The sequence below is a fragment of the Paraliobacillus sp. X-1268 genome, assembly GCF_003426095.1.
GTDB lineage: Bacteria > Bacillota > Bacilli > Bacillales > Amphibacillaceae > Paraliobacillus_A > Paraliobacillus_A zengyii.
In genome coordinates this window covers 1-57,671 of the sequence record NZ_QJSK01000005.1, presented here as the reverse complement: position 1 = coordinate 57,671, position 57,671 = coordinate 1, and the positions used below count along the sequence as shown (strand labels likewise).

The following is a 57,671-nucleotide window of genomic DNA, read 5'->3' as shown; positions in this document are numbered from 1 at the left end:
GCAGCACATATGCTCCAAAGTGAATTAGAGTCACAAGGCATGCATTTTCTTCTAGAAAAACAATCTGAAGAAATCATTGGAGACGCTAGGGTTGAAGGAATTCGATTTAAAGATGGAACAATAGCTAAGGCAGATCTTGTTGTGATGGCAGTGGGTGTAAAACCAAACATTCAATTAGCGCAAAAAGCCGGTATTGAAACTAACAGAGGTATTCTTGTCGATGATTTTTTCGCAACGCGTTCAGAGGATATTTATGCTGTTGGTGAATGTGCAGAACACAACGAAATGGTATACGGTCTTGTCAAACCGCTTTATGAACAAGGAGCTGTACTCGCACGACATTTGTGCGCCAAGGATAATGAGCCATATAAAGGATCCGTTTTATCAACACAGTTAAAAATATCAGGAGTTGATGTATTTTCTGTCGGACAATTCTATACAGATGATCAAACAAAGGCCATTCATTTTCATGATGAAGTTGCTTCAACTTATAAGAAAGTTTTCTTTAGAGGTAACAAAGTGGTTGGCAGCGTCATGTTCGGTGACACTAAAGAAGGACCTAGATTGTTAGATATAATTATAAAACAAAAATTCGTCGCTGATCAAGAAAAGGTTGCTTTACTTACGCCTTTAGATCCAAGTGAATCTTATGTAGCTACAATGCCAAAAAATGAATTTGTTTGCACATGTAATGCTGTATCTAAAGGTACTATTATTGAAAATGTCCAACAGCACGCGCTTACTACTGTTGATGAAGTTCGCCAATGTACGAAAGCTTCCAGCTCATGTGGTGGTTGTAAACCAATTGTTAGTGAACTACTAACCTATATAAATAGTGAATATTTTAATGAAGCAGTTGAAGATAAAAGATTCTGTTCTTGCACTAAACTAACTGAGGATGAAATAGTTACAGAAATACAAACGAAGCATTTAGCTAGTGTTACGGAAGTTATGGAAACACTAGGATGGGGAACGAATGACGGTTGTGCAATTTGTCTTCCCGCTATAGAGTATTATTTAGAAATGATCTATCCAGAATATGAACAAAATCAAGAAACAATCTATGTGAATGAAAAGATGAATGCAAAACTTCGTAAAGATGGCACCTATACGATCGTTCCACAACTATATGGTGGAACAGCTCAGACCAGTCAATTGAAAACTATTGCAAAAGTTGCAGAAAAGTACAATATAACTACCCTACCATTAACAAGTGCACAAAGAATTCATTTAGAAGGCATTAAAAAAGAAGATTTATCTTCTGTATGGACAGATCTCAATATGAGGCTTCACTCCGCAGCTGCAAATACAGTACAGAGTATTAAAACTAGCAGTGGTGATCATTTATGCGAGTGTGATAAACTACCAGGTTATCATATCGCACATGAGCTTGAGCGGAGAATGGAATTTCTAAAAACACCTTATCGTATCAGGATTGGAGCATCTGCTTGTAAACATAATGGAGCTGGTTCCACTACAAAAGATATAGGTATTATCAAAATGGATAGAGGATGGGAAATTTATGTCGGAGGTAGTAGCGGTCGCAACAGTCGCTTAGGTGAATTATTAGCTGTCACCGAATCACAGAAAGAAGCAGTTAACATTATTCTTGGTTTCGTCCAATACTACCGTGAATCTGCCAATTACTTAGAACGAACATGGCAATGGATTGATCGAGTAAGTTTAGTTCACCTTCGTGAAGTGCTTTTTGATGAAGAATTACAAAACTATCTAATTGATAGATTAGAAAGAAGTGTGAAGCAGCGTAAATTGTTATTACTAAGTAATTAATAGGTTTCATACTTCTTAACTCTATAAACCAGAACTCCATTAAATCAGCGAGCAAAGGATGAGATATCTTGACAGAGTTACTATTGAAATACTTCAGAGATAAGCAACAAAAAGCTGAAACAGAGAAAATTTATGATTCACAATGCCCTTATTGTAGTATGCAATGCAAGATGCAATTAGTAGAACAAAAAGTTGTTTCGAGAAAAACATATAAAACAATCGGAAAAGATAACCCAACCTCTGAAGGACGGCTTTGTATTAAAGGATTAAATGCCCATCAGCATGCACTTCATAAAGACAGAATTAAACAGCCATTAATGAAGGTTAACGGTGAATTCGTTACTGTTTCTTGGGAAGTCGCATTAGAACAGATAAAAGAGAATTTCAAAAAGATTCAGCAACAAGATGGTCTTGATGCTTTATCGGTTTATGGTAGTGCTTCAATCACTAACGAAGAAGCGTATCTATTAGGTAAATTCGCACGCGTTGGCTTACAAACAAAACACATTGATTACAATGGTCGTTTATGTATGGGAGCTGCTGCAACAGGTGCAAATCAAACGTTTGGTGTAGATCGCGGATTTACGAATACAATAAAGGAAATTCCTAATACGCGCTGCATAATCTTAGCTGGAACAAATATCGCTGAATGTCAGCCGACCATCATGCCTTATTTTGAAAGAGCCAAAGAAAATGGCGCATACATCATTGCTATAGATCCACGCGAAACAGCCACAACCAAATTAGCAGATATGCACTTAAAAAACAAACCAGGTTCAGATGTAGCCTTAGCTAATGGATTATTAAAGGTAATTATTGAGAATAACTTAGTTGATCAGGCATTTATTCAAGATAGAACTAATGGATTTGAAGAAGTAAGAGAACTAGTAACATCTATTGAGCTTGAGGAAACAGCGCAGTTAACAGGCTTAACTGTTGAGCAAATTAAACAGGCTGCTACTGCTTTTGGACAAGAAACATCAGGTATGATCTTTACCGCAAGAGGCATTGAACAACAAATTGATGGAACAGCTGCAGTACGTTGCTTTATAAACATTCTTTTAGCTACTGGGAAAATCGGAAAAACTAATTCTGGTTTCGGTGCAGTTACTGGTCAAGGCAATGGTCAAGGAGCGAGAGAACACGGACAAAAGTCAGATCAATTACCAGGTTATCGCTCGATTGAAAACGATGAACATAGAGAATATATTGCAAATGTTTGGGGAGTTAATGCACAAGACTTACCTAGAAAAGGCGTATCTGCATACGAAATGTTTGAGGAAATTGAGCAACAAAAAATTAGCGGTATGTTCGTTATGTGTTCCAATCCAGTTGTTTCAAATCCAAATGCTAACTTCGTCAAAAAAGCATTAGAACAATTAAAATACCTAGTAGTTGTTGATATGTTCGTTTCAGAAACAGCAAAACTAGCAGACATCATCCTACCAGCCTCTTCCTATTTAGAAGATGAAGGAACTATGACTAATGTCGAAGGTCGCGTCATGTTAAGAGAAGCAAGCTTTCCACTACCTGGTGAAGTACGACATGATTGGCAAATCATTTGTGATATAGCAAAAGCATTAGGAAAGGAACAGTATTTCCCCTATCAAAGTGCTGAAGATATTTTTGAAGAACTTAGAGTCGCAAGCCGTGGTGGTAGAGCAGATTATTATGGCATTACCTATAATCGGATTCGAAAAGAAGATGGTGTCTTATGGCCATGCCCGGATCCGAATGAATCTGGTACAGACCGTTTATTTGAAAATTCATTTGCTCATGAAGATGGTAAAGCAAAAATGGCAGCCATTTCACACAAATTAAAAATACCCAAACCAATACCTAGCGATGCTTATCCGCTCTTTTTAACAACTGGCCGTGTCATGTCACACTACCTAACTGGTGAGCAAACAAGAAAAAGTCCTTCGCTTGCTGCAAGAAATATTGAAGCGTTTATGGAAGTCCATCCAGATACAGGTTTAAAATATAATCTAAAAGAATCAATGCTTGTAAAAGTCGAGTCAAAACAAGGCTCTATCGTTGTTAGAACGAAATGGTCTACTACAATAAGAAAAGACACCGTTTTTGTACCATTCCACTGGACAGAATCACAAAATGTTAATCGATTAGTTTCTGATGAATTAGATCCTCACTGCAAAATGCCTGGTTTTAAAGTGAGCACAGTTAAAATTAGCCCAGTAAATAGGTAAGTAATTTAGTAATCTATTAAATAAGTCGACTGTTTCAAATAGAAACAGTCGACTTATTTATTTTATGAAACTCACACTACATATCTTTTTTAATTTCATTTTTACTTTGATAACTTCTTTTGATTAATTCGAATGGCTTAAGCATTATCCTACGAAACTTCCTTCTATTAACATCTTGTTGAGTTGCAGGTAATTTACCGAAAATTAAATGAGCAAGCGGTATATAAAGATGAATGGTGCGAATAACCAAATAACAGAAAATGACTGTCACCATATATCGAATCGTTATGTCAAAATGAAACCAATAATTTGGTCTTGTTGGAGTATATACTGCAACTTCTCTTAGGATTAACGGATGAATTAAGTAAAAGGCAAAAGAATAAACTGCGAAGTGTTTTACTCTACCAATCATTTTAGTTGATCCCATTGCTGCAAATTTCTCTGCTAGCTTGTAAAAGAAATAACTTCCTATTACTAAATAGGTAATTTCAGTTAACGTGTAAACTGTACCAGTTACCGTTATTTCTTGGAGTGTATAGCCATAGTAATGTAAATAAAATAAGCTTGATCCCGTAATAAGTGTCATCACACCAAATATAATGATAGGGATGTTATTTTTCCCTTTAGCTTTTTCTGTTTCATAGTGTAATCCTATCCAACCGCCTAAAAGTAAATACGACATATTACTAAGAAATATATGAGAACTCGTTAAATCAAATGTAGATTGGATGACAAAATAAGTGAATTGAATAAGGATACCGCATAACCAAAGGTATTTCTTAATAATTGAAAATCGTTGTGAAATCCAAATTACTGCAGGTAATATCATATAAATTTGAACGATAATAAAAATAAAGTATAATTGATAGTGGGATTCTCCTTGTACTATCCGACTGATAACATCTCCTATAACGAACTCACGTCCTAATCGGGAATACGCATAAAACTCATAAACACTAGCCCATATGAGATAAGGTACAATAATAAACTTAAAACGTTTTTTATAGTAATCTAGTAGATTATCTTTCGTCCATCTTTTTTGTGCATGACTATAGAAAAAAACCAGTCCCGTCAACATAATAAAAATACCCTTTTCCACACGGAGCGTTCGACTTAAGTAATGATACTTTTGAAATGCACCGCTATCCATCTCAAACGAAGTATAATAAGCACCAATTGTATGGATTAACACTACCGATAACATTGCAAACGTTCTTAAAAAATAAACAGCCTCAATATTTTTATTTTTCATCCTAGGTCTCTCCCAACAATTCACTTTTATTCCAGCGTGAAATATAATTACTATTATTATAATAATCACATTAACGTAATTTTACATAAAAATGGGAATTACAATATAAATAATACAATTCTTTATAGACACTTTACATTAGTTATCTACACCCCTTTATAAGACGCAAATAAACCGACTTCCCATAAGAATGTCGGTTTTTATTAGAGCTTTATATTCATCCATTCTTATCTACAACTGCTTGCGAACGCCCCGTTAGATCAAGACTTTGTATAATTAATACTTAATACACTAGTGTTCATGTTATTAATTTGATAAAATTATCACGATTGATTATTTAACTCACTATAGAAGGAGTTCGATCACTTGAATAAAATAACTTATCTATTACTTCTAATGTTAATATTTCTAAATGGTTGCGGAACTGATGAAGCGTTATTAATAGGAAAGAGAACAGATGTAGATCGAGTTGAATATAATCAAGAAATTAGAGATAATCATGTTATTACGCAAGTTAAAAATATATTAGAAACTAAAACGGAGAATCAGATTTCAGAAGAACCTAACGTATATCCAGATTTTATATTATTATTGAAAAATGAAAAAGACAATATAAGTACACTTAACTATGCTGTGTGGCTAAATGATAGCGACAATGCTTTATTAAGTGATGAAATTTTTGAAAATCAAAATTATTATAGACTTTCTAAAGAAAACACTGATAAATTAAAAGAGATACTGAATTGAAGTGGACTTTGATTATCAATTAATCAGACCTCACCAAGCAAAAAAACCGACTTCCCATTAGAAAGTCGGTTTTTATTAGAGCTTTAATTCACCCATTCTTAAAAGCTCTACAACTGCTTGCGAACGCCCCTTTACACCAAGCTTTTGCATTGCATTTGAAATACATAGTGATTGCAAATATTAAATAAAGATATCTCCCTTGAAATTTCAAGTTAATATCTTTATTCACTTTTTTTTAATACCTAAGCGTGAAATAGTGCTTGTCAGTCCCTAATGTTCTTCTGTAAGGACTTATTTATTAAATTAAGCTCGTTGGATCTCTTTCATTATAAGCTAATCTATTGCTAAGAGAGAATCTATTAACTAGTATTTTTCAGCATATTTTAGCGCATTGTAAGGATTTACTAATCGGATATCTCCAATTTCTTCACTGCTCAATAAGATAATATCTTTTATTTGCTTAGCACTTAATTCATAATTATAACTCTTTAATAGACCAGCCACGCCCGAAACATAAGCTGTGGCAAAAGAAGTGCCTGATAGTTTAGTAAAGTCACTGTCGAGAACTAAACCTATAACATCAACTCCTGGTGCATAGATCATGTCTTCTAAACCATATCCAGAATATACCAGTTTTTCCCCCTCACTATCCACAGCTCCAACACATATAACATTTTCTAATTCGTAGGAACAAGGATAGATTGAAGACTCATTTAAATTATTTCCTTCTTTACCTGCTGAGGCAACAAATAAGACATCACTATTTTCTTTTATTTTATTAAACATTTGCTCGTTAAAATTCTGAGTATCCCAACTAATATTTATAATACGAGACCCAGTACCATAAGCATAATCTATTGCAGGTATAGAATCTTCTATATCTCCAGAGGTCCCATTTAATACTTTTAAAGGTAAAATCGTAACCCCTGGTGCTATTCCCCAGGCCTCGTTTTGTTTAGAATGTTCTCCACTAATTATTGAAGAAATAAATGTCCCATGATAATCATTTAAAGCACTACTAAACAAATTATTATTGTCACTGTAGAAGTTCCAACCATTAAAGTCATCTATGTAGCCATTATTATCATCATCCAGGCCATTTTCTTTTTCAACTTTATTCACATAAATACTATTTTTCAAAAAATCATTTTCTATATCGACACCAGTATCCAGCACACTTATAATTACATTCGGCTCTCCCAAAGTAATTTCCCATGCTAATGTAGCATTTGTATTATAAATTTCACTTTCATTGTTTAAAGATACTTGTTGATCCGGAACACTCTTATTTGATACATAAAATGTGAAAAGCATTATTAGAAAAACAAGTATTACGATAGAAAACAATATATATTTTTTTTTGTTATTCATACCATACACCTCATAAATACAAACACCCCAATGTATTGGGGTGTTTAAATTTCCTAGTAAGTAATTGTTGACGAACGTTGTTGACTTTTATTATAACCAGTACCTATAGTTATAGATGGGCTACCACTAATACTTACTCCTCCGATTTTAACAATCTGGTGCGCGAACTGAGAAACTATTTTAGTATCCTTGCCAACTTTTTTGTTTTGATATAAATCTAGAAACACATAACCTGTTTTCAATTTATTTCCTACATTAGAAGTTTGGTTGGTACTAAAAACAATTCCTTTATTTGGAGTCTCACTTTTAGACCAAGAATAATTTTTGCTTAGCTTACTCCATTTAGTAACTGCAGTATTTGTATTATAATAATACGCACTTGAGCTTATATTCTTAGAATTTAACCCTCCACCCCAAGCTACTGCAATTCTATCGGTAAAAAGATAATTATAATAAGGTGTTGTCCAATTAAAGTTTATTCCAACGTTATATTGAGGCTTAGTTTTAGTTGATTTATTAGCTACAGATTGAGTATATTTTAACTTACTACTAGATATATAACCAGATGCGGTTATAGTATTTTCTTCAAGAACTTCCTTTGTATTATACTCAGGATTTTCCTCAAGTGCATTCTGTAACATTTTATATCCTACTGTATCAAGCTCCAACGTTTCTAAAGCTTCATCTTTTGTAATTTCCCTTAAGTCATCCAAATCATTTTCTATCAATTCAACTTCTTCAGAGGACAATCCCAACTCTTGAAGTTCAGACTCATCAGTATTTGCAAAAAACTCAATTATAGATAAATTATCTAAGTGGAAGTATGAAACATCAAGATCTACTTTACTTGGATCTTCAATAATTATCTCTGCAAGTTCTTGTTTTTTATCGACAGGCATAAGTTCTATCGTTTCCGCATCAAATCCAAATTCTATTAAAATATCATCATTATTTTTATCAACATTTAGCTCAGATGCTTGGATAGTTAACGTACTAGAAATAAATAAGACTATAAATGTAAAAAAAGCAATTAAATTCTTTTTCAAAATAACACACCCTTAACCTTAAATTTTAATTATACATGGCCATGTACATTATTAAAATACCATATAATTCAATATTATTCAATATATTTCAAATTAATTTGTTTTTTTTACAATTACTTGATTTTTATTCAAATTAGATTTATAATTTAAAGAAAATATATACTTAACAAATTTGGCTCGTAATCCTAAAATGATTCAAAGAATCATTGATTATTTCGTTACTAAATACTTTTCACGTATACCGTAAGTCTGGATTTAATAGAGGAGGACTATTTTGAAAAAATTAAAAATTATATTTGTTATTACTCTTGTTACTATTTTTTTCTTTTTATTTTATCATTATAACGGAACTGTTACTGAAGGTTATTTTACTGTGAATGAAGAAGATATTATAGTTGAAAGTGACAAAACTTTTCTTTTCTTGGATAATAACAAAATAGAAGTACCGCAAAATTTAGTTGACAACATTAAATCGGGAGAAAGACACCATATTCGCTTTTCAGGGAATAGATTATTTAAAAACAATACAGAATTAGATATTATAGAGGCAGATAATACTTAATATTATTAACTTATACTTTTTTCATATTAAAACACTTGTATTATTCAATCTATAAATATTTCAATGTTAAATGAATTCTCTGAGCTAATTGAGTTAAGTGTCGCATGAAAAAACCGACTTTCAATTGAAAGTCGGTTTTTATTAGAGCTTTAATTTTTACCCATTCTTAACGGCTCTACAATTGTTTGGGAACATCCCATTTCGCATGGAATTTGAACTAGAATTATATTTACGCCTTTTCCTCTTCTTCATTAGCTTGGAATGTATACTTCAAATCAATTTGTCCATTCTGATACACAACACCAAAATCAATTAATGCCTGGAAAACATGAAATAAATCCTTTTCCGTATCGTTTAATGCTCTAATTGCTTGCTTTATATGTGTTATATTCACTTCATTTTCTTCTTCACTATTCAATAAGAAGAGTTCGTCATTCATTCGATTAATCTCATGTTCAAGTCTTTCTCTTTTTGCTTCATATTCATATTTATTAATCATTTCATCTAAATAAAGATCTAGTAATCTATTCTTCTTTTGTTCAGTTGCTGCAATCGTATTATTCAACTTCTTCATTTTTTGATTTTTGTTATCGTTAAGTGATTTTTCAAGATGAAAGTTTACTTTTTCGCTTTCACTGATTAAATCTTTTAATATAGTAATCCTTAAATTTTCATAAGTCATTGGAACATGACTCACACATTGACCAGAACGTCTATAATTACTACATTTCAGATAGCGCCAATGTGTTCCATCTTTCTTTCGTTTGCCTGCTTGATTAATAATCATACTACAACCGCAATGCGCACATTTTAATAATCCTCTAAACTCATTATAAGGTGATATCTTCTTTTTTTTATTTAATACTTTCTTATCATTCGCTAGATCAAAAGCTTCTCTAGATACAATAGCTGGATGATGATCCTTGAATACTATCCATTTACTTTCCGGATTACGAATCTGTTTTTTTCGTCCATCTACTTTGATTTTAGTATATTGATTTAAAATAAAATCACCACAGAAAGTACGATTTCTTATAATACGTTGTATGGTCGTTAATTGCCATGCTCCACCGTTTCTAGGTGGTAAGATCGTCCCTTCTGCAACACCTTTATTTAGCTTATTCGTAATGGATTTCATTCCAATTTTCTCTTCATTGTACCATTTAAATATCTGATGAATAATTGCTGCTTCGCCTTCTTTAATTAATAACTTCTGATCTATTTTTTCATAGCCATATGGCGTTTTACCAATATGGTCACCACGCCTTACTTTAGCTGCAAGTGCTGCACTAATAGAGACAGATTGCGTTTTTGGATATTGTGCTGCAAACATTGAAAACATCTCAAACTTCATATCATTCTTGCCTTCTAGTTCACTATCATATCCTTCTTCAATCGTTATCACTCGGACACCATGACCTAGCATTACCTCTTTAATTTCAAGCGCATCTTTAAGATCTCTTGCAAGCCTATGTAGAGACTTGAATACAACCATCTTTATTTCCCTGTTACGCGCTTTTTTAAGTACTAGCTGCATTGCTGATCTCTCTAAGAACATTGTTCCTGATTTTCCAGCGTCCTGTAAAATTGCTCGATCATCCCACTCAAAATCATGTTGTTCAAGCCAATAACGACATATGTCTACCTGGTTAGCTAATGAATCTTTTTGTTCATCACTATCAGTAGAAACACGCGCGTAAACTAAATATGGGTAATCATCATATTTTAATCCCTCTTTACTTTCAAACATTTTTTACACCTCAATATTTAAATGCTTTTTACATGTTTATTATACATCATTTTGATAACAAGAACATACGTTTCCGATAAATATACTTATCCTACATATTTATCTATCTCAAAACGATGAAATCCATCTAATTCATTTAAATATTTTTTAAAGATTGCATTTCCAATTAAATTGTTATTTTTATCAAAAATTATATTTCCAAGTTGATTATCTATCGTTAGTTTTGATATTAATGAGAAAGACAATCCTGTCTTTCTTATATTTATTTTGTGATTATCATTAGTTCCATATATCGCTAAATTGTATTCTTCATCAGAAATTAGATTGAAATCATATAAAACAGTAATAAATCTATTAAGAGTATAACTTACAAAGTCATCTTCAATTTTTATTTTTACCATTGCCAAATTTATCAATTCAGTATCTTCTTTTTCTCTTAAATCAATAAAAAGTTTTCTTGTACTATTGGGGTATTCTTTCGAGGAGATTGCATGTTCTCCATAAGTCTCTCCAATATATACATTAAAGTCGTCTGTATCTTTTCTAGCCTTAAAATAATTATATGTTTTCATAATATGTTGTTTTAAAGATTTAGTATGTTTGTCATTTATATGCATCTTATAAAATTTTCTTGCCTTTTCATTTTTTAAACGATTTACTACAGCATCTTTTATAAACTCTTTTCTAATATCATAAAAAAACAAGGTGTAAATCTTATCTATAAAATCTAGCGATTTCCAACTAGCAGCTTCTTTGTGTTTATCCATTCGTTCTTTAATTATACTAAGGTACTCATCATTTAAATCAAGGATATGTTCTAATCCGGATTTTATGAAATCCTTTTTTAAAGCATCTAATGTAGATAATTCATCAGATAAAACTATTTTTTCATTTTCAATTAAATCTTTTTCATTTTCAGACAATTTATCTTTATTATAATTGTTTAATGTAGGATTTAAGATAATATCTTTAAAAATGTTACTTCTTAATTTTTTTATTTTATTCTCCATGTTTCCATTTTTCCTAGAGTATTCTTCACTATTAATAAAATGAATTGGCGGCAATAATTTATGAAGATTAAAATTTCTATGATCAAATACTTCGTTTAATCTATTCACTCTTCCTATAAGGTTTGTAAGATCTTTTTCTAATAAACTATGAGTATTCATAATGAAGAGTGTATCAATGGGAAGGTTAACACCTGCAAGAATAACATTATTAGCAACTAAATATTTCAAATTATTATTAATTTTAAATTGATGTTCTAAATATTCCTTAATCATCTCAGGCATTTTTCCATGCAAATATAATATACCTTTTTTTATCAATTCAATCATGTGAAAATCCTTATGTATATGTTCTTGTAAATCCTTAATAATGTTTTTAATACCCATATCATTTTGTATAAAGTCTAATTTAGTATAAAGTTCTTTTGAGAATTCCTCTATTTTTTTGGGTCCTTTATGATATATGAAATTTTTTTCACCCGTGTTTGATTTAATATAGGTAATAAACCCCTTTTCTAAACTTGTATAATTTATCACACCATATTTGTAAAACACATCATTGAATCTATTATAAATGTAAACCTCTCCATTTTCTTTATATTCATATATCATTGGCTCTTTCATATTGAATTGAATTCTTTGTTCTGCTATTTCATCTAAAGGTTCTAATTTTAAATTATCGCTATTATTTATTAGTGGTGATAAATAAATAATTTTATGTTTAATATTCTTTTTTTTATTTAATTTAATTAACCTTGATAGCAGTATACTCCTGCTATCCTTTTCGAAAAGCTTATGTGCTTCATCGATATATAATATATCAAAGTATGTATCATGTTTTTCTAATAACCTAAGTGCTCTCTCCTGTGTTAAAATTGAAATGAATTTATCTTCATTATTAAACATTTCATCATGGATTAGAATTTTACTCCCTAAATCTGCAGCTCTTACATTTTTATATGTTTGAATCAAAAGTGATTTTGAAGGGACAATTATTCCTATTTTACTTGAGTTTCCATTGTTATTTTTTATATGATCTATTATTAATGAACTTTTACCAAAAGAAGTTGGAGCAATTAAACTAATATTTGATTCCTCGCTATCAATAAATTTCATCCTATTAACTTGTTGTTCACTTGTTTCAATATAATTGTTATATTGATAATCTCTTATATTTATTGCAGCTAAATCATCTTTTAACTTAAAATTTGATATCATCTTTTTTGAACGGATATCATTTGCAATTGGGTAAAAACCGAAATTAATAGAAAAATCATAAAGAGGCCTATAATCATTATAAAAAATTGAATATTTTAAAATTAAATAATATCCAAATTCCAAATAAGAAGTTAGCCTTTTATCTTTTTCAAATTCATATATAAACGTTATAGCGACAGAAAGTATGTAGCTTTTCTCTTTAAAATCAAATTCTTCATCTAGGAAAAGTTTCCTTATACTATTATTAAATAAAGGGATTTTTTCATTGATTAATTTCAATTGTGTTTTCTCTTTGCTTTCCATTATCCTCGTTCCTTTCTATAACATCTAAAAAATCCATAAAAAGATCTATAGTTCTTTTACTACAACATATTATTAGCATTCTACTAAACTCAATTTTTAAAAGATACTTCTTTATGTCATCCAATATAACTTGCCTATCAACATCATTCCACTCACCCTTAAAAAAAATAGTAGATGCAGGAATGATATTAAATTCTTCCGGTAAATGGTAAATTTCACTAACGTAATCATCGGATAATAGTTCTAAATTTCTTAATAACGACTCTGTTGGTTCATTGTCCCTTGAATTAGCATGTTGAAATGCATTTTGCCATGGATCATTTTTATCTTTATTGACACCTTTTAGTTGGTTACTTAAACTCCTATAAGCTTCCTTTATCTTACTTTTATGTAGTGATCCATCAATACTATTTCCTGCTTTACTCTCCATTATCCACTCATCTTCACCGATAGTATAATAACCATCAAAACCCTTTTTCATAGCATTTTCTTCCTTGTTAAGAAACATACATTGTTGCTCAAAAGATAAGCTAAGTAAATACAGATGTATAAAAAACTCTGCTGTTCCACCAATTCTTTTATTGTAATCTTTACTATCAAAGAATTTCTTAGCTGTTTTTTTCACAATTTCAATAGAACTTCTACTGTTAACACCTTTACAAATTCTAACGAAATGTTGATTTATAAAACTAGACATTGTTTCATCGATTTCTTTTATGTCGATAAAGTGAATTTCAGAAGTATGATCAATTTTAAATATTTGACTATTAAAAATTCCACTCAAGTATCTACACCCTTTCTTATAAGAAATATGATTAACTGACTATTTTCACAATAACATAAAAAAACAATTAGTAGTATAATAAGCCCATTAAAAAGTATATATAAAGAAATCATATTAAAAAAGGAAAACGTGCGATCGCTTAACCTACAGTTCTATATTTAATAACTTGCATATCCTTATTTCATTAATTTTCACCACATTTATGATTCTAAGTATTGATACCAGTAAAAATAGCGTTGCACTAATACTATGGTTTTTGGTTCAATAATTTATAAGTTATGACACTTTTTATTCAAATAAATAGGGTGAAACGACTCTAAAGTCGTTTCACCCTACCATTAAATTTCTCTTTCCAATAACCTCTAGTCATACTTTCAATTGCTACGCCTGTGCTACTTTGTGCGCCTATAAATTTTCCATCACCTATATAAATACCTACATGACCATCTTTTTTATATGTATCAAAGAAAACTAAGTCTCCTGGTTCCATCTTATTTATTTCAATTGCTTCGCCCTGGATCTTTAACGTATCTGTTGTTACGCTGCTTAAATTACCTAGATCTACACCGGCATTATTAAATACATAATGAATAAAGCTACTACAATCAAATATACCGTTGCTTATGTCTGTTTGATTTCTACCGCCACCGAAAACATAAGTAGATTTACCAATGAATTGCTTGCCAATATCAATAACAGAAACTCCTGCTTCGCTGTAACTTTCTTTATAGATAGCAACCTGGTTCAAAATGTCTTCTACGTACCAATCGGCATGATTATATGCAAATATAGCTTGCTCTGATTTCCCTTCAGAAGCGCCACTAGCTGATAAATAATTAGCTGCGCTAAAAATAGCGTCAAATATATTATACGGATCTTTTATACCGTCGTCGTTTGCATCTACGCCGTATGCTTCCCAAGTCTTTGGCATAAATTGCATGTGACCTGTTGCGCCTGCGCTTGAAACCATATCAGTTATAGAAGAAAAGTTAGTCTCTTGTTTATGAATTGCTGCTAACAGTTCCCAATCAATTGAATAAACTTCCGCAGCTACTTTATAAATAGGCAGATATTCAATTGGAACGCCGCCCTCTTGTGTAATCAATTGGTTTACTAAATTGCTTGTTTCTCCCTCAATTCCTGCCCCCATTAATTGCAGCGCTTTTACGTATGCTTTTTCATAACCAGACAGCGCATTTTCTTTTTGTGATAGTTCAATCCGTTCGCTTTTTTCTTCTGTTTTTTCTATTTGTTCCTTTAATTCTTTTCTTTCTGATTGGATATTTTGCGCTTCATTTTGATAATTTTGTAGTGTTGTAGCATGTGCCGGAACAGCTGCAACAAAAAACAAAAGGATCACTAAAAAAGATCTAATCAACTTTATGCAGCGCCTTTAATTGATCCAATTGTTTTTTTATTAAATGTAAGCTATCTAATTGCCCCTGGTCTTCTACATTTATTTTTCCGGCTTGCTGCAAAGTGCTTGCTAGTTTCATAGTATAAAAATCTAAGAAGGAAGAAACCATCATAAGCGTGTTATCATCAAAATAGAATTGTTTTAGCTTGTTCGCCTCTCCTTCATCTAATTGGTTTAATTCAAATTCTAGCAATCCTTTTACTTCGTCAAACAAGGTTAAACGTTTCTTTCCTTCTTCTTTTCCATATGTTCTTTTAAAGCCTTTTCGAACGTTCTGGCGCATAATTGACATATGCAAACACAAAACCCCTATATCTATATTTTTAAGCCTTACAATCATCAAAAAACCTCCCTTTATGCTTTTAAGTCAATACCATGTGAAAATTTTCTTTTTCTTTTCTTGTCATTCAAATAACTAGTAATCTCGAATTGAATTTCGTCTGATTTTATATTTAAACATGTTATTAGATCTACAACTTTGCTGTATTGTGCTTCTGTTATGTTAGATTCCATTAATTCTGTAACAGCAACGTTTAGCAGCTGACTAGTATAAACATCTATTTCTTTACTATTTCTCTTTATTTTTAAAGCCAATGGCATTCTCATTTGTATATTTTCCATAAGACAACCTCCTTCATATAGCCTCATTTAGATCTTCTAGATACGTTTCTAGCTTCCTTTTCTCTGTTTTTGTAAGTTCATCTATCTTCATAAGAAAAAACGATTTTCGACCTATCTTTACTTTTCGATCTTTGCCGTATGCTTTTGCTCTTTCCCAGTGAATACATTCCCAGGGTAAGAGTATAAAACCTTGCCTTTTCGCTAGATCTTCCGCAATTTCTAACGATTGATAGAACGAAAACTTTTGCATTTTTTTAGCATAAGAAACAATATTAATTGAATTGGTATACAAATAAGATAAAGGTCTAGGATCATTCACTTTATAATCTTTTGGTATCAATGTAATATCTTCTATTTTCATGTTTTAGACCGCCTTCTCCGTTGTTTTCCTCTTGCCTGGTTATGGATCTCTTCTAACGTTTCAAAAAACTCTGTACCTTGTTTTTCTGTTGCTGGTAAAGGGAAGTTTTGCACCATGTTAAATGTATCGTACAGCTGCATTTTAAAAATTCTTTTCGCTTTGAACATAGGAAAGAATTGTGTTTGCATGAACTCCCCTGTTTGATAGTCTCTGAAATGCAATTTAAAGCCTTTGTCACCAACTTTTGTAACAGTGATTAATATCTCTACTATCTGCCTTATTCTGCTGTCTACGTTGTTAATGGAAGGACTACAATATATTTGTACCGATTGCATTTTTCTAGTGAACATTAATACCTCTGTTGCTACACCCGAACCGTACTTACTCCACTTTCTATTAGAGAAAGACATTTGCGCTTCGTCCCAACAAATAATAGAACCTTGCGCCTTCGCTACGTCGTACCAATCGGTGTAATGATCCATTGGCTCGCTATCCAATAGATCATAATTAGAAAAAAGTTTAACCTTTCCACCTTTTGCTTCTGTCTTCTGCTTCCAATGATGTGCTAGCAAAGACATCATAAACGTTTTGCCCGATCCTAAAGCGCCTTGAATAAAGAAGTGATGTGCCATCTATCGTTTACCGCCCTTCTCCGCCATAACTATAGGTTTTGGCGGTTTAGGTATCAACGCTTCAATTGTATCTAGATAGTAATCTGGAGAAGCTACGTCCGTTTTACCTTTTTCTTTAATATATTTAACTATGTCTTTATATGGATCTTTTTCACCATGTAAGTATTTGTTGCTTCCCATCTTTTCGAGTAAGAGCAATCCTTTTAATTGAATTTCTCGCAAGTTCTGCGAATTGTTTTTCATTACCTCGATTACTTGCTTTACATCTGAAATATGTTGCACATTTGGGAATAAATCATCTGATATAACGCCTTGTAATTTTTCTGCGTTTTCTGTGTCATTTTGTGGCTGTGAATTTTGCATTTAGTGAACAATCCCCCTGCTTTAAAAATTTAATCGCACTGTACAAGCCTATAGAAACAACGTTTTAGCTTGCTTTTTGCTTGTTTTCTATCTCCTGGATAATGTTTTCTAATTTCGATTCTATTTTTTCATTTAAAGGCGTGTAATATTCTTCATCATGTTCTGCAAACTCTTGTAAACTTTCAATTACTCCCTTTAATTCATAAATCAAAAGATACATTTTCATATTTTCCATAGTTGAAACACTCCTTTTTTAAGTTGCTGCAAAGCCTAATACGACTAATGCAATAAAGATCAATCCGATTAGTAAACCTTTTGTCCAATCTAGGCTACTAGGTAGAATTGGCGGTTTATATGATGTTATTTGCTCTAGTACGGTATTCATTTCTAATTTTGCAAGCCGTTCTGTTTCTACAATCGATTGCGTTGGCGCTCGATAAAAGAAGTTCCGTCCATCTTTTCCGGTCGTGATCTCGCAATCTTCTAAAGGAACATTGTATAAGCCATCTACTTTAACGGCGTTGTCCGTAACTTCTGTTACCAGGTTAATATCACTTGTCCTTTTTTCGTGATTGAAAACAATAAGTAAATCATTTGTTGAAAAGTTATATTCGTTTTCTTCTGATTTCTTTTTCCCTAATCCTAGTGGCATTTAAAAAGCAACTCCCTTTCTTTTCTTACTAGTTTTTCTTATCGAACGTTGGTAAACCTTCCAGGACGCAAAGGCGACACATGCAACCCCTAAACTCGTACCAGCACCAACAACAAACATATATATAAACGCTTCTGCCATTTCTAAACACTCCTTTTCTTTATTACCACCATTTAACGCCCTCTTTGGCTGCGTAATATATCCGCATAATAGATCTATAAATTAATAGTGAACCTAGTAGCACTGTTGATATTAAAAGAGAAGTGATAACCAACTGCCAGGCAGTCGGCATATCACCAAAAACATATAAATATTTACTAAGATCTAAACCCTGTGCCGTTACCATCTGAATGCCTTGCAATCTATCTATTGCCATATCTAAGAAGGAAATAGGCGGCTGCATGATTTTATCTATGAAACTAATTATTGTATCTTTAATATTCAATTAATCACCACCAACCCGAATAGATGATATTAGTTTTATTGCTGAAATTGCTGTCATAAACCACAACATAAACAATAAAATGTAAGCAATAGAATTTAGCTGCAAAACTTCTAGGTTTTTAAATAACTTTCCGATCATTTCAGAGTAACCATGTCCACCACTGCTACTAGGTGAATATGAAAGGCTTGCTAAGGTTTTTCCAAACCCTATAACAAGCGACCATAGTATTTTTGCTGTTTCAAAGATAACAAGAAACAACTTGACCGCTAAAACCCCGATCATAAAAAGCAAGTGCAGCAATCCGGCTATTAATCCGTATATGGCTTCAAAGAATAAAAGGATAGGATCTAGTAACGATTGCAATAAAATCCCTAATAGATTACCGATCCATTTTATTCCGTCCCATATAACGCCAAACAAACCACCAAAAAGATCGCCTAAGAAACCAAAAAGCTTCCCGAATGCGTCCCCGATCACGCCCATTTAGTAACGACTTCTTCTATTTGTTTTTATAGATCCTACAATAAGATCTATAAATCTATCTGCTACCAGGATCACCATAAGTAGAAAGATAAACGGCGCAAGGTAAAGTAAATTCCCTTTAAAAACTATGTCTATCGTTGCTTGTAAAAGATCTGCGTCCATTTAGTTTGATCTCCTTCCCTTTCTCGGCTCTCTCGGTTGTCTCGTTTGTTTCGGTTCTCTTTTCGGTCTTTGTAACCTACCTCTAGGCGGTTTCATTTCTTTTATTGATTTTTCTAAGTGTGCCTTTGCTTTCTTGCTTTGAAAGTGTATTCTATTTCCATGTTCATCTCGTTTTAATCCTTGTTCTCGTTCTCGTTTTTCTCTTCCTCGTAATCTCTTTTCCCTTACTCGTTCTTGCTTTTCTTTTGCTTGATAAGCTTTTGCCTTCTTACTCTGAAAATGTATTCTATTTCCATGTTCATCTCGTTTTATGCCTTTTTCTCTTATAGATCCTCGTATCAATTTAATAAGTTTAGGAACAAATATAAAAGAAAGAGCAAGTAAAATAAAACCACCTACTAAAGCTAATAAGGCGTTACCGCTTGAAATAAGATCACCAATACCGAACGGCAATTCCATATCTCGTAAATTTATCATTGGTTCTTTTGGCGTTCCAGTTGTAGCTGTAACCCCATTACTTTCTATTCCGTCCGTATCAGTTGTTGTTACGGTATATTCGTACTCGGCTTCTGGTTCTACTGTTAGATCATTGAAATACGTTCCGTTCGTTTCAAAGATTTCTGTTGTTGCTGCATGTGCAACTGAAACGCCCATTATTTTTTGTAACATACTTGTTTCTGTTATTTCATCACGATATATATTTACATGTGCTAGTCTGTCGCTATCCGGCAACGTCCACGAAAGATCCACTCTATCGAATTGCGCTTCTAGTTCTAAATTAATAACCTCCCCAACTGGTGGCGGAGTGTTCGTTGGATCTTCTGGATACTTGTCTTCTGAATCCGGTATGCCGTCACCGTCTTGATCTCCGTTGTTTGGATCTTCTGGATAATCGTCCTCTAAATCTGGTATGCCGTCTCCGTCGCTATCTGGTGGCGGTGAATCACTTGTGTAAACATCAAATTCTCTTACGTCTGTTCCATGCCTTATTCCGGCAAGCTGTATTGTTTTTACATTACTTTGGGGTGGCATTATGGCTATTCTTCCATTATTTTCTACACTAATCCTTTGAAGTAAATTCATATCTGAATCATAAAAACCTATACTTAATGACGACCCCGAAAACATAAGGTAATATTCCGTTATTGTTTCTACGTTTTCCAGTTCATAAGTAATCCGAGAGCTTGTACAACAACTATCCCCATATGCAAAAGTATTTGTGTCGTCGTCCGTTGCATAGCTTGGATTTCCCATTTGATGAGATGAGCTAGGTTCATTTAACACCCCCCCTTCATAAGCAAAGGCGCTAACTCCAGGAAATAAGATAAAAATCGCCGTTGTAAGTAAAAGTATTATTTTTAATTTTCTTTTCATTCGTTATCAACCCCCCTTAGGTATCGGCGCTGTGCTTGTGTCTGCTCCTGGTATTGGATAACCGTCAAAACTTTCTCCTGGTGTCGGTGCTGTCCCTGTGTCGTCGCTAGGTACTGGCGCTGTGCTTGTGTCACCGCTCGGCGTTGGTGAAAAGTTTTCCGATTCTTCCGGCGCTGTTGGTACGGTTGCGCCATCTTGTGGTGCTTCTGGGAAAGTCGCCCCATCTTCCGGGGCTCCTGGTAACTCCACCGTATCTTCTGGCGGTTCTGGCGCTGTTTCCGTTGTGTCTCCTGGATCTGGTGGTATGTTCTCCTGTTCTACTGGCGCACCTGGTAACGGTGCTGCTCCTTCTTCCGGTGCATTCTCTAAAAATTCTTCTTGGCTTGGAAGTCCAATAGTCGGATCATCTGGAAGATCAAAACCACCTGTTGGATCTTCTCGTACTTCTATTTCTTCTGCTTCATTCTTTATATCATCTTCAGTAAAACCCGAATCGGCTAAACCTGGCGCTTCTTTACCTGTTGGCGCTTGTAATCCGCCATTATCTAAAGCACCTGGCATACTTGGTGCGCTCGGTGCGCTTGGTGCGTCTGGTGCGTCTGGAGCTCTACCTAATAAAGCGGTCATATCTGCTTTTATTTGTGGTGCTATTGAATCTCGGAAAATATCTGCTACATTGCCCCAATTTGGAACGGGTGGAATTGCATTTTTAATTTCTGTTAGTTTCGCCATGTACTCGGTGAAATGTGGACTTGAAACAGTAACATTTACGTCTGGATAAACATTTACAATTGTTTCACCACTAGAGCCACCTCCGCCACCTTCTGGCGCATTAAAATATACGTCCGTTCCGTTTGGGTTCGTTGTTTGTACATATGTTAGATAAACAACGCCACCATCATTAGAAACTAATTTAATTGCGTTCGTTCCTGCCGGTGGTGTGACCGTTCCAGATCCGTTTTGTAGTTTCGCTGTACTCATTAAACTAGCGCTACCGTTTATATTTTCGTAATATTGGATAACAGCGTCATTTGAATTACTAACGTACTGGACGGCTAAAAATTCATCGTTTCCGGTTGCTGTATTCGCCCATAAATACCTCGATTCGTTCATTGTTCCAAAATAGTCTATATAAGTCGTTGCAGCTTCAACGATTGCAGAAAAAGAAAAGAAAACTAGAATAGTAACAATAATCAGTTTTGCATTGAATATATTAAACACCTCACGTTCTACTATGAAAAAAAAAGAAAGATAGCCTTTAACTATCTTTCCTTTTTAGGCTAAAAACCTTTTATATTTAGCTTCTTCCTGCTGCAAAAGAATTTCGAATAAGTCCGATTAACTTAGGAACAAATACGAATGCCATTGCTAGTAGTACAAAGCCACCGACTAAAGCTAAAAGAGAATTACCACTTGAAACTAGATCCGTTACGTTGAATGGTAAAGATACTCCCGAAAAGTCTAGTGCTGTTGTTGGTTCTTCCATTTTTAAAACCCCTCTCGCTAATTTTTTAGTTTAGTTTGAGTTACTAGCTAATTAAATCTAATTAGCTTTTTCGCCCTGCTGCAAAAGAATTGCGAATAAGTCCAATCAACTTAGGAACAAATACGAATGCCATTGCTAATAGTACAAAGCCACCTACTAAACCTAATAATGCGTTACCGCTTGAAACAAGATCCGTTACGCTGAATGGTAAAGTTACTCCTGTGAAATCTACTGCCATGATAAAATCCCCCTAATATTTTTTATATAATCATCGGATTTTATCCTATTATTAACGTGTTTTAAAACTCTCTGTATTCAAAATCTTGTTCTTCTTCATCTGATTTTTTGAATGCTTTTATAATCATTGGCAAAAATATTCCCAATGCTGTAATAGCAAATGCAATCATGATAGGTAAGGAAACCCCTTCTAATAGATATTTGGAATAGTTCCAAAATGTGGCCATTCTTTCTGCGTTAAAAAAATTAATTTCAAACATGGCTAATCCCTACTGGATCGTACGGCTTTAATTACAACTTGCAGCAACATTCCCACCGCTATAATAGCAACAATAATCATTAGAAAAGAAGCAACTGTCTTTAACAAAAAACCAAAGGTATTCCAGAAAAAATCCCAATCCCAAACGCCCGATAAATTCATGTGTTTTATTTCCCCCCTAGATTTCTGTTTCTTTGTTTGCTTCGATTATTGTTAGCATTAACGTGCTAGCTACCATAAATGTAAGTACAAAAGCCATAATGTCCGGATTACCTAAAAAGATTTTAAAAGCTTCCGCCATCAATCCGCCCACCGCCATTAACTCAACCCCTTTTTAAGGGTTGTCGTAATTAGTTTGATAATCGGGTACGTTATAAGACAAGCACCTAAAAAAACAATATAGATAAGAAATACTTCTTTCGGTGTCTGGCTCGCTACTTCGTACATAATTACCTACCTCCTAATTACCCGGCTAACAATAAAGAAAATTAATATTGAGAAAAGAATGGTGCTTATAAGTAAGTCACCTACTGTGATCTCATGGATAAGATCTATATTGCCCTGGTCGGTTTCGAATCTGGTCAACTCTCTAATCTCGACTGGTACAACCACTTCCGGCTCATTTTCCAAATTGTTCACCTATCCCCAAAGCAACAAATCGCTTTGCTTTAATAACTTAAATCTATCATCTATTTATTTACTTACATATCCCAAAACCAGTTAATACTATGCCAAAACTTTTAAATCGAAAAATCTTATCTTGGAAAATATAAATCTATTAAGCTTAAAACATATATTTATAACTCTCGTCTCAGATAAAAAACACATAAAAAAACCGTGCAGATTTAAATATATAAATATATATTTAAAAACTGCACGGTTTATATTTAGTTTACTTTCTTAATCTTCTTATCATTGACGTGTTATTAACCTTTCGATTATCCAACCTATATTCTTGTATGAATAGAAGTGATTTTTCTAATAATATCAAATTACCGTTTGAATTTTTGAACATAAAGTGATAAATATTTTTTAGAGAAATCAAAAAAACTATCATAAAAATCAAGAGTAACATTAAGATTGTAATATTCACTAATAAACTAGCATTATCATTTTCAATTATTAATTTTATTAACCCTTGCCAAATAGGTAAAGATGCTGCACTTGAAATTACTAATATTGCAGTACTACCCTTTTGTATCTTGTTAATCTGTTCTTTTAATTGATCTTCCAAAAAATTAAGTTGTTGTAAATCAAATTTTCTTCTTTCTAATTTAGGCTTAAACTTCTTATAGATTTTCTCTATGTCCTTGTCTCGATAAACAAGCATATTATAAATAAAAGTATCAATATTTATATAGGCAATGCCTGTTACTATAAAAGAGAATAAAGAAAAAAAACTTAATTCTAGATTTTCTCCGGTTAATAGGAATAAAAACATAAATAATAATGGAACAAATAGCAAGTAATTTACTTTTCTCAACCTTCTCATTAACTTATAATTTTTATGATCTCTTACATAATCGTTAACTACGTCAGAACACTCTTTTTTGAGCTCGTTAATTATCATAATTTCCCTCCTTCAATAAATCCCTTTAATTATATATCAATAGACAAGTTTAATGAATTGGTCAATATTACACAAAAAAATGTAGAGAACTATGATTAAATTCTCTACATTTCAATATAATCAAATATATCTGTCTGCATCACAAAGGATCTACCTGATTTATGTACGCCCGTTTCAAGCGTTGCAATCCAAGTATCCAAATCCTTTTTGCTGCAACCCTCTTGTTTTAAATCATCTGGCAAAGTCGATAAATCCTGTTTCCATCTGTACATCTGTTTTAACGCCTGGTCAATCCTACCAAAGCCATAAATAGTCATTGTGTTATTTGAATAATTATCACGCACAAAATATTTCTTGAGATACAAGTATGTTTTTCCTTTTGTTCGCACCCTTTCCAAGTACAATAGATATCCCTCCAATTTTCATTTCTTTTTATTAAGCCAATCAATAAATCCGGTTGCATCTTTAAATGCACGTTCAAAGCTGCTATTTGGGCATATTGTTTTCTTTTTATAAGGTTTACTACTATTACCCCTTGGATAATTAGCTCGCCAGGCCGCAACTAATCCATTCTGAAGCCTTTCTATGAAAAGATAGGATTCAAACCCATAACGATACTCATATAATTCACCGTGCCCATATACATTGAAGCCTTTTTGTTTAGCTTTATCATTTTCTTGCAATCTTTCTATTATTTTTTGCTTATTTTCTTTTATTTCATTCTTTAGGTCTGTTGTTATTTTTTCTTTTTGGTATACTAGTTTTATCTTTTGATTATTTATTGTTAATAATTGGATATCTTTGTTATATAAACTATCTAATAAGTTATTTATCATCTTATATTTCCTCTTCAATCACTTCAGAGTTACTTTCAGTTACTTTAGTTACCTCAAGTGACCTATTTTCTTGTTTATCTCCATTATTTTTTTCATATATAGGGTTACCGGATTTTAAGTAACTTTGGGTAACTAGGTAACTATTAGATAACTTATCTCCATAATCATCCAATAAACCTAAACCAAAAAAGAAAGTTTTATTTCCAGTAGATTTCCTTTTTTGAAATCCCTTCATTGTTATACGGTTATTGAATACGCGTTTTTTCATTGGATACTCACCGTTTTCCTCAGCCCACACCATATATTTCTTATGCAGCATATTAACTTGCACTTTAGCATCTGGATTCTTCACACAACATTCTTCTAAAAAGCTAGAAAGTAAATCCATTTCTTCTTTATATTCATCTGTTGCATTTTTAACTTCGTCGGGTTCGCCTAATCCTTCTTGCTGCCATTTTAAGCAGCCATCAACCGCCCATTTTAATATACCTGGTAGTTCATTTTGCAGCTTCTCTGGTAAATGCTTGTCCACTTCTTCTTTAGGGATCGTATAATTAAATGGAATTAATCGAATCCTGCGCCATATTCCTTCATCATCACCTTTAACAATTGGTTTATGATTTGTTGTGAAGAATAACTTAAACTCTGGCATAAACTCAAAGAACTCTCTGCGTAAGAACCTGGCCGTGATTAGTTCGCCACCTGTTAGTTGTTTAATCAATGATTCGGATAGCTTCTGTCCATCTTCAGATTCAACAGCTGAAACAAACCTTGAACCATGAAGCCTAGCGATATCATTATTAATCCCACCTTCATTAATTTTGCTAGTGAACGTATCAGAATTTGTCTGTTTACTGTAATCGCCGAGCAAATCTTTAATCGTATTTATTAATGTACTCTTTCCGTTGCGCCCTGTTCCCCATAAAAAGAAAGCTACTTGCTCATTAGTATCTCCTGTTAATGCATATCCGATAGATTTTTGTATAAAGTCAATTAGATCCTGTTTTAACTCACCATCTTCATTTCTAAAGATATTGTGTAAAAAATTGATCCAATTAGGACATTCTGCTTTTGCGTCGTATTGGATATGTGTATTTTTTGTAATCAAAAATTCTCGCTTATGCTGCAACAATTCACCAGTTCTAAGATCCACAGTGCCATTCGTGCAATTTAATTTAAAAGGATCTCTATTCAATTCCTCCTGGGTGATTGGTAGCATTGCCTGCGCTCTGTTTATGCTATTTAAAAATACGGAGCTTTTTTCACTACTTTGCGCCCATTTATATATCTTCTTACGTTGATCCGTATCTTCAACTAAAGCTATTTCTTTATACATTTCACGAAACGTCTTGATCGCAACACGCTCAATCTTACGTTTCCTATCCTCAATCCATGTGTTACCATCCCACAACAACCATTCTTCAAATTCAATGCAGTAGCGTAAATTATTACCGTTCCGATACACTAAACGCTCTGCATTTCCCATTTCCGTCATATTGAAGCTTGGTTGTTTTGATTCAGCTGTTTGAGCTTGTCCACTCTCAGGTGGTGCGCCATAATCTTTACCACTTGGTTCATGTTGGAAGGCACTTGTTAATGTTGCTTCAAACTCACGATCATCAATAGATGGCATGAAAAAGAATCGATTTAAGAATCGAACAATGTACAACACTTCTTTTTGTGAGTAACCAAATTCTATTAATCTACAACAATGACTGTATAAAGTATTATTTCTCCCACCTTCATAGACTGGAATCTCGAACGGTCTTGATTTGGCTTCAACCTTCTTCAAACGCTCGAAAAAGATTGGCATAGGACTTAACTCATCATTCGCTATATGTACCCACTCACGCCCTTCTGTGTTTGAACTAGGCATGACTACTTGTCCTCTTCCTGCCAGTCGATAGTCACCAACAAAACCACCTGCCATTAACACCTTTGCATCTTGTCCGGTGATCTTGCCTGTTGATTTGAAAAAGAACTGATAACCTCGTACCGTTCTAATTGCATGAAAGTTAAACTCGGCAGCTGCTAACGCTTGGAATATTGCTTCTCCTTCTTGCATATCATCAATATCGATCACATCATAGCCATCCGGAATTACTAACCCTGTCCAACCTTTTTGATTCAACCATGCTTGCTTTTGTGATTCGTCAAGACCTGGCCTATTAAGATCCTGCCATTTCTTCATGAATGGTCTTTTAGCAGTGCTATAATCGCTTTCTTTATTTATATTGGAATATCCAATTAATTTAATTTCCTTTAATGGTTTTGTAGATGTTGGAAATAAAGATCTAAGATCAATTCCATCGTTTTGTGCTATTGCTAGATTCATAGATTGCATAACTCCTTTCTAGTAAAAAAACTTGAAAAAATGGAGAGAAATGATAAGGTATAAGAGTATATATTTTGATTTGGCAGTAAGTGTTGACGCACTTGCTGTTTTTTTATGCCTTCATGCATAAATACCTCTCCATTCTTCAATTGCGATAATAAAATTTGCTCGCATAATCAATTTTGAATCCTTTTTGTTTTAAGATACGTATTACAATTAATAGTGCATTTTTCTTTTCCTGCTTCGATAATATTTTCATTGCCTACATTCCTTTTCAAAATACTGGTATAATTAAGCTACGACATAGTTAACGTTTTTTCTTTTTCTTTAAAGTACGGCTCTAACGCTTTATTAAAAGCTTCCTCTTTAGGAACTGTTCCGTACATTCTTTTACCAATATGAATTGGGTTTTTCTTTTCAGCTCTCTGTTTTGGCATGTTTATCACCTCTTATCACAATCTATGCAGCTGATGCATGTGGACTAACCATATTTTTATTGCTCTGAACGCTTTTTCTTTGAATAAAATATAAAATCATTTAATTCATGGATCTCAAGTGTTGTAAGTCGTTTATAAGCTAAATCGTTTGTATCATGAAAGAATGTAAACATATGACACCAATCACCTGACAAAATTGTGATTTTTGTTCCAATACTGAAACAATCAATTTTGCATCCGTATACTTTTTCTAACGGTTCTTCTGATGTATCAAGTTCTTTTAAACGATACAAAATTCGATCTGGAACACTTGCAGCAGTTAGTTGTTTAATTAATTCAAAATCAATCTTTGTATCTTGATAATGTTCAAAATGGTATTTAGTGTTTTTCAATTTGAATTACTCCTTTCATGCGATTTCAACATCAGTTCTCTTATCGAGAACATTCCGAACAAAAAAAAGCTCATTAATCTCAACAGTAAGGATTTCAGCAAGTAAAGGAATTTTAGTTGCATCAAGTCCTTTTTTTCCTGATTCTATTTCGCTGAGCATTGACGCTGATTTATAACCTAATAACTTTGACACATAAGACTGTGTTAACCCTTTTTCTTTTCTAATCCTTTTAATTTGTTCACCAATTTCACACATATTATCACCTCACTTTATTCTCGTTATGTGAACTATTAATTACATTATATATTCTCTTTTTGTGAATTTCAAGTATTTTATTCACATTTAGTGAATAAAAATTCTCAATATGCGAAAAAATGTTAAAATAACAGTAATGGAGGGATTAAAAATGGATTTTCATGAAAGGTTACGTGCATGTCGTGAAAAACGTGGTTTAAAACAAAACGAGGCTGCTGCAAAAGTGGGCATTAAAAATAATACACTATCTAGTTATGAGAACGGAACTAGACAACCAGATTATGAAATACTATCCAAGCTTTCCGAGTTATACGATATATCTTTAGATTACTTAATTAATGGAAGCTCAAAGAAAGATGATGACAAAAATTTATTCTTTTTTGACATGGAAGGTTTGTCAGATGAAGAAATAGAAGATATTAAGAATCATATTGAATACGTCAAATGGAAGGCTAAGAAAGAGAGGGGAAATTAGTGAAGAAGAAGCAAATTGATGCGATAAGATCGTTACTAATAATTATCTTCTATGTAATTGGTGGTCTATTATGGTTTACAATCTTCGAGCAAAATGTCATTGCAATGTTTGTAATTATCATAATAGCAAGTACGATTCCACGAATATTGACATCCTACATACCTACAAAAAATAAGAAAACAGCTAAAAGGAAAGATAATTCTATTCCAATTAAACAAACCTCTGTTAATACTAGTTCGAATGTTAATAAAGAAGATAAACATTATTTATTGAAAGCTGATATTCAATCACTTAACGGTGATGAATTTGAACAGCTCTGTATGATGTATTTTGAGGATATAGGATATAAACCTAAATGGATTGGTAAATCTGGTGATCATGGTGTAGATTTAATAGTGAAAGACCCTAAAGACGGATTACAAATGGCTGTTCAATGCAAAAGATATAAAGTTGGAAGTAATATCGGAAATGCTGATTTAATAAAATTAGAAGGTGGCAAGAGATTTTATAAAACACCTGGTACTTTTTTTATTACAACAAGTAACTATACCAAACATGCTAAAGAATTTGCTCAAGAAACTGGAATGAAAGCATGGAACGGTCTTCATGTACAAGAATACATAGGTAAATGGAGAACAGAAAAGCTTAAAAAACTAACTTAGTCTCAAAAGCATCCCGTTTTGGGATACTTTTTTTCATTGCACACAAGAACAATTGTTCGTATAATGTTTTTGAGGTGAGAATTTTGTACTATAACTATACTCCTTTTGAATTGGAAAAGTGGATTGAAGTGTTTTACAAAAATATTGGCATTACTAGACCAGACGATATTGATGAGCAAAAAATAGCAAGTGCATTGGGGATATCATTGGATTATTCAGATAGACGATCTTTCTCTTATGAAGATAGATACGATAAATTAATTAATATTAACAATATGCTCCCTAAGCGAATTCAAAGGGAACGCTTCTTTCATGAACTCGGACATATATTAAGACATGCAGGATCTCAATTAATTATGCCTAAGAGTTTTATAGAGCTACAAGAATTTGATAGTAAGAGATTCACTAAATATTCTGCACTACCCTATTCCATGATATTCAGATACGATTTAGAGTCAAACAATATTAGTGGGCAATTAGCGCATGATTTCGGAGTTAGTAAAGAACTTTGTGTTGAGAGGGTTGATAATGTGAGGAATAAAATATTTTCCAAAATGATTTTAGTAATGGAAAGTAACATTACATATTAAAAAATATTTAATTTAGTTTTTTATCATTAATTCTGTATATTCCATGTAAAATTTATCATTTAATAGTACAATATAACTATTAGTAATTTACTAGGGGGTTTTACAATGTTTGAAGCTATCGGTCTATTGGCTATCATTTATTCATTAGGTTACCTTATCTATCATTTTATAAGGAAAATTTTCAATAAGGAAAGACATTTATCAAAAAAAATATTCTTTTCAATTTTTGGAATAGGAATTATATTTTTAATAATTGGTAGTGAATTTAGTGCTTCTGGAAAGTTAGTCAAAGAAACCAATGAAAACGATGAACTAACAGAAAGAAATGAGGAACTTATAACTGAAAAGAAAGAAATAACCGACAAAAAAAATGAACTCGAAAAGCAACTGGAAGACTTAACCGCTAGCAAATCCGATATTGAAGACCAACTGGATGAAGCTGAGAAACAATATAGTGCTCTTAATGAACAAGTCGAGAGCGATAAAGAATTGGAAAGTGAAATTGAAGATTTAAATGTAAGGATTGACGAATTAGAAAGTGAAAATAGCTCTTTACAAAGTAACATAGATACTCAATCTACTAGCGTCTCATCTAATTCTAGCGATAATAGTAGTTCAAATGCAACCAGTAATACTTCTGCTTATTATGAAAATTGCACAGCAGCAAGAGAAGCTGGTGCAGCTCCAGTCTATGAAGGTGACCCTGGATATGCTTCACATCTAGATAGAGATGGCGATGGTGTGGGTTGTGAATAAACTATAATTTAAGTAAAGGGGAAATAGATCGTGACAAAACATTCAGGCGGTAAAATTGGGAAAGCAGGAAAAACTCTTTCTAATTCAAAATCAACCAATTCACAAAAGTCCAAGGCTGCAAAAGCTTTAAACAATCATAAAAATAAAAAACATTAAATACCACATAGGAAGTGATTTAAAATGCTTGAACAACCTGTTAGCTTAATCTCTATAACTAATTCGAATAAAGATCTTACTGATTCTACTAAGAACGCTTATTTTGAAAAATTAGGTGTTAGTATAAGTTCTTCAGAATTAGACGATTTATATAACTTCGTTAAGAACTTAAAAAAACACAAAATTCATACTAACCTGTTTAATGATTTTTATATTGGATTTAAGATTAATCAAATAGGAAAAGAATTTGATCTATTGAGATTTGGCAAAAGCAACATTATAAATATTGAATTAAAAAAAGAACACACTGGAGAAAAAATTGTAAAACAATTGATCATGAATAAATATTATCTTAAGTTTCTAAAAAAAGACGTTTTCAACTTCACATATGTTGCTTCTGAAGAAACTTTATATTATTTAGAATCGAATAATACAATTGTTGAAGTTGAATTTAAATTTTTAATTGATAAATTAATTGAACAAGACATAATAAAGGTTAATAATATAAACAACTTATTTGATCCAGCAAATTACTTAGTATCACCTTTTAATTCAACTGATAGGTTTGTGGAAAATGAATATTTCTTAACTAATCATCAAGACAAAATAAAAAAAGAATTAATTCACACAAGCCAATCTTCGAAGAATAAATTTTTCTCTATAGAAGGTGCCGCTGGAACAGGTAAAACTCTTTTAGTATACGATTTAGCTAAAGAATATATGAATAATCGCAAAAATGTTGTAATAATACATGTTGGAAACCTAAATATGGGACATGATAAACTTAATAATCAATATAATTGGAATATTATACCAGTTAAGAATTTCAAGACATCTAATTATGAAAATTTTGATTTAATTATATTGGATGAGGTTCAAAGAATTAATCCATATCAGTTAGATATAATTACTGAACATGCCGATAAACATAATATTACTTGTTTATTTTCACATGATCCTATTCAGTGCCTACATACGTCTGAAATTAAAAATGATATTCCAGGACAGATTGATAAAATAGTTAATAAAAATTTCAAGTTATCAAAAAAAATACGTACAAATCCAGAAATTAGTAACTTTATACTAAACTTATTTGATCTATCTAAGAAACGAGAAATTAAAAATTTCCAAAATATTGATATTCAATATTTTTCAACTATTGATGAGTCCGAACAATTTATAGATTCTTTACTTACAGAAAATTGGACTACAATTAATTACACCCCTCAAAGGTGGGGTACCTCTTCATTAACAAATCTGAATGTTACTTCTAGAGATACTGCACATACTGTAGTAGGACAAGAATATGATAAAATCGTTGCTATAATTGGTAATACATTTACTTATGATAATAGTGGTAAAATTATTGGAGACAGAAATTCATACTATCATCCAACAAGAATGTTATTTCAAATATTGACAAGAGCGAGAAAAAAAATATGCTTAGTTGTTATTGGAAATGAACTAATGTTAAATAAATGTTTAGAAATACTAGAATCAAAACGCATAACTAACAATTAAATTATTATAAACTAAAAATAGTTCCCACTTTTTGCAGTGAACTATTTTTAGTTTCGCAATTACTATACATCTCATTTGAAATATGGTTCCTTACTGTTTTTTGGGATATAAACAGTTCTTGGGCTATATCTTTTGTTGTTTTGTCCTGTACTAATAGCTCAAATACTTCTTTTTCACGTTTCGTTAATAGTTGCTTCGGCTTGTAGTCACTATCTGTCAAGTCTTAACCCCTCCTTGCTGTCTTTAGAGTCACACTGTGAAGGGTATTTATTTAGTCAAAGTATTCTATGTTAAAAAAATCCTTTCCGTGCTTGCTTCTATCCCGATTAAATAGAAATACACCTTTGTCCTATGGTAACGTAGTCATTTACCTTACTTTAAACAAAAAAGTAAAGTTTTTAAGCCTTCTTTCGTATAAGCATCAAAATCATCGAAACTTATATAATGTTAAATTCGTCTAATCTTATAAAGGGAAGGTGTATAGCTTATGAAAAGAAAATTTTCTATTGCATTTATAATTATATTTTTAACTATTTCACTCGTAGGATGTAGTAATGGTGATATGGAAGGTATTATTTTAGAAATAACAGAAAATGAGATATTACTTTCAAAGAATCTTTCTCATGACAAGTAAAAGATATAAAAGATAAATCAATTTCAGAGATACAGGGAGCCGAAAAGGGAATCCCTTTAATATATTTAGCATATGACAATCCAGAGGAATGGTCAAAAGGTGATGAAGTAAAAGTATGGATTGATGGTGATGTCTTAGCATCCTATCCTGAGCAAGCTAAGGCTAAAAAAATTCAATTTAAATAAGTGCCTAAAATATAAGGAGCAATTGTGAAACAAGATATATGAATTAAAAAGCTAGGAATTCAATTCTGAGCTTTTTATTGATGGTTATCTATACTGTACGTCATAATCTCTTAATACCAGAGAATTCAACCGTTAATAGTTTATCAATAGCAACATAATAAGGAGTGCACGTCCTTGTTTAAGAAATATCTCACTAATTTCTCCAAACCTCTTAGTCTGCTTGTGAACTATGAAGCTTACTTTCTCGAATAAGCACGAAGCCTTTTAGTTTTTCTATTTCCCGAAATTATTGAGGGTTCCCGTTGCTTATTGGCATTTTTTATTTATATATTTCAAGACTTATTTAATTGAACTATTATCAAAATTGCATCTATTATTGTTATAATTAAAGATATTAAAAAGAAAACTAACGGTAGGTAAAATAATTCAATAACTCCTGTCATATTTTTTAAATTCCAATTAAAAACAGAAATATAATGTCAGTACAACTAATCATTATACTGGCATAATTTAAATTATTCATTTTACTAACTCCCTCTGTTTAAATATTAGTTTACCTTCATTCATACTTGTGCATTTTTTTGAATGCCAAAATCTACAGCTGGGACAGCGCTAAAACTAAATCCTGCACTAGCTGGTGTAATAATGAATCCATAAGATCGGATTACTACTTTTCTTCCATGTGCATATTTACGATAACTATCTAAATGAATTGGATTACCCTGTTTAAACCATATCAATTAATTTAGTGAAAACTACAAATTGCATTTGAACCTCAGCCTAAGATAACGTACGCATTTAACTTGTTTTCACATAAAAAATAAAACCACACTCCTAATTAATCAGTTGTGTGGCTTTTCTTTAACATTACATAGTGCTCTTAATGTATCAATTCACTTTTTTTCGCTTCATTTGAAACATGATCGATTTTGTTTGCTAATGGTTTCTTCAAGAATACAGCAAACACAATGGCGCCAATCATAAAGGCTAGTAATACTAAAATATCTCGAATCACAATAGCCTGAACCATTCCACCTACTGCTTCACGTAATAAGCTAATCGCATAGGTGAATGGTAAATATGGATTAATCGCTTGAAAGAATGGTGGTGCAACTTGGATTGGGAAAGTTCCACCAGATCCAGATAGTTGAAGTACTAGGAATATAATTGCTACACCTTTACCAACATTTCCAAATACAGATACAAGCGTGTATACAATTGACATGAAAACCAAACTAATAAAGATACCAAATATAACAAACCAGATTGGTTCTGCGACATATGCACCTAAAATAAACATATCACCTAATGTTACGATCAGAGCTTGCATAATACCTATAGAAGCAAATGTTAATCCCCTGCCAAAGTATATATGCGTATGTTTATACAATTCATCTTTATTCGCAACATCGACTCGAAGTAGTGAAATTAAAAGTAATGCACCTACCCACAAGCTTAATGTCGTATAGAATGGTGAATTTGCTGATCCATAATTAGGAATAGGAAATACCTTGTTCTCTTTTAATTCAATTGGATTTGCTAAGAAGTCACTCTCTTGTTTAATATCATTCTTTAACAGTTTAATAATATCGGCTAAATCTTGTTCTGATTCAAATTCTCGAATCTTATCAGCTGTATTTCGGACCGTGTCTTCTAAACCTGGTAAATCATCCCTAACGAGGTCAGCGATTTTCCCAACAGCTTCTTCTACCTGTGGCAGTTTGTTTTCAATGAAATCTGCTACTTTAGTGATTTCAGCGGCTGCTTCTGGTAAATCATTATTTACAAAATCTGCTGCCTGATGGATTTTTTCCTCTATTTCTGGAAAGCTATTTTCATAAAAATCTGCAGCAGCATCTATTCCAGCCATTACGTCATCCATTTTTTCATTTATTGCTATTGCAGTTTGATGAATTTCATCACCAATTTCGGGTAACTGTTCTTGTAATTGACTTATTTCTTCTTCACCATATTGTAAAGAGTTTTCCGTGTTTTCTAATATCGTTTCAATTTCAGGCAAGTTTTCTTGTGCTTTTTGTAAATCTTCTGACGCATTAGTAGCATCTATTTGTAATTGTTCAAGTCCACTACTAAGTAATGGATTAATTGTTTCATCAAAACGGTCAATCAGATCAGTAGAAGTTGCTACTGCCTCTTCCGATACATTAACTAATTGGTTGATTATTTCTTGGGAAATACTTTCCACATCTTGGTTAATTTCGGTTATTAAAACTTGTTCTTCTTCAAAATTAGCTCCCAATGCTTTTAGTTTCTCTATATCAGAAGTAAGTGCATCATCGTTTTGTTGTTGATTAATAGCTTCCATCACTTGTACTGATTGATCAATACTTGTTATGCTTGCTTCTAAATCTGTGTTTAACACAGGAATTTTTTCCTCTATTTCACTTGTTGATAGTTCATCATTGTCAAGTGCCACTGCAAATTGATGAACTTCTTCCGCTGTTTGTTGATACAAAAGTAGATTTTGTTTTAAAACAGGTGTAACTGTATCAAAAGCATCTTTATTGTCTTCTAAAAAGGTAGCTATTGCATCCGTATAAGCTGCACCAGATTCCGCAATTCTTTCGATTTCCGGCAAGGCCTCTTGTGCTCGAAATACTACTTGCTGTGCCTTTTGTATATCTTCTAATCCATCACTTACTAACTGTTCAACTTGATTGAAGTTTTCATCCACTTCAATAATTGCATCTGCAATACGTTGAATTTCTGGCATTTCTTCTTGGATAATTAAAATTTCATCCCCGACTTTTTCAATTTCAGGTAACTTATCCTCAAGTGTGACGACTGTTTCTGCAGCTTCCATAATTGCGGGCATCTCTGCTTCTAATTGTAAGATTTTATCTGCCTGTTTATTAATTTCAGGAATTTTCTCTTCTAATTGAATTGCTTTATTACCCATCTCTTCAATATCTGGCAAGCGATTTTCTAATGCAAAAATTTTACTTTCAATATTCCTTATTGTTGGCAATTCTTGTTCTAATTCAATTCCTATATCATTAAATATAGTTAATACTGATTCACTGACTGTTTCTATGAAAGTATCACTTGTTTGCGCTATTATTGTTGTCGCGCCAGAAGATGCCATTTTAGGAGCGATCGCATTAATTTTTTCATTAACACTATATTCTATCTCCGGTTTAATTTGTTCATCATCTAATAAAGTCCCGATCTTTTCTGAGAAGTCCTCGGGAATAGTTATACTTGCATAGAAATCTCCATTCCTTACTCCTTTTTCAGCTGCTTGTTTTGAAACAAATTGCCAACCAAGTCCATCATTCTCTTTTAAATTCGCAATAATTTGATCTCCAACGTTAACATCATCATCTCGAATTATTGCGCCACTATCTTCATTGGTAACTGCTATTGCGATATCACTTGTATTGGAATAAGGGTCCCAAGATGCCTTTAAGTTAAACCAAGCATATAGGGATGGTAATATCATTAAAGCCACAATCAAAAATAAAGCAACTGGTGTTTTGATTATATTAAACCAGTCCGTTTTAAAAATCCTGCCAATGTTACGCAAACGTCAACACCTCTTAGTTGTTTATCAAATTTAAATTCATTTTTTAGTCATAAAGAACATTTTAAAACTTTTTATCATATCTGTCACGTTATATTTTAATATATTTGTTAAATACATAAGCTAAATGATGGTTGCATTCCCTTCTGTTTCAAGCGATAATAATGAATAGACTAATTTATTGTTACAGTTATGGAAGGGGACAGACTTGTGCATCACAATTTAAATATGACAGATCAAATAGCAGAGCAGCTTCAAACAACTGGTTCTGGATATGATTTACTGCGCTATGTATGCTTACCAGACTTACTCGGAAAAGATGCTACTACAATTTTATATGTACTCGGGAAAAATATCGCAAGACAAATAGAGTGGCAAACTTTTGATCAAGTCGCTGATTTTTTTAATAATACTGGTTGGGGATCACTCACAGATATTAAACAAAAAAGAAGTGAACATATTTTTGAATTAACAGGACCAGCAATTAGTCAACGTATGAAATCTGATCTAGTCGTTGATTATCGAATAGAGGCAGGCTTTTTAGCAGAGGCTTTTCAACAATTAAAAGGGAAACCTTGTGAATGTAGCGAAGAAATCTATCCTAAGAAAAATACGGTTGCTTTTCATGTCTTATATACAAAATAAATCTAAATATGATTCTTTCTCATTATAACCACAAAAAAACTAGAGCATTTTAATTGCTCTAGTTTTTTTATTTAGATAATGGCTTTAATTCATTTCCAAATACATTAGACAGTATTTTCATTAAAAGGTCAATCAATCCAAAGAAAGTGCTCGGATAAATACTCACTAGTATTAGATTTATTATATCGCTTCCATCAGAAATAATCGGGAAAGAGCCCTCTAAAAAAAACAATAATGATAAAACAAAGATTCCTGATACCGCGTGCAATAAAAATCGACTTATAACTTTAATCAGAGCATTTCTTATTTTATTTGTTACCTTATCTATTCCAATTGAAATTGAGATTCCAAGAATAAAAACTATTGGAGCAACATAGACGATCGAAATCGCAATTGTAAAAACAAATAAGTCAAATAGAAATGTAATAATACTATTACCCAGGGTAATGCCGTTATTAAATAGTACATAAATTACCCCAGCGTTTATTGTTGTTAAAAATGCAACTACTAATTTCCTTTTAAACACAAACATTCTCCTCATTACTTTCAGCATAAAGAATTAATAAATAAACAATAAACGAATCGAGACCAATGAAAATTTTATGGTTCTTTAGTGGTCTCTATTTCGCTGTCGTCTTTATCCTTCTTTAGATGTTCCAATATTATCTGGGCGGTTGGTTCTGGAATCCCTAACCGTTTTAATTCATCTAATGAAGCTTCTTTAATGTCTGTAATCGATTTAAAGTGTGTTAGCAGTAATTTACGTCGCTTTTCTCCAACACCAGGTATGGAATCTAGCTCTGATTTGAAAGCACTTTTTCCACGCAGCTGTCGATGAAATGTTATCGCAAAACGGTGTACCTCATCTTGAATACGTTGTATTAAATAAAATTCTTGTGATTGGCGTTCTAACTCAATAACTTCTGGTGGATTTCCATATAATAATTCGCTTGTTTTGTGCTTATCGTCTTTCGCCAATCCACACAACGGAATATCCAAGCCAAGCTCGTTTTCTAATACATCAAACGCTGCGTTCATCTGTCCTTTCCCACCATCAATTACAATTAGATCTGGAAGGGGATAACCTTCCTTTAAAACCCGCGTGTAACGACGCCGTATAACTTCACGCATTGTTTCATAGTCATCAGGTCCTTCAACATCACGAACTTTATATTTACGATATTCCTTTTTTAATGGCCGACCATCACTAAATACAACCATCGCTGAAACAGGATCTGTACCTTGAATATTTGAATTGTCAAATGCCTCAATTCGATGTGGTATTTCAATATTTAACCGTTCACCTAAATCTTCCACAGCTTTAATTGTGCGTGCTTCATCGCGTTCAATTAAGGAGAACTTCTCTTCCAAAGCAATTTCAGCGTTTTTGCCTGCTAAATCAACCAATTCCTTTTTTCTTCCTCGATATGGAATCGTCACATCTACTTCCAATAATTCTTTTAGGAGTTGAAATTCTATCGGTGCTGGGACAAGAATTTGTTTAGGTTTTGGATGGTTTTGATGTAAATAAAAACGGCCAATGAAACTCATAAAAGTCTCTTCTGCCTCATCAAAAAACGGGAAAATCGAAACATCTCTTTCAATTAATTTACCTTGACGAATAAAGAAAACTTGAACACACATCCATCCTTTATCATAAGCATAATGAAAAACATCACGATTAACTTCATCATTTAAAGTCATTTTCTGTTGTTCCATTACCGCTTCAATATGCTGAATCTGGTCACGTAATTCCATTGCCCGTTCAAAATTCAATACATCACTCGCTTGTTCCATCTTTTCTTTTAAATTTCGTTTAATGGATTGGTGTCCACCATTTAAAAAAGAAACAATATCTTGAACGATATTTTTGTACCTATCTTCTGAAGGCGGGTCTTCTGAGCAAGCAAGACATTGATCCATATGATAATACAAACAATGTCTTCCCGGAGGATTGTTACATTTTCGTAATGGATAAATACGATCTAATAATTTCTTAGTTTCCCTTGCTGCGATAACATTTGGATAAGGGCCGAAATACTTGCCTTTGTCTTTGTATACACGTCGAGTGATTAACAATCTAGGATGTCTTTCATTAGTGATTTTTAAATAAGGATAACTTTTATCATCCTTTAGTAATACATTGTATTTCGGATCGTATTTTTTTATTAAATTCATCTCTAGAATTAATGCTTCAATTTCTGAAGATGTAACGATATATTCAAAATCTACAATTTCTTGAACTAATCGTTGTGTTTTTTGATCATTTGCGCCAGTAAAATAGGAACGAACACGATTTCTTAATAATTTTGATTTACCTACATAAATTATCGTACTGTGTTTATCTTTCATTAAATAACAACCGGGCTGTGCCGGCAATACTGCTAATTTTTCTTTTATTTTATCAGACATATACAGACACTCCACACTCAGTTTATGCTCTATTATAACAAAGAATAATCCCCTGCTACCATAAAAGTAACAAGGGATTAAAATTTCTAGATGCTATTCATTGTTTATGCGTGTTGGTTAATTAACTCAACTAATGCTTCTTTTGGTTGGAAACCAACAACTTGCTCTACGATTTCTCCATCTTTGAAAAGAAGAAGCGTTGGAATACTCATGACGCCGTATTTTCCAGCTGTTTCTTGGTTTTCATCTACGTCTAATTTTACGATTTTAACTTTATCGCTCATTTCGCCATCGATTTCCTCTAATACTGGTGCGATCATTTTACAAGGTCCACACCAAGTTGCCCAAAAGTCCGCTAATACTACGCCTGAACCTGTTTCTTCTGCAAATGTTTTATCGTCTGCTTTTACAATTGCCATTTATATAGCCTCCTCTTAATTTACTAAACATTATTTAATTCTTCATTGAGTATATCATTCTCATTTGCGCTCTGGCTACTAGTTTGCTCATAGCCTACTTTGCCCATTAAAAATAACCTCATACAGCAATCTTTTAACCAATGCTAGCTCCAATGATAAACGACAATCCAATTGAAATGACCATTGAGATAAATCCAACAGCTCGATTGTCATTTGCAATTTCCGTATCAATTTTATACGTTGGTGTGATAAATTCAAAAATGAAGTAGCCAATCAGTAATAATAAAAAGCCGAATGCACCCCATCCAACACTTTCAAGTATCGAATCATTATGTTCAATGGAAAATCGGAATACATTAGAAATACCAAAGATTTTTCCACCAGTAGCCATTGCCACAGCAAGGTTACCTTTTTTTATCTCATCCCAGTTTTTATAAGAAGTTACTAACTCAAAAACCACGAGAAATAAAATAATACATAATATTACAACACTATACCGTGCAGCAGTCTCAACATAGATATTTTCCCAAAAAGAAGCCATTTTATACACCCCAACCTATTGTTATATAGCATTTTATCATAGAAATAGGTGTTTTGGTAGTATAATCAAACTACTCAAAATTCTAAAATGGTTACACCACTTCCACCTTCATTCATACTACCTGCTCGTTGATTGCTAATATGTCGATGTTTTTTAGCAAATTCCTGCACACCTTTTCGAAGTGCACCTGTTCCTTTACCATGTATGATGGAAACGTTTGGATAACCTGCTAGAAGTGCATCATCTACATATTTTTCTAATTCTCTAAGTGCATCTTCATAACGTTCACCACGTAAATCTAGTTCTGTTTTGACATGACTATTCGATCCTTTAACCGTGGCAATTGCTTTTTCTACAACTGGCTCTTCTCTTTTAATAAATTGTAAATCTTTACGTTTGGCCTTAATCTTCATCATTCCAACTTGAATTTGATACTCATTTTTACCTGTTTTATCTATAACGGTTCCATTCTGATTTAACGTTGCTACTAGAACTTCATCTCCAACTTCTAATTCTGCCGTACTGTTAACTTGTTTAGTTGGTTTACCTGATTTTTTAGTAGACAAGTTTGGTTGGGCCTCATCAAATAACTTACGTGCCTCAATCCACTCGTGTTCTTTTAGTGTTGCACCATGTTTCATCTCACGAATAGTAGCTACAATTTGTTCTGCTTCTTCACGTGCATTTTGTAATGCCTTTTCAGCCTTTTGCTCTGCTTTTTGATAAAGAGATTCCCGTTTTTGATCAAATAACTGCCATTGTTTTTCTAAGTCTTCTTTCAGTTGTTCTGATTCAGTTAAAACTTTTTCAGCTTCTTCATAATCCGACTCTGCATTACGTCTAGCTGTTTCAAGAGAAGCAATCATATTTTCTACACTAGTTGAATCAGTACCAATATGGCTTTTAGCAGAAACAATTACGTTCTCTCTCAAACCTAATCGACGTGAAATTTCAAACGCATTACTTCGTCCTGGTACACCAATTAATAACCGATATGTTGGACGCAACGATTCGATATCAAATTCAACAGAGGCGTTGACTACACCATCTCTATTATAGCCATATGCTTTTAATTCAGGATAGTGTGTTGTAGCGATAATCCGTGCATTACGACTTACGACGTCATCTAAGATTGCCATTGCCAAAGCAGCACCTTCTTGTGGATCTGTTCCAGCACCTAACTCATCAAACAAAACTAAAGTCTTCTCATTGACATGCTCTAAAATATCTACAATATTTGTCATATGTGAAGAAAAAGTACTTAAACTTTGTTCAATTGACTGCTCATCCCCGATATCAGCAAATACATCATGAAAGACAGCCAATTCGCAACCGTCAAGTGCTGGAACTTGTAAACCCGATTGTGCCATTAGTGTACACAGACCAACCATTTTTAACGTAACTGTTTTACCACCTGTATTTGGCCCTGTTATCACAATCGCATGATAGCTTTCACCTAATTCAACATCATTTGCAACCACTTCATCATCACTCAAGAGTGGATGACGTGCTTGGTGCATTTTAATAATTCCTTGATCATTCATTTTTGGCATAGCAGCTCGCATCGATTGCCCTAATTTCGCTCTAGCAAAGATAAAGTCTAAAGAAGCTAATATTGTAACGTTTTGTCTTAAATATTCTTCATCATCTGCAATCCTCATCGTTAACTCACTTAATATTCGTTCGACTTCTGTTTTCTCTTGGACTCTTGCTTCTTGGAGCTGATTATTCAACTCTACCACCGCTTGTGGCTCCATAAATAATGTTTGACCCGAAGATGATTGGTCATGAACGATTCCACCAATAGCTCCCCGATACTCTTGTTTGACCGGTAACACATAGCGATCATTACGAATCGTCACAATCGCATCAGATAGCATTTTAGCTTTTGATTTCGTATAACTATTCAACCGATCTCTAACTCTGCTTTCATTTGTTCTGATTTTCGACCGCAGAGAACGCAATTGATCAGATGCAGCATCCATTACATGTCCATTGTCATCAATACAATTTCTGATCTCACGTTCCAATTCACTTAGTGGTTCAATTTTTTCTACAAGTTCATTAATAATGAGTAGTTCCAAATCTTCAATTGATTCGATAAAACGACGCAGTGTTTTCCCACCATAAATGGTACCAGCGATATCTAAACATTCTTTTGGGTTTAATACACCACCAATTTCTGCTCGTTTAATACTTGGTTTTATATCAACAATTCCACCAAGCGGAACATTTCCATACAATCGCACAATACTAACCGCTTCATCTGTTTCGTCTTGTAAACGAAGTACTTCAGGTAAATTGGTAGATGGCTTCAAACGATTTGCACTTTCTTTCCCTAAAGAGGATGCGGCTTGATCCTTTAGCATCTGGATAATTCTATCAAATTCTAAAACCTTAAATATTCGCGGGTTCATTATTTGTGACTCCTTTTAACGTTTACTTTGAAAAAGTTCAATTAGGTCATCCTTTGTCCAGGTATTAACTACTGTTTCTGGTCTTAGCCAGCCTTTTTTAGCGACACGAACTCCCTCTTCCATGAAGGACAATGTTTTATAACTGTGCGCATCCGTGTTAATAGCAATTTTCACACCTTGTTCCTGTGCTATTTCAATCCATTTTGCTGATAAATCAAAACGATTCGGGTTTGCATTCAATTCTAGTATAGTATTTGTTTCTTTTGCTTTCGTAATCAATGCTTCTAGATTCACACGATAACCCTCTCTACGTCCAATAATACGTCCAGTTGGATGCGCAATAATGTTAACGTATGGGTTTTCAAGCGCTGTTGTTAATCGCTTCATAATTTCTTCTTCACTTTGATTGAAGCTAGAATGAATTGCACCAATAACGTAGTCCATTTCTTCTAAAAAGTCATCTGTAAAATCTAAAGAACCATCTGGACGAATGTCCATCTCCACTCCAGCAAAAATATGAATTTCGGGATATTCTTTCTTTAATCTTTCAATTTCTTCTCGCTGTTTACGCAAGCGTGTTTCATCAAGTCCATTTGCTACTTTTAAAAATTTGGAGTGATCCGTAATTGCTATATATTCATACTTACGCTCTATAGCCATTTTTACCATTTCTTCTGCTGATTGAGCTCCATCGCTCCATGTTGTGTGCATGTGTAGATCGCCACGGATATTTTCTATTGAAATCAGTGAAACTTCTTGTTCGAACGCTTCTAGTTCACCTCTATTTTGGCGAAGTTCCGGTGTGATATAATGCAAACCAAAATGTTTAAAAAAGGCCGCTTCTGTTTCAAATGTTTCAACCTCACCCGTTTCGGTGTTTTCTACTCCATACTCACTTATTTTTTCTCCTTGCTGTTTTGCACGTTGACGTAATGCAACATTATGATCCTTTGATCCAGTAAAATGATGAAGTGTAGTCGCAAAAGCTTCTGGTGCTACAATTCGAAAATCCACAGAAACATCAAAACGTTTCTCTAACACAACAGATACTTTTGTTTCTCCAGATGCAATTACTTCCTTTATTAAATCAATCTGCAATAAGGCATCTCGAACCGCTAAAGGATCCTTACTTGCAATAATAAAATCAAGGTCTTTTACCGTTTCTCTCATGCGTCGGATACTTCCTGCCCTTGAAAAACGCTCAACTACTTCTAATTCATTTAAGTACGCTTCAATTTCATCTACGATTGGTAACATGAACGCAATTGGCAAGCGTTCTGGTCTCGTTGAAGCCTCAGAAATTGCTTTCAGTATTTTTTCTGCTGTTTTTTGTCCAAATCCTTTTAAATTAGCAACAGCACCACTTTCACATGCAGCTTTTAATGTAGCAGCATCAATTACTTCTAATTCTTTATAAAGCTTGGCAATTTTCTTTCCGCCTAATCCTGGTAGATCTAATAAGGGTACAAGTCCTTCTGGTACTTCTTTTTGTAACGTTTCAAGAGTCTCTGATTGTCCAGCTTCAATATACTCATCAATTACAGCAGCAGTCCCTTTCCCAATTCCGTTCATAGCAGTAAAGTTCTCTATTTCAATTAATGATCGATCATCTGTTTCAAGTGCTTGAGCCGCCTTACGATAAGCTGCTATTTTAAATGGATTTTCTCCTTTTAACTCTAGATATACTGCAATTGTATCTAACAAACGGATTACATCTTTTTTATCAATTGTCATTGTCTTTCCTCCGCGCCAATAGTTTTTATAACCTGAGAAAACCCTTGCTATTATAATTCACAAGGGTTTTCAATATTCCATGTAATAAAATATTTCAATCACCGATAAGACCGATGACATGATCAAACCACAATGTTTTGATTTGTGCTGATAAAACAGGCGTATTTTCAATGATAAAACCTGCTATTGATGATCCATCTATTGCTTGTTGTACAGATCCATTTGGTATCAATGCGGCTATGTATAAAATAACAAACAAAATGAAATACGTTTCAAGAAGACCAAATACTCCACCTAATAAACCATTGATCGAGTGTAGAATTGGTAATTCAGCGACAAAATCAAGCATTGAACTAATAATATTTAAAATAATTTTTGCTACGAAAAATATTATCGCAAACGCAATTGCATTATAAAACGCATTTTCTAATGGCAAGGCTTCTAGAAACACAGCCCATGTTTCCCCTTCTGCTAAATCGGGGTATGGTATCCACATTTCTAATTTACTAGAAAGATTGTCGTAATACATCGCTGCAACGATAAATGCTACAATAAAACCAATTAAATGAAATGCTTGTAAAATAAACCCTCGTTTTAATCCTCTTAACACACCTAAAATAAGTAATCCAATTAGTATAATATCTATCATTATCTTTTTATTCCTCTTTCATTTGTATTGAACGTTGGAGTTCTTCGTACTTTTTTTCTAAATTCATGTAATCATTCATTGTATTTACTGCTGTTAATACAGCTAATTTAGTCGTATCTAGGCTTTTATTAGCTGCATGTATTTCGCGCATTTTTTCATCTACTAGAGTTGCCACCATTCGTACATGGTGGGCATTCGCTTTTCCCATTATCGTATATTGCTTACCATATATGTCAACTGTAGTACGTGTTTTATTTGTTTGGGACACGATTATACCCCCCTCACTTGTTTCAATTATTCCTAAATTTAATAGTAACATGAACACAATCATTTAGGAAACTATTCTCTTTCCATTATTTTTGTTATAATAGATATACTATGAATATAGAGGAGATCCTATGGGACAAATTGTACTAACATTTTCGACAAAAAAAACTGAAGAAATGAAACAAGCGTATGAGTCTATGCTAAAACCAGCCCCTGAAGGTGCGCTTTTTGCAGCGACAACGCCTACTAGTTCCATTACCGCTTACGAATCAGGTAAAGTAATATTTGAAGGTGACAACCCTGAAACAGAAGCTGAAAAATGGGGCGATCCAGAAGCTTATGAAGAAGAAACAAAGAAGGCTAAGAAAAAGCCAAAGCATGGCTATGAACCTGATCCTGGTCTTTTCAATCAATCACATATAGGTTCAGATGAGGCTGGAACCGGTGATTACTTTGGTCCAGTAACGGTTGGAGCAGTTTATGTTAAAGCTGAGCAGATGAACATGTTAAGAGAATTAGGAGTAAAAGATTCTAAAAATTTAACAGATTCAGCCATTCAAACAATTGCTAAGAAATTACTTCAATTAGAAATTCCATACGCTCTTGTGATCTTACATAATGAAAAGTACAATGAGCTTCAACAAAAAGGATGGACACAAGGGAAGATTAAGACAATGCTTCATCATCAAGCAGTTACCAATGTGCTTAAAAAAATTGCACCTAAAGAACCTATGGGTATTTTAATTGACCAATTCTCACAACCTAGTGTTTACGAAAAGCATTTGCGGTCTGAACAAGCTACGTTACAAAATAATGTTTACTTTCTAACGAAAGCAGAAAATCATTCCATTGCAGTGGCAGCAGGATCCATTCTTGCTCGAGCAAGTTTCGTCCAAGAAATCAACAAACTCTCAACAGAAGCTAACATAACGTTACCTAAAGGTGCGTCTGCAAAAGTCGATAGCGTTGCAGCTACTATTTTAGAGCGTGGTGGACGAGAAGAACTTGAAAAATATAGTAAAATACATTTCGCCAACACTAAAAAAGCAGAAGCCTATCTTTAGGACACTGCTTTTATTTTTTTTCGAAAAGGATGGATTATATGGGACCGCTATTGAGATATGGAGATACTATTGGGATCATTTCATGTTCAGATGGTAAACCTTCGGAATATGTAACTACTATGAAAAGCTTAGAAGACGTTTTGATAAAGTTGGGACTGAAAATTAAATTTGCTGAAACGATCTACCAAGTAGCCGACACACCATTTAGTGGTTCGCCCGAAAGACGTGGACAAGCATTAATGAACTTCTTTCGTGATCCAACTATTAAAGCAATATTTGATATTTCTGGTGGTGATTCGGCAAATCAAGTTTTACCTTACTTAGACTTTCCATTAATTACTGAGAATCCAAAACCATTTTTCGGTATAAGCGATTTATCTGTTTTACTTAATGGGCTCTATACACGTACTGGTATTTGTAATTATCATTTTAAAATTAGCACGTTAGTCGGCAAGCATTCGTTCGAGCAAATAGATCTTTTTAACCACCTATTTTTAAATGATCATCAATCTGCTAATCAATTTATAACGTTTCCTTACACCTTCTTACGCGGAAATTCGCTCAGCGGAACAGTAGTTGGTGGTAACATTAGATGTTTCTTAAAATTAGCAGGTACTCCTTATTTACCTAATCCAACCAACAAGCTATTATTTCTTGAAAGCCTCGGTGGTGGATCAAATAGGACTGCTTCTTTATTAGCACAACTTGACCAAATTGGATATTTCAATCAATGTAACGGGGTATTATTAGGCACTTTCACGGAAATGGAATCTAAGCAGGCCCAACCAACAGTAGAAGAACTTGTTTTAGAAATTACAGATAAGTACCAACTGCCGATTGTAAAAACAAATCAACTCGGACATGGATCTAATGGACATTGTTTACCTATAGGGGCTCACATTCATTTATCATTACCGGACTAAGTGTTTTTTTACCTGTAAACTATTACTTTGTGATCATTGGAGCATCTACTCTTGCTAAACTCTATTTAGTCTAATCGGTTTTATTATTGAGATATTTTCTGTATCTTATTTCATTAAAAAGCCAGCTTAAAACCCCATACATTAAACCAAATATCACCGAATTTAAAATATAATAAGATAGCATTTCAAACGTATCATTAGAGAAGTAATCTAATCCCAAGCTGATTAAAAAGAACAGAATACCGCCTAAAAGAACACCGTATAGGAGTATATACTTCCACTTACCCATTTTTCTTATCTTTTCCCATCTTTGCCATTGTGCCTCTTTATTGGCCATCCAAATTCACATCCTTCCTTATCACATGCTTTCGTTTATTTTTACAACTTTTCTTTTTCTTTTAGCAAAGTATCTAATTTCTCTTCAATTCTAGTTAAATCACTTTTTCTATTTATACTACTGATAAATAATTTTACAATAAGGATTATAAAAATTATAAAAACAATCATACCAATAAAACTAACTAAAGAAAATAGTATATCACCAGTGTTAAACCCACCTACTCCTATAGCTAAAAACATGTGGTTTTCCTCCCTTAAAAATATTGTTACTTCATTTATATCTTTCAATCATATCTCTAATAATTATTTTAACATAATATAACATTTAGAATTAAATTAGTTCATTTTAAAAATTACATCTTATAAAGTGAAACAATCTGAACATATTAACAATTGAGGTGATGATTAAATGGAACGAAATAATAAAGATCAGACTATACAAGAAGAAAAAAGTCGTGAACGCATAAGTGTAGACTCTGAGCTAACTAATAATTTATTAGACATTGATAGAGAGCAACAGGGCAATTCTATAAATGAGCACAAAAATAGAGAAGCTGGCAATACTTTTATTGCAGATAAAGTGATTAAACAAACATTTAACAATTCATAAAACAATTAAATAAAGTAAATCCGACAGTGTCTAAACAATTAGACACTGTCGGATTCTTATAGTGAATCTTAAAAAACTAATCGTATATTATTCTGAACGTACTTATCCTCTTAATTCCGCTTGATGTTCTGCTTTTACAGCGGTTAATATTTCTTGATAAGAGTTCTCTACTTCCTCATCTGTTAGCGTTCTCTCCGGATCAAGGTAAAGTAAATTGAATGCAATTGACTTCTTACCAGATTCTAGATTCTCTCCTTGATAGAGGTCAAATACGCGTACTTCTTTGACTAAATCTCCTGCTGAAGCTTCTATTGTAGCTTGAATAGAACCTGCTGGTACATCTTGATCTACAACTAAAGCGATATCCCGTGAAACGGTTGGGAAACGTGGAATCTTCGCAAAGTTTGGTTCATCTATGTGAGCATCCATTACGTAATCCAAATCAATATCACATACATACGTATCTTTTAAATCGAATTCCTGCTGCAAGCGTGGGTGAATTTGACCGATAAAACCAACTATTACATTATTTACTTTCACTTGTGCCGTTCTTCCTGGATGCATACCTTCGACCACCGCTTCTTCGAAAGTTGCGACAAGATTTAAACGATCAAGTAATCCCTCTAAAATACCTTTTACAAGATAAAAGTCGACTGATCTTTTTTCTTGTTGCCATGGATGTGTTAGCCATTCACCTGTGATCGCAACTGTTGCTCTCAGTTTTTCTTCTGGTTGCTTTGTTACATTTTCCTCTTCTGATAGGAAAACAGAACCAACCTCATAATAACCTAGATTCACTTGTTTTCTCGCAATATTATACGAAAGAGAGTCAAGCATTTCAGGTAACATGCTCAAACGAAGTGTACTATGTTCTTCACTCATTGGCATCGATAGCTTCACAGGTGTGAATCCTGCTTCCTTAATTTCAGGACTAACTAATAGTGTTGCACGTTCCTTCGTTGTTAGGGAGTACGTGATAGCTTCCATCAATCCAGCGCTTTCGAAGTACTTCTTCACTTCACGTTTTACAGTTTGACGCTTGGTTAAGCCCCCAGCTAATGCTCCTTGAGGTAATGTATAAGGTAATAAATCATACCCATAAATGCGTGCAATTTCTTCTAACATATCCTCAAAAATCGTGATATCTTGTCTCCGTGTGGGTACGTGAATAGTAAATGTCCCCTCGTTTTGGTCAAAAGAAAAGCCGAGCTTTCGGAGAATGTCTGCAATATCATCGACTGAGATATCTGTACCTAGACGATTATTCACACGGTTCGTTTCAATTACTACTTGTTTTTCTGATTTATCTAACTGATCAAACTCGACTACATCAGATAATACCTTCCCATTTGCATATTGACTTAGCAACTGGCAAGCTCGAAGTCCAGCACGTTTGACACGATTTGGATCAACACCTTTTTCAAAACGTGTACTAGATTCACTTCGCAATCCATGAAATTTGGAAGCTATGCGCACTGCTTTTGGATCAAAATACGCCGCTTCTAAAAGAACTGTTGTTGTTTCATCCGTTACTTCAGCGTTTGCCCCACCCATTACACCAGCAAGTGCTGTTGGTGTAGTGCCGTTTGTGATAACTAAATGGTCTGTTTTTAATGTGCGTTCTTTATCATCTAAAGTTTGTATGCTCTCATTTTCTTTTGCACGACGAACAATAATTTCGTTTGATCCAAACTGATCAAAGTCAAACGCATGTAAAGGTTGACCATATTCAAGTAAAACATAGTTTGTAATATCTACTACGTTGTTAATCGGTCGAATACCAGCTGCAATTAAATAGTTTGACATCCATAATGGAGAAGGACCGACTTTAATATCCTTCACAACGAATGCACCATAATACGGATTTAACTCTGGTGCTTCGACTGTAACTTTAACTTGATCTGTCGCCTTTTCTGCAGTTGTTTCTACTGTCTCATCTGGCAGTTGCACTTGTACATCTAAAATTGCTGCTACTTCATATGCAACACCAAGCATGCTTAATGCATCAGATCGATTCGGTGTTAATCCTAATTCTAAGATGGCATCGTCTAAATTCAATAAGGATGCCGCTTCTGTTCCTACTTCTACATCATCAGGAAAAACAAAAATACCATCTGCAATATCTTTCGGTACAAACTTCTCTTCTATCCCTAACTCTTGTAAAGAACAAATCATACCGTTAGATTCGACACCACGAAGTTTAGCTTTCTTAATTTTGAAATTGCCAGGTAACACAGCCCCTGGTTTTGCTACTGCAACTTTTTGTCCTTTTTCAATATTTGGTGCACCACAAATGATTTGTAATGTTTCTTCTCCAACATTAACCTGACAAAGATTTAATTTATCAGCATTTGGATGTTTCTCACATTCTTCAACATAACCAACAACAACATTTGTACTTTTCGCTGCTATATATTCAATTCCTTCTACTTCAATTCCTGTTTTTGTGATTTTATCTGCTAATGATTCAGGTGAAATATCTTCTAAATCAACATATTGTCTTAACCAATTGATTGATACGAGCATGTTTATCCCTCCTAATTACGCTTTATGATATTGTTTTAAGAATCGAGCATCATTTGTATAGAAATGGCGAATATCATCGACACCGTATTTCAACATTGCAATGCGTTCTGGTCCCATTCCAAATGCAAAACCACTATAGACTTTAGGATCATATCCGGCCATTTCTAATACGTCTGGGTGAACCATACCACCACCAAGAATTTCAATCCAGCCTGTATTTTTACAAACAGAACAACCCTTTCCACTGCATACCTTACAAGAGATATCCATCTCAACTGATGGTTCCGTAAACGGGAAAAAACTCGGACGTAAACGTATTTCTCTTTCTTCTCCGAAAAATTGTTTCGCGAATTGATTTAAGACACCTTTTAAATCACTCATTTTTACATCTTTATCAACATAAAGACCCTCAACTTGTGTAAATTGGTGAGAATGTGTCGCATCATCTGTATCACGTCGATACACTTTCCCAGGGCAAATCATTTTTACAGCTTTACTACCTTTATATTCACCCATTGTTCGAGCTTGAACAGGCGAAGTATGTGTTCGTAATAACAATTCTTCTGTAATATAGAAAGAATCTTGCATATCGCGTGCTGGGTGATCTTTCGGTAAGTTTAATGCTTCAAAATTATAATAATCTGTTTCTACTTCTGGACCCTCTCGAACCTCAAATCCCATCCCAATAAATAAATCTTCAATCTCTTCGACAATACTAGTTAATAAATGTGGTCCCCCAACTTGAACAGGCCGACCTGGTAACGTCACATCAATTTTTTCGGTTAACAGTTTTGCATCTAATGCTTTTGTTTCTAGTGCTGCCTTTTTTTCATCTAGTTGTGTCGCAATGGCTTCACGAACTTTATTCGCTAATTCCCCGATAACTGGTCGTTCCTCAGCAGATAGTTTTCCCATCCCTCTTAACACTTCCGTAATCGGTCCTTTTTTCCCTAAGTAAGAAACACGTACTTGCTGTAGTTCCTCTAATGTTGAGGCTTCTTCTACTTTCGCTAAAGCTTCTTCTTGTAACGCTTGTAACCGTTCTTTCATGAAATAACCTCCTTATATTCTTGTTTTCGACTCAATTTACGCACATAAAAAGCCTTCATCCCATAAAAGGGACGAGGCTTCGAATCGCGGTACCACCCTTGTTGACAAATATCTATTTGCCCACTCTAACTTGATAACGGAATTAATTCCGGAACGTTTTTACTTCATAAATAAAGGTCCAAACGTCAGCTCCAGAGTGAAAATTCAACTTTACTCCATGCAAGAAGCTTACAGTCTAAGGCTCCTTTTCCCTGAATCATCGAATAGTTGTAAAGTCTACTGACTCTTTCTTTGCTTGTAAATATATATGTATCTTATCTTATTATAGAAAATTCCAAACAAAGATGCAACTAAAACTCAAAAAATCAACGTTATTACTTTGTTGTGACAATTTGATAGAGCATGATACCAGTTGCAACACTTACATTTAAAGACTCTGCTTGGCCATAAATTGGTATGTGTACACGCTGATCTGCCACCTCTAATAAATTCTGATCAACACCTGCACCTTCATTTCCAACTATTAGTGCTAGTTGTTCTGGAATGGCTATTTCCTGAATTGGACTTGCTTGTTCTAATGTTGAACCCCAAATGCTTACATTTTGGCTTTTTAATTCCTTCGTATATGCAAGTAAATTCTTTCTAGCAATTGGTAAATGAAAAAGTGAGCCTTGTGATGCCCGGATAACTTTATCATTATAAAGATCAACAGTTCCATCTCCTAATACTACAGCATCAAAACCTGCTGCATCTGCTGTGCGAATCATTGTTCCAACATTCCCTGGGTCTTGAATGGCATCTAACAATAACAACTTTTGATTATTCACAATTTTTAATTCTTTCATTTGAACAATTGCCGCAATTCCTTGTGGTGTTTTAGTATCTGTAAGATGTTGCATTACGTTCTCTGTAACATAAGTGATTTTATCTGATAATGCCTCAATTTCCTCAGGTATTTTAGCTCCATCTTGTAGAATTAAAGCTTCCACATCCCAATCACTTCTTAGTACTTCTTGTACAAGATGCAAACCTTCTATTATAAATAGTTGCTGTAGCTCGCGATGTTTCTTGATTTTTAATTTATTCCATTGTTTGATTGTTTCATTTTTTACTGATGTAATCATTTTATTCATCCTTTATTTAATGTCTTTCCTATCATACATATTTTTACTAGGTCTGGTCAAACTAATCTTAGTAAAAAAATATTATAATGGGGTGAATGTATGGATTTAAATCTACGTAAAGCAATTTTGGCTAATGTATCAGATAATGACAAGTCGCAATTAGAAGCAACAATTGTTGATGCCATTCAAAGTGGCGAAGAAAAAATGTTACCTGGTTTAGGCGTATTATTTGAATTAATTTGGCAGCAATCTGATCAAAGTGAGCAAAAAGAGATGCTAGACTTATTAGAACAAGGTGTAAAACAAATACAATAGGTATACATGTAAAGGAGTTGTTCATTTGAGCAACTTCTTTTGGTTTTATGAAATAAATACTAATTGCTATAATGGGCCCCATCCGTTAAAATAGAAGTAATAATAGAACGAAATGAGGTACATTAATGGATATCAGATTGTTACAAAATATGATGCAGGCACAAGCCATGTCGAATTTCTCATCCGGGTCAACTAATTCTTCTAGTTCATCCATGTTTGAAGAAATGTTCCAAATGATGATGAGTGAGTTGACATCCACAATAGACGATACTCCTTCAATTCGTGAAAACATTCAAACGAATACACTAACGAACAACAATCTATATAATACAATTTCTCCAATCCAGCAAAATATATCAGGCGACGTAACCTCTATTATTGAACAAGCTGCATCAACATATAATGTTGATAAGAGTCTAATTCAATCCGTTATCCAAGCTGAATCAAATTATAACAAAAATGCTGTCAGTAGTGCAGGTGCACAAGGGTATATGCAACTTATGCCTGCTACTGCGAAAGGTTTGGGTGTTACAGATTCTTTTGACGCGCAGCAAAATATCTTTGGGGGTACCAAGTACTTGAGTCAGATGCTTGATCGCTATGATGGTGATACTACTTTAGCATTAGCTGCTTATAACGCTGGATCTGGTAACGTTGATAAATATGATGGTATACCACCTTTTAAAGAAACACAGAATTATGTTAAAAAAGTAATGAGTAGCTATTTAGCATAAACAATAAAAAAAGTGGCGGAGATTTTCTAATAATCTTCGCCACTTTTTTCATACAATTAACCAAATGTTATTTCTTTAACCTTAGCAGTATCTAAACCTTTAATTACTTCCACAATTAATTTCACTGCATTATCGAAATCATCTTGATGAATAATTGCAGCATGTGTATGAATATAACGAGAAGCAATGCCAATAGAAAGAGCAGGTACGCCATTTGCTGTTAAGTGAATTGAACCAGAATCAGTACCTCCAGCAGCTAGTGTTGCATACTGATACGGGATGTTCTTCTCATCGGCTGTTCCAACAACAAAGTCCCGCACACCTTTATGCGAAATCATGGAAGCATCATATAATACGATCTGAGGTCCTTCTCCTATCTTACTATCTGCTTCTTTAGGTGAGATTCCAGGGGTGTCACCTGCAATACCTACATCAACAGCAAAACCAATATCAGGTTTTATCGTACTTGTCGCTGTTTTTGCACCACGTAATCCCACTTCTTCTTGCACTGTTCCAACACCATAGACAACGTTTGGATGTTCTTCTCCTTGTAAATGTTTTAAGACTTCAATAGCAATCGCACAACCAATTCGATTATCCCAAGCTTTTGCTAGAAGTAACTTTTCGTTTTTCATTTGTGTGAATTCAAAATATGGTACAGCTGAATCACCAGGACGTACACCAAATGACTCTGCCTCTTCTTTACTAGTGGCGCCAATATCAATAAACATATCTTTTATTTCTACTGGGTTTTTACGGGCTTCTGCAGGCATGATGTGTGGTGGTTTAGAACCAATAATACCAGTTATATCACCTTGTGAAGTTACAATTGTTACGCGTTGCGCTAGCATAACTTGCCCCCACCAACCACCAATTGTTTGGAAATAAACAAAACCATTGTCATCAATTCTAGTCACCATGAAACCTACTTCATCTAAGTGGCCTGCTATCATAATTTTCGGTCCTTTTTCTTGACCTACTTTTTTAGCGATCAAACTCCCTAAATTGTCGGTATAAACTTCGGTAGCAAATGGTGAGATATACTTTTTCATAACCTCTCTCGCTTCTCTTTCATTACCCGAGATTCCTTTAGCATCTGTTAATTCTTTAAGCATTGTTAATTTTTCATTTAATTTTGCCATTATGTACTTCCTCCCTTTTTCATACCATCTATTATAGACTTCTCCATCTTTCACTTCAAAGATTACTACTTAATAATTGGCGTCTTGTCTTGTGAAATTAACTTTATTTTTTTCGAAATAGGCTTGTTGAATATCTTGCTCTTGAAAATCAAGCACTTCTCCTAAACGTAAAAAAGTAGCAAATAATGCTTTGTAATGTAGCATTGTTGGATCTTTCTTTAACTGATTAATCTTCTCATAAACTAGATTAAACAGTACTGTTGCATCACCTTTTATCGGTTCAACTTCAAACGTTTCTTTCGTGTAACCTAAGTCAATTCCGATGGATAATATAAAATGAATACCATCAACATATTCTTCCAAAATAACGGACCTCTCACTTGGCGCTTTAGTACTCCAAAATTTAAAACAGCGGGTCTCATTAGCTAATTCTCCGACTTCAACCAACAACGCTAATACTTTCTTATCAAACAAATCATTTGCATTTATCTGATGATTTGTTTGAATATAAGTATCAAGTTGTTCTTGCATAGTAAATAATTTTTGCCAATCCATAAAAAATCTCTCCTATGTATAACCTATATTTGAACAACATTTAGTATAACATGAAAAAAGTGAAACCTAATAGCAGGATCATTCGTAGATATACTTAGACCTGTTTTAACAAGGAGTCGGTGAAGATGATTGTAGTTTTTTTATTTCGTTTCTTAATAGTCGTCGCTCTTGTCTTTTTATTCTACACTCTATATCAATATATTAATAATCCAAAACGAAAGCTAGAAGTTGCAAGGAATAAGAAGACATTCTATTTTCTTGATGAATCCTCTAATATTAAAAAAAATTTTTTAATAACATATAAAGGGATTTTATTTGAAGGGGAAAAATATCTTGGTACAACAGAAAACTCCTTTGATGTGATTAATATTAGTGTATCTACATGCAACCCGGATGAGTTAAAAGGATTAGAACGGAATGATTTGTATTTTCTTGAAGAAGAGATCTTAATTCACTATCCATACGCATCTATAGAATGGAAGCATCCTATTGATAATTTATTACTTATAAAAAAATGAGGCTGGGACATAACTAGCCAAAATAACGAAAAAGATTCCGATCATCTTAGGAAGATGGTCGGAATCTTTTTTTGTTGGATTATTTTCAGGATTTGGTGCACCATGCGCATGCTTAGCCGTGTACTTTCTCAAGTTCACCGCCATGAATGCAAATCCTAATTCATTTTCCACTTTCTTCTTGCCTCTTACTGACATACGAGTGAAACGCAAATTAGCCTTCAAAAATCCGAAGACTGGTTCTACATCTATTTTTCGTTTGCCATAAATTTTACCGGTTTCTTTTTCTGAAAGCTGCTGTTTTGTGTATGCTTTTTGTTGTTCCCATTTTTCATTATAATAAATTTTTCGATTCTTTCCTTCCTTTGCTTTTGTACAGTGGGAACGCAACGGACAATCCGAACAGTCTTCACATTCATAGACTTTAAAGGATCGGGTGAAGTTATCTTTACCTGTTCGATTAGATAGATACTGGAAAGCCACTTTTTTATCATTTGGACAACGGAAAGAATCACTCGCTTCATCATACGCCCAGTTCATTGTGTTAAAAGGGTCTTGCTTATATTTCTTTGTCTTCTCTTTTCGATACATATTGTATGTAATCAGCGGGATGCGCTCCCGATTAATGCGGACATCTTCATAATTCTGTTCACTTCCATACCCTGCATCAGCTACGATATATGTGGGAAGTTCAAAGAAGCTTTCCTCGATTTTATCTAGAAAAGGAGTGAATGTGCGTACATCAGTTGGATTGGGAAATACGTCATATGCGAGTGTATATTGTCCTTCGGTCGCAATTTGTACATTGTAAC

At 33.5% G+C, this 57,671-nt stretch carries 71 protein-coding genes, 1 pseudogene and 1 other annotated feature (1 of these 73 running past the window's edge); of the genes and pseudogenes, 19 read left to right on the top strand and 53 right to left on the bottom strand.

What is annotated here, in order from left to right; translation table 11 throughout:
- Together nirB and nasC are read left to right on the top strand one after the other, a co-directional pair.
- Positions 1–1,791, top strand: the 3' portion of a protein-coding gene (gene nirB / locus D2K62_RS08830; protein WP_112181547.1) for a nitrite reductase large subunit NirB. The gene continues 564 nt to the left of window position 1, outside the view; only the last 1,791 of its 2,355 coding nucleotides appear in the window; its start codon lies off the left edge, out of view; its stop codon occupies positions 1,789–1,791.
- Positions 1,792–1,859: 68 nt separating this feature from the next.
- Positions 1,860–3,998, top strand: coding sequence for an assimilatory nitrate reductase catalytic subunit NasC (gene nasC, locus D2K62_RS08825; RefSeq protein WP_117161288.1), 2,139 nt, complete (start codon positions 1,860–1,862; stop codon positions 3,996–3,998).
- A 76-nt stretch (positions 3,999–4,074) separates the two neighbouring features.
- Here nasC and D2K62_RS08820 read toward each other — a convergent pair whose 3' ends face one another.
- Positions 4,075–5,250 (bottom strand): acyltransferase, encoded by a 1,176-nt coding sequence (locus D2K62_RS08820; protein WP_117161287.1) that lies wholly within the window; start codon positions 5,248–5,250, stop codon positions 4,075–4,077.
- Between the two features lie 366 nt (positions 5,251–5,616).
- Between D2K62_RS08820 and D2K62_RS08815 the strand changes: the two genes are divergently transcribed.
- The gene (locus D2K62_RS08815; RefSeq protein ID WP_117161286.1) at positions 5,617–5,997 is read left to right on the top strand and encodes a YhfM domain-containing protein; all 381 of its coding nucleotides are present in this window, start codon (positions 5,617–5,619) and stop codon (positions 5,995–5,997) included.
- Between the two features lie 75 nt (positions 5,998–6,072).
- Here the strand turns inward: D2K62_RS08815 and gerE are convergent.
- The 3 genes and pseudogenes from gerE to D2K62_RS08800 all read right to left on the bottom strand — a co-directional run.
- Positions 6,073–6,159: pseudogene (gene gerE / locus D2K62_RS08810) on the bottom strand (spore germination transcription factor GerE); the annotation flags it as partial.
- Positions 6,160–6,360: 201 nt separating this feature from the next.
- On the bottom strand, positions 6,361–7,368 hold the full coding sequence (locus D2K62_RS08805) for a S8 family serine peptidase (RefSeq protein WP_117161284.1): 1,008 nt from the start codon (positions 7,366–7,368) through the stop codon (positions 6,361–6,363).
- Positions 7,369–7,421: 53 nt separating this feature from the next.
- A complete protein-coding gene (locus tag D2K62_RS08800) occupies positions 7,422–8,414 on the bottom strand; it encodes a hypothetical protein (RefSeq protein WP_117161283.1) in 993 nt (330 codons plus the stop codon).
- A gap of 274 nt (positions 8,415–8,688) precedes the next feature.
- Here D2K62_RS08800 and D2K62_RS08795 point away from each other — a divergent pair, with 274 nt between their 5' ends.
- Positions 8,689–8,976 carry a YxeA family protein gene (locus D2K62_RS08795; protein WP_117161282.1) on the top strand — a complete coding sequence of 96 codons (288 nt, stop codon included), beginning with the start codon at positions 8,689–8,691 and terminating at the stop codon, positions 8,974–8,976.
- Positions 8,977–9,205: 229 nt separating this feature from the next.
- Here D2K62_RS08795 and D2K62_RS08790 read toward each other — a convergent pair whose 3' ends face one another.
- The 30 genes from D2K62_RS08790 to D2K62_RS08680 form a co-directional block, all read right to left on the bottom strand.
- Positions 9,206–10,726: a recombinase family protein gene (locus D2K62_RS08790; RefSeq protein ID WP_117161281.1), complete on the bottom strand. Its 1,521-nt coding sequence runs from the start codon at positions 10,724–10,726 to the stop codon at positions 9,206–9,208.
- Positions 10,727–10,812: 86 nt separating this feature from the next.
- Positions 10,813–13,254: a DEAD/DEAH box helicase gene (locus D2K62_RS08785; RefSeq protein WP_117161280.1), complete on the bottom strand. Its 2,442-nt coding sequence runs from the start codon at positions 13,252–13,254 to the stop codon at positions 10,813–10,815.
- Positions 13,214–14,038 (bottom strand): hypothetical protein, encoded by an 825-nt coding sequence (locus D2K62_RS08780; RefSeq protein WP_117161279.1) that lies wholly within the window; start codon positions 14,036–14,038, stop codon positions 13,214–13,216. The genes D2K62_RS08785 and D2K62_RS08780 overlap by 41 nt, the downstream gene beginning before the upstream one ends.
- Positions 14,039–14,354: 316 nt before the next feature.
- A complete protein-coding gene (locus D2K62_RS19115; protein WP_117161278.1) occupies positions 14,355–15,416 on the bottom strand; it encodes a C40 family peptidase in 1,062 nt (353 codons plus the stop codon).
- On the bottom strand, positions 15,409–15,795 hold the full coding sequence (locus tag D2K62_RS08770) for a hypothetical protein (protein ID WP_117161277.1): 387 nt from the start codon (positions 15,793–15,795) through the stop codon (positions 15,409–15,411). Before D2K62_RS08770 ends, D2K62_RS19115 begins: the two co-directional genes overlap by 8 nt.
- A gap of 14 nt (positions 15,796–15,809) precedes the next feature.
- On the bottom strand, positions 15,810–16,076 hold the full coding sequence (locus D2K62_RS08765; RefSeq protein WP_117161276.1) for a hypothetical protein: 267 nt from the start codon (positions 16,074–16,076) through the stop codon (positions 15,810–15,812).
- 13 nt (positions 16,077–16,089) lie between these two features.
- Positions 16,090–16,437: a hypothetical protein gene (locus D2K62_RS08760; protein WP_117161275.1), complete on the bottom strand. Its 348-nt coding sequence runs from the start codon at positions 16,435–16,437 to the stop codon at positions 16,090–16,092.
- A complete protein-coding gene (locus tag D2K62_RS08755; RefSeq protein ID WP_117161274.1) occupies positions 16,434–17,069 on the bottom strand; it encodes a zonular occludens toxin domain-containing protein in 636 nt (211 codons plus the stop codon). Before D2K62_RS08755 ends, D2K62_RS08760 begins: the two co-directional genes overlap by 4 nt.
- Positions 17,070–17,432 carry a hypothetical protein gene (locus D2K62_RS08750; RefSeq protein WP_117161273.1) on the bottom strand — a complete coding sequence of 121 codons (363 nt, stop codon included), beginning with the start codon at positions 17,430–17,432 and terminating at the stop codon, positions 17,070–17,072.
- A 64-nt stretch (positions 17,433–17,496) separates the two neighbouring features.
- Positions 17,497–17,667, bottom strand: a complete 171-nt coding sequence (locus tag D2K62_RS18740; RefSeq protein ID WP_157967873.1) for a hypothetical protein — start codon at positions 17,665–17,667, stop codon at positions 17,497–17,499.
- Between the two features lie 18 nt (positions 17,668–17,685).
- Positions 17,686–18,084 carry a hypothetical protein gene (locus tag D2K62_RS08745; protein ID WP_117161272.1) on the bottom strand — a complete coding sequence of 133 codons (399 nt, stop codon included), beginning with the start codon at positions 18,082–18,084 and terminating at the stop codon, positions 17,686–17,688.
- Positions 18,085–18,225 (bottom strand): hypothetical protein, encoded by a 141-nt coding sequence (locus D2K62_RS18950; RefSeq protein ID WP_198671294.1) that lies wholly within the window; start codon positions 18,223–18,225, stop codon positions 18,085–18,087.
- Positions 18,226–18,247: 22 nt separating this feature from the next.
- A complete protein-coding gene (locus tag D2K62_RS08740; RefSeq protein WP_117161271.1) occupies positions 18,248–18,529 on the bottom strand; it encodes a hypothetical protein in 282 nt (93 codons plus the stop codon).
- Positions 18,530–19,012: a hypothetical protein gene (locus tag D2K62_RS08735; protein ID WP_117161270.1), complete on the bottom strand. Its 483-nt coding sequence runs from the start codon at positions 19,010–19,012 to the stop codon at positions 18,530–18,532.
- Positions 19,013–19,174, bottom strand: a complete 162-nt coding sequence (locus D2K62_RS18945) for a hypothetical protein (RefSeq protein WP_198671293.1) — start codon at positions 19,172–19,174, stop codon at positions 19,013–19,015.
- Positions 19,175–20,548: a thrombospondin type 3 repeat-containing protein gene (locus tag D2K62_RS08730; protein ID WP_117161269.1), complete on the bottom strand. Its 1,374-nt coding sequence runs from the start codon at positions 20,546–20,548 to the stop codon at positions 19,175–19,177.
- 6 nt (positions 20,549–20,554) lie between these two features.
- Positions 20,555–21,769, bottom strand: coding sequence for a hypothetical protein (locus D2K62_RS08725; RefSeq protein ID WP_117161268.1), 1,215 nt, complete (start codon positions 21,767–21,769; stop codon positions 20,555–20,557).
- A gap of 76 nt (positions 21,770–21,845) precedes the next feature.
- Positions 21,846–22,034, bottom strand: a complete 189-nt coding sequence (locus D2K62_RS08720; protein ID WP_117161267.1) for a hypothetical protein — start codon at positions 22,032–22,034, stop codon at positions 21,846–21,848.
- Positions 22,035–22,095: 61 nt separating this feature from the next.
- Entirely contained in the window at positions 22,096–22,272 is a 177-nt protein-coding gene (locus D2K62_RS18940; RefSeq protein WP_198671292.1) for a hypothetical protein, read from the bottom strand.
- A 61-nt stretch (positions 22,273–22,333) separates the two neighbouring features.
- The gene (locus D2K62_RS08715; protein WP_117161266.1) at positions 22,334–22,531 is read right to left on the bottom strand and encodes a hypothetical protein; all 198 of its coding nucleotides are present in this window, start codon (positions 22,529–22,531) and stop codon (positions 22,334–22,336) included.
- 2 nt (positions 22,532–22,533) lie between these two features.
- Positions 22,534–22,692 carry a PTS ascorbate transporter subunit IIC gene (locus D2K62_RS08710; RefSeq protein ID WP_117161265.1) on the bottom strand — a complete coding sequence of 53 codons (159 nt, stop codon included), beginning with the start codon at positions 22,690–22,692 and terminating at the stop codon, positions 22,534–22,536.
- A gap of 16 nt (positions 22,693–22,708) precedes the next feature.
- Positions 22,709–22,849: a hypothetical protein gene (locus D2K62_RS18935; protein WP_198671291.1), complete on the bottom strand. Its 141-nt coding sequence runs from the start codon at positions 22,847–22,849 to the stop codon at positions 22,709–22,711.
- A complete protein-coding gene (locus tag D2K62_RS19295) occupies positions 22,849–22,977 on the bottom strand; it encodes a hypothetical protein (RefSeq protein ID WP_255421364.1) in 129 nt (42 codons plus the stop codon). Before D2K62_RS19295 ends, D2K62_RS18935 begins: the two co-directional genes overlap by 1 nt.
- Before the next feature lie 445 nt (positions 22,978–23,422).
- A complete protein-coding gene (locus D2K62_RS08705; RefSeq protein WP_117161264.1) occupies positions 23,423–24,100 on the bottom strand; it encodes a hypothetical protein in 678 nt (225 codons plus the stop codon).
- Positions 24,101–24,204: 104 nt separating this feature from the next.
- Positions 24,205–24,504, bottom strand: a complete 300-nt coding sequence (locus D2K62_RS08700; protein ID WP_117161263.1) for a hypothetical protein — start codon at positions 24,502–24,504, stop codon at positions 24,205–24,207.
- A gap of 18 nt (positions 24,505–24,522) precedes the next feature.
- Positions 24,523–24,936 carry a TubC N-terminal docking domain-related protein gene (locus D2K62_RS08695; RefSeq protein WP_117161262.1) on the bottom strand — a complete coding sequence of 138 codons (414 nt, stop codon included), beginning with the start codon at positions 24,934–24,936 and terminating at the stop codon, positions 24,523–24,525.
- A gap of 1 nt (position 24,937) precedes the next feature.
- Positions 24,938–27,271 carry a phage/plasmid primase, P4 family gene (locus D2K62_RS08690; RefSeq protein WP_117161261.1) on the bottom strand — a complete coding sequence of 778 codons (2,334 nt, stop codon included), beginning with the start codon at positions 27,269–27,271 and terminating at the stop codon, positions 24,938–24,940.
- Between the two features lie 296 nt (positions 27,272–27,567).
- On the bottom strand, positions 27,568–27,708 hold the full coding sequence (locus tag D2K62_RS18930; protein WP_198671290.1) for a hypothetical protein: 141 nt from the start codon (positions 27,706–27,708) through the stop codon (positions 27,568–27,570).
- Between the two features lie 56 nt (positions 27,709–27,764).
- The gene (locus tag D2K62_RS08685; protein WP_117161260.1) at positions 27,765–28,100 is read right to left on the bottom strand and encodes a hypothetical protein; all 336 of its coding nucleotides are present in this window, start codon (positions 28,098–28,100) and stop codon (positions 27,765–27,767) included.
- 15 nt (positions 28,101–28,115) lie between these two features.
- Positions 28,116–28,355, bottom strand: a complete 240-nt coding sequence (locus D2K62_RS08680; protein ID WP_117161259.1) for a helix-turn-helix domain-containing protein — start codon at positions 28,353–28,355, stop codon at positions 28,116–28,118.
- A gap of 151 nt (positions 28,356–28,506) precedes the next feature.
- Here D2K62_RS08680 and D2K62_RS08675 point away from each other — a divergent pair, with 151 nt between their 5' ends.
- The 6 genes from D2K62_RS08675 to D2K62_RS08655 all read left to right on the top strand — a co-directional run bounded on the left by D2K62_RS08675 (position 28,507) and on the right by D2K62_RS08655 (position 32,515).
- Positions 28,507–28,830, top strand: a complete 324-nt coding sequence (locus D2K62_RS08675; protein ID WP_117161258.1) for a helix-turn-helix domain-containing protein — start codon at positions 28,507–28,509, stop codon at positions 28,828–28,830.
- Entirely contained in the window at positions 28,830–29,492 is a 663-nt protein-coding gene (locus D2K62_RS08670; RefSeq protein WP_117161257.1) for a restriction endonuclease, read from the top strand. Before D2K62_RS08675 ends, D2K62_RS08670 begins: the two co-directional genes overlap by 1 nt.
- A gap of 83 nt (positions 29,493–29,575) precedes the next feature.
- Positions 29,576–30,082, top strand: coding sequence for an ImmA/IrrE family metallo-endopeptidase (locus tag D2K62_RS08665; protein ID WP_157967872.1), 507 nt, complete (start codon positions 29,576–29,578; stop codon positions 30,080–30,082).
- Positions 30,083–30,187: 105 nt separating this feature from the next.
- Positions 30,188–30,838, top strand: coding sequence for an excalibur calcium-binding domain-containing protein (locus D2K62_RS08660; protein ID WP_117161255.1), 651 nt, complete (start codon positions 30,188–30,190; stop codon positions 30,836–30,838).
- Between the two features lie 30 nt (positions 30,839–30,868).
- Entirely contained in the window at positions 30,869–30,994 is a 126-nt protein-coding gene (locus D2K62_RS19290) for a hypothetical protein (protein ID WP_255421363.1), read from the top strand.
- A 24-nt stretch (positions 30,995–31,018) separates the two neighbouring features.
- Entirely contained in the window at positions 31,019–32,515 is a 1,497-nt protein-coding gene (locus D2K62_RS08655) for a DNA/RNA helicase domain-containing protein (protein ID WP_117161254.1), read from the top strand.
- Between the two features lie 4 nt (positions 32,516–32,519).
- On the opposite strand, the gene D2K62_RS08650 is transcribed toward D2K62_RS08655, so the two are convergent.
- A complete protein-coding gene (locus D2K62_RS08650; protein ID WP_117161253.1) occupies positions 32,520–32,735 on the bottom strand; it encodes a helix-turn-helix domain-containing protein in 216 nt (71 codons plus the stop codon).
- A gap of 267 nt (positions 32,736–33,002) precedes the next feature.
- On the opposite strand from D2K62_RS08650, the gene D2K62_RS19110 reads away from it, so the two are divergent.
- The gene (locus D2K62_RS19110) at positions 33,003–33,149 is read left to right on the top strand and encodes a hypothetical protein (protein WP_232827990.1); all 147 of its coding nucleotides are present in this window, start codon (positions 33,003–33,005) and stop codon (positions 33,147–33,149) included.
- A gap of 5 nt (positions 33,150–33,154) precedes the next feature.
- The gene (locus D2K62_RS19105; protein WP_369974645.1) at positions 33,155–33,334 is read left to right on the top strand and encodes a DUF3221 domain-containing protein; all 180 of its coding nucleotides are present in this window, start codon (positions 33,155–33,157) and stop codon (positions 33,332–33,334) included.
- A 563-nt stretch (positions 33,335–33,897) separates the two neighbouring features.
- Here the strand turns inward: D2K62_RS19105 and D2K62_RS18735 are convergent.
- Together D2K62_RS18735 and D2K62_RS08640 are read right to left on the bottom strand one after the other, a co-directional pair.
- Complete coding sequence (locus D2K62_RS18735) at positions 33,898–34,074, bottom strand: hypothetical protein (RefSeq protein ID WP_157967871.1); 177 nt, start codon at positions 34,072–34,074, stop codon at positions 33,898–33,900.
- A gap of 140 nt (positions 34,075–34,214) precedes the next feature.
- Entirely contained in the window at positions 34,215–36,881 is a 2,667-nt protein-coding gene (locus D2K62_RS08640) for a YhgE/Pip domain-containing protein (RefSeq protein WP_117161252.1), read from the bottom strand.
- Between the two features lie 207 nt (positions 36,882–37,088).
- Here D2K62_RS08640 and D2K62_RS08635 point away from each other — a divergent pair, with 207 nt between their 5' ends.
- Positions 37,089–37,523, top strand: coding sequence for a YslB family protein (locus D2K62_RS08635; protein ID WP_232827989.1), 435 nt, complete (start codon positions 37,089–37,091; stop codon positions 37,521–37,523).
- A 67-nt stretch (positions 37,524–37,590) separates the two neighbouring features.
- Here D2K62_RS08635 and D2K62_RS08630 read toward each other — a convergent pair whose 3' ends face one another.
- From D2K62_RS08630 to zapA, 8 genes are all read right to left on the bottom strand, one after another.
- Positions 37,591–38,049, bottom strand: coding sequence for a hypothetical protein (locus tag D2K62_RS08630; protein WP_117149216.1), 459 nt, complete (start codon positions 38,047–38,049; stop codon positions 37,591–37,593).
- A 74-nt stretch (positions 38,050–38,123) separates the two neighbouring features.
- Positions 38,124–39,935 (bottom strand): excinuclease ABC subunit UvrC, encoded by a 1,812-nt coding sequence (uvrC, locus tag D2K62_RS08625; RefSeq protein WP_112181556.1) that lies wholly within the window; start codon positions 39,933–39,935, stop codon positions 38,124–38,126.
- A 104-nt stretch (positions 39,936–40,039) separates the two neighbouring features.
- On the bottom strand, positions 40,040–40,354 hold the full coding sequence (gene trxA / locus D2K62_RS08620) for a thioredoxin (RefSeq protein WP_112181557.1): 315 nt from the start codon (positions 40,352–40,354) through the stop codon (positions 40,040–40,042).
- A 133-nt stretch (positions 40,355–40,487) separates the two neighbouring features.
- Entirely contained in the window at positions 40,488–40,895 is a 408-nt protein-coding gene (locus D2K62_RS08615) for a DUF350 domain-containing protein (protein WP_112181558.1), read from the bottom strand.
- Between the two features lie 74 nt (positions 40,896–40,969).
- Positions 40,970–43,312: an endonuclease MutS2 gene (locus tag D2K62_RS08610; RefSeq protein ID WP_117161251.1), complete on the bottom strand. Its 2,343-nt coding sequence runs from the start codon at positions 43,310–43,312 to the stop codon at positions 40,970–40,972.
- Positions 43,313–43,327: 15 nt separating this feature from the next.
- Complete coding sequence (gene polX / locus D2K62_RS08605; RefSeq protein WP_117161250.1) at positions 43,328–45,046, bottom strand: DNA polymerase/3'-5' exonuclease PolX; 1,719 nt, start codon at positions 45,044–45,046, stop codon at positions 43,328–43,330.
- 94 nt (positions 45,047–45,140) lie between these two features.
- Positions 45,141–45,695 carry a CvpA family protein gene (locus D2K62_RS08600; protein WP_112181561.1) on the bottom strand — a complete coding sequence of 185 codons (555 nt, stop codon included), beginning with the start codon at positions 45,693–45,695 and terminating at the stop codon, positions 45,141–45,143.
- Between the two features lie 7 nt (positions 45,696–45,702).
- Positions 45,703–45,963, bottom strand: a complete 261-nt coding sequence (gene zapA / locus D2K62_RS08595) for a cell division protein ZapA (RefSeq protein ID WP_112181562.1) — start codon at positions 45,961–45,963, stop codon at positions 45,703–45,705.
- 130 nt (positions 45,964–46,093) lie between these two features.
- Here zapA and rnhC point away from each other — a divergent pair, with 130 nt between their 5' ends.
- The gene (rnhC, locus tag D2K62_RS08590) at positions 46,094–47,026 is read left to right on the top strand and encodes a ribonuclease HIII (protein WP_112181563.1); all 933 of its coding nucleotides are present in this window, start codon (positions 46,094–46,096) and stop codon (positions 47,024–47,026) included.
- 38 nt (positions 47,027–47,064) lie between these two features.
- Positions 47,065–47,949, top strand: coding sequence for a S66 peptidase family protein (locus D2K62_RS08585; RefSeq protein WP_112181564.1), 885 nt, complete (start codon positions 47,065–47,067; stop codon positions 47,947–47,949).
- Between the two features lie 70 nt (positions 47,950–48,019).
- Here the strand turns inward: D2K62_RS08585 and D2K62_RS08580 are convergent, their stop codons facing one another.
- Both D2K62_RS08580 and D2K62_RS08575 read right to left on the bottom strand, forming a co-directional pair.
- Positions 48,020–48,286 (bottom strand): hypothetical protein, encoded by a 267-nt coding sequence (locus D2K62_RS08580; protein WP_112181565.1) that lies wholly within the window; start codon positions 48,284–48,286, stop codon positions 48,020–48,022.
- Positions 48,287–48,327: 41 nt separating this feature from the next.
- Positions 48,328–48,528, bottom strand: a complete 201-nt coding sequence (locus tag D2K62_RS08575) for a DUF4083 domain-containing protein (protein WP_112181566.1) — start codon at positions 48,526–48,528, stop codon at positions 48,328–48,330.
- Positions 48,529–48,697: 169 nt separating this feature from the next.
- On the opposite strand from D2K62_RS08575, the gene D2K62_RS08570 reads away from it, so the two are divergent.
- A complete protein-coding gene (locus tag D2K62_RS08570) occupies positions 48,698–48,898 on the top strand; it encodes a hypothetical protein (RefSeq protein WP_117161249.1) in 201 nt (66 codons plus the stop codon).
- A gap of 102 nt (positions 48,899–49,000) precedes the next feature.
- Here D2K62_RS08570 and pheT read toward each other — a convergent pair whose 3' ends face one another.
- The 3 genes from pheT to D2K62_RS08555 form a co-directional block, all read right to left on the bottom strand.
- Entirely contained in the window at positions 49,001–51,424 is a 2,424-nt protein-coding gene (gene pheT / locus D2K62_RS08565) for a phenylalanine--tRNA ligase subunit beta (RefSeq protein WP_112181568.1), read from the bottom strand.
- A 15-nt stretch (positions 51,425–51,439) separates the two neighbouring features.
- Positions 51,440–52,474 (bottom strand): phenylalanine--tRNA ligase subunit alpha, encoded by a 1,035-nt coding sequence (gene pheS / locus D2K62_RS08560; RefSeq protein ID WP_112181569.1) that lies wholly within the window; start codon positions 52,472–52,474, stop codon positions 51,440–51,442.
- Between the two features lie 64 nt (positions 52,475–52,538).
- Positions 52,539–52,775, bottom strand: a binding site (T-box leader).
- Positions 52,776–52,848: 73 nt separating this feature from the next.
- Positions 52,849–53,598 carry a TrmH family RNA methyltransferase gene (locus D2K62_RS08555; protein ID WP_112181570.1) on the bottom strand — a complete coding sequence of 250 codons (750 nt, stop codon included), beginning with the start codon at positions 53,596–53,598 and terminating at the stop codon, positions 52,849–52,851.
- A 99-nt stretch (positions 53,599–53,697) separates the two neighbouring features.
- On the opposite strand from D2K62_RS08555, the gene sspI reads away from it, so the two are divergent.
- Together sspI and D2K62_RS08545 are read left to right on the top strand one after the other, a co-directional pair.
- On the top strand, positions 53,698–53,913 hold the full coding sequence (sspI, locus tag D2K62_RS08550; RefSeq protein ID WP_112181571.1) for a small acid-soluble spore protein SspI: 216 nt from the start codon (positions 53,698–53,700) through the stop codon (positions 53,911–53,913).
- A 125-nt stretch (positions 53,914–54,038) separates the two neighbouring features.
- Complete coding sequence (locus tag D2K62_RS08545; RefSeq protein WP_112181572.1) at positions 54,039–54,647, top strand: lytic transglycosylase domain-containing protein; 609 nt, start codon at positions 54,039–54,041, stop codon at positions 54,645–54,647.
- Between the two features lie 56 nt (positions 54,648–54,703).
- Here D2K62_RS08545 and D2K62_RS08540 read toward each other — a convergent pair whose 3' ends face one another.
- Both D2K62_RS08540 and D2K62_RS08535 read right to left on the bottom strand, forming a co-directional pair.
- Complete coding sequence (locus D2K62_RS08540) at positions 54,704–55,789, bottom strand: M42 family metallopeptidase (protein ID WP_112181573.1); 1,086 nt, start codon at positions 55,787–55,789, stop codon at positions 54,704–54,706.
- A gap of 69 nt (positions 55,790–55,858) precedes the next feature.
- Positions 55,859–56,344: a dUTP diphosphatase gene (locus tag D2K62_RS08535; protein ID WP_112181574.1), complete on the bottom strand. Its 486-nt coding sequence runs from the start codon at positions 56,342–56,344 to the stop codon at positions 55,859–55,861.
- A gap of 128 nt (positions 56,345–56,472) precedes the next feature.
- Here D2K62_RS08535 and D2K62_RS08530 point away from each other — a divergent pair, with 128 nt between their 5' ends.
- Complete coding sequence (locus D2K62_RS08530) at positions 56,473–56,862, top strand: sigma-w pathway protein ysdB (RefSeq protein WP_112182744.1); 390 nt, start codon at positions 56,473–56,475, stop codon at positions 56,860–56,862.
- On the opposite strand, the gene D2K62_RS08525 is transcribed toward D2K62_RS08530, so the two are convergent.
- The coding region (locus D2K62_RS08525; protein WP_232827988.1) for a transposase at positions 56,845–57,671 on the bottom strand (827 nt) is incomplete at its 5' end. The genes D2K62_RS08530 and D2K62_RS08525 overlap by 18 nt on opposite strands.

Bases quoted from the DNA above. Each gene is read 5' to 3' on its own strand.
- D2K62_RS18935 (WP_198671291.1), bottom strand. From the start codon at position 22,849: ATGGCGGTGGGCGGATTGATGGCGGAAGCTTTTAAAATCTTTTTAGGT.
- D2K62_RS08805 (WP_117161284.1), bottom strand. From the start codon at position 7,368: ATGAATAACAAAAAAAAATATATATTGTTTTCTATCGTAATACTTGTT.
- D2K62_RS18740 (WP_157967873.1), bottom strand. From the start codon at position 17,667: ATGGAAAATATGAAAATGTATCTTTTGATTTATGAATTAAAGGGAGTA.
- D2K62_RS08730 (WP_117161269.1), bottom strand. From the start codon at position 20,548: ATGAAAAGAAAATTAAAAATAATACTTTTACTTACAACGGCGATTTTT.
- D2K62_RS19110 (WP_232827990.1), top strand. From the start codon at position 33,003: ATGAAAAGAAAATTTTCTATTGCATTTATAATTATATTTTTAACTATT.
- D2K62_RS08580 (WP_112181565.1), bottom strand. From the start codon at position 48,286: ATGGCCAATAAAGAGGCACAATGGCAAAGATGGGAAAAGATAAGAAAA.
- D2K62_RS18940 (WP_198671292.1), bottom strand. From the start codon at position 22,272: ATGGCAGTAGATTTCACAGGAGTAACTTTACCATTCAGCGTAACGGAT.
- D2K62_RS08545 (WP_112181572.1), top strand. From the start codon at position 54,039: ATGGATATCAGATTGTTACAAAATATGATGCAGGCACAAGCCATGTCG.
- D2K62_RS08575 (WP_112181566.1), bottom strand. From the start codon at position 48,528: ATGTTTTTAGCTATAGGAGTAGGTGGGTTTAACACTGGTGATATACTA.
- uvrC (WP_112181556.1), bottom strand. From the start codon at position 39,935: ATGTCTGATAAAATAAAAGAAAAATTAGCAGTATTGCCGGCACAGCCC.
- D2K62_RS08705 (WP_117161264.1), bottom strand. From the start codon at position 24,100: ATGATAATTAACGAGCTCAAAAAAGAGTGTTCTGACGTAGTTAACGAT.
- D2K62_RS08675 (WP_117161258.1), top strand. From the start codon at position 28,507: ATGGATTTTCATGAAAGGTTACGTGCATGTCGTGAAAAACGTGGTTTA.
- sspI (WP_112181571.1), top strand. From the start codon at position 53,698: ATGGATTTAAATCTACGTAAAGCAATTTTGGCTAATGTATCAGATAAT.
- D2K62_RS08600 (WP_112181561.1), bottom strand. From the start codon at position 45,695: ATGATAGATATTATACTAATTGGATTACTTATTTTAGGTGTGTTAAGA.
- D2K62_RS08615 (WP_112181558.1), bottom strand. From the start codon at position 40,895: ATGGCTTCTTTTTGGGAAAATATCTATGTTGAGACTGCTGCACGGTAT.
- D2K62_RS08555 (WP_112181570.1), bottom strand. From the start codon at position 53,598: ATGATTACATCAGTAAAAAATGAAACAATCAAACAATGGAATAAATTA.
- D2K62_RS08720 (WP_117161267.1), bottom strand. From the start codon at position 22,034: ATGGAAGAACCAACAACAGCACTAGACTTTTCGGGAGTATCTTTACCA.
- D2K62_RS08820 (WP_117161287.1), bottom strand. From the start codon at position 5,250: ATGAAAAATAAAAATATTGAGGCTGTTTATTTTTTAAGAACGTTTGCA.
- D2K62_RS08570 (WP_117161249.1), top strand. From the start codon at position 48,698: ATGGAACGAAATAATAAAGATCAGACTATACAAGAAGAAAAAAGTCGT.
- D2K62_RS08735 (WP_117161270.1), bottom strand. From the start codon at position 19,012: ATGGGCGTGATCGGGGACGCATTCGGGAAGCTTTTTGGTTTCTTAGGC.
- D2K62_RS08540 (WP_112181573.1), bottom strand. From the start codon at position 55,789: ATGGCAAAATTAAATGAAAAATTAACAATGCTTAAAGAATTAACAGAT.
- D2K62_RS18945 (WP_198671293.1), bottom strand. From the start codon at position 19,174: ATGGACGCAGATCTTTTACAAGCAACGATAGACATAGTTTTTAAAGGG.
- D2K62_RS08710 (WP_117161265.1), bottom strand. From the start codon at position 22,692: ATGAATTTATCGGGCGTTTGGGATTGGGATTTTTTCTGGAATACCTTT.
- rnhC (WP_112181563.1), top strand. From the start codon at position 46,094: ATGGGACAAATTGTACTAACATTTTCGACAAAAAAAACTGAAGAAATG.
- D2K62_RS08535 (WP_112181574.1), bottom strand. From the start codon at position 56,344: ATGGATTGGCAAAAATTATTTACTATGCAAGAACAACTTGATACTTAT.
- D2K62_RS19295 (WP_255421364.1), bottom strand. From the start codon at position 22,977: ATGTACGAAGTAGCGAGCCAGACACCGAAAGAAGTATTTCTTATCTAT.
- D2K62_RS08660 (WP_117161255.1), top strand. From the start codon at position 30,188: ATGTTTGAAGCTATCGGTCTATTGGCTATCATTTATTCATTAGGTTAC.
- D2K62_RS08695 (WP_117161262.1), bottom strand. From the start codon at position 24,936: ATGATAAATAACTTATTAGATAGTTTATATAACAAAGATATCCAATTA.
- pheT (WP_112181568.1), bottom strand. From the start codon at position 51,424: ATGCTCGTATCAATCAATTGGTTAAGACAATATGTTGATTTAGAAGAT.
- pheS (WP_112181569.1), bottom strand. From the start codon at position 52,474: ATGAAAGAACGGTTACAAGCGTTACAAGAAGAAGCTTTAGCGAAAGTA.
- D2K62_RS08750 (WP_117161273.1), bottom strand. From the start codon at position 17,432: ATGCAAAATTCACAGCCACAAAATGACACAGAAAACGCAGAAAAATTA.
- D2K62_RS08755 (WP_117161274.1), bottom strand. From the start codon at position 17,069: ATGGCACATCACTTCTTTATTCAAGGCGCTTTAGGATCGGGCAAAACG.
- D2K62_RS08690 (WP_117161261.1), bottom strand. From the start codon at position 27,271: ATGAATCTAGCAATAGCACAAAACGATGGAATTGATCTTAGATCTTTA.
- D2K62_RS08790 (WP_117161281.1), bottom strand. From the start codon at position 10,726: ATGTTTGAAAGTAAAGAGGGATTAAAATATGATGATTACCCATATTTA.
- D2K62_RS08760 (WP_117161275.1), bottom strand. From the start codon at position 16,437: ATGAAAATAGAAGATATTACATTGATACCAAAAGATTATAAAGTGAAT.
- D2K62_RS08585 (WP_112181564.1), top strand. From the start codon at position 47,065: ATGGGACCGCTATTGAGATATGGAGATACTATTGGGATCATTTCATGT.
- D2K62_RS08610 (WP_117161251.1), bottom strand. From the start codon at position 43,312: ATGAACCCGCGAATATTTAAGGTTTTAGAATTTGATAGAATTATCCAG.
- polX (WP_117161250.1), bottom strand. From the start codon at position 45,046: ATGACAATTGATAAAAAAGATGTAATCCGTTTGTTAGATACAATTGCA.
- D2K62_RS08770 (WP_117161277.1), bottom strand. From the start codon at position 15,795: ATGATTGTAAGGCTTAAAAATATAGATATAGGGGTTTTGTGTTTGCAT.
- D2K62_RS08745 (WP_117161272.1), bottom strand. From the start codon at position 18,084: ATGCCACTAGGATTAGGGAAAAAGAAATCAGAAGAAAACGAATATAAC.
- trxA (WP_112181557.1), bottom strand. From the start codon at position 40,354: ATGGCAATTGTAAAAGCAGACGATAAAACATTTGCAGAAGAAACAGGT.
- D2K62_RS08680 (WP_117161259.1), bottom strand. From the start codon at position 28,355: ATGTGTGAAATTGGTGAACAAATTAAAAGGATTAGAAAAGAAAAAGGG.
- D2K62_RS08715 (WP_117161266.1), bottom strand. From the start codon at position 22,531: ATGTTTGAAATTAATTTTTTTAACGCAGAAAGAATGGCCACATTTTGG.
- D2K62_RS08785 (WP_117161280.1), bottom strand. From the start codon at position 13,254: ATGGAAAGCAAAGAGAAAACACAATTGAAATTAATCAATGAAAAAATC.
- D2K62_RS08655 (WP_117161254.1), top strand. From the start codon at position 31,019: ATGCTTGAACAACCTGTTAGCTTAATCTCTATAACTAATTCGAATAAA.
- D2K62_RS08765 (WP_117161276.1), bottom strand. From the start codon at position 16,076: ATGGAAAATATACAAATGAGAATGCCATTGGCTTTAAAAATAAAGAGA.
- D2K62_RS18950 (WP_198671294.1), bottom strand. From the start codon at position 18,225: ATGGCAGAAGCGTTTATATATATGTTTGTTGTTGGTGCTGGTACGAGT.
- D2K62_RS18930 (WP_198671290.1), bottom strand. From the start codon at position 27,708: ATGCCAAAACAGAGAGCTGAAAAGAAAAACCCAATTCATATTGGTAAA.